A 41,519-nucleotide genomic window follows, 5' to 3' on the forward strand; every position below is an offset into this window, starting at 1 on the left:
AGGGAACCACGCAATGCATCGCGGAAAAGGAATGAAATTCGTCGGCGATTCCCGTGTTCCCGCGGTGAGAAAACCGAATATTCCAAAGGACTATTCGGAATATCCCGGGAAAACGGAAGTGTTTTGGCCGAACTTCCTGCTTAAGGAATGGTTGGTCGGATCGGTCTTTCTCGTCGGTTTCTTATGCTTGACGGTCGCCCATCCGTCGCCGCTTGAGCGGATCGCCGACCCGACGGACACGACGTACGTGCCGCTGCCTGACTGGTATTTCTTGTTCTTATACCAATTGCTCAAATATTCGTATGCGTCTGGTCCGTATACGGTCGTCGGCGCGATCATCATCCCAGGGTTGGCGTTCGGCGCGCTCTTGTTGGCGCCGTTTTTGGACCGCGGCCCAGAGCGCCGTCCTTGGAAGCGTCCGGTCGCGACCGGGATGATGCTGTTGGCGCTTGCGGCGATGATTTATTTGACATGGGAAGCGGTCGTCACACACGACTGGAAAAAAGCGGCTGAACAAGGGAAAATTCGGGCGGAAGTGAAAATTGACACGAACGCGGAAGGCTATAAAATCGCTCAAGCGAACACATGTACATCGTGCCACGGACAAAACTTGTCCGGCGGCGCTGGTCCGTCGCTCATCGGCACCGGCTTGAAGCCGGAAGAAATCGCGAAGATTGCCAAGGAAGGGAAAGGCAACATGCCGGCTGGCGTCTTTAAAGGAACGGATGAAGAGCTGAAAAAGCTGTCCGAATTTATTGCCGGACTGAAAGCGGAATAATCGTTTCGACACGAAAAAGCTGACTCGCGTTAGTCAGCTTTTTTCGTGCCAACATGAAACCGAGGCGAGGTGCAGATGATGGCATGGCTTTATGCGCTGTTGGCTTCCCGGCCGGTTGTTTGGCTGCTCTTGTTCGTCAACGCGGCCGGCACCATCTATGGATATTATTGGTATCGTTATCAACTTGCCGATACGCCGCCCGTCTTTTTGCCGTTTGTTCCTGACAGTCCGACGGCGAGCCTTTTTTTTCTTGTCGTCCTTGTGGCATGGCTTTTCGGCAGGTCGGCGCCGCTTTTTGAAGCGTTGGCTTTGGTGACGCTTGTGAAGTATGGAATTTGGGCGGTCGTGATGAATGTGCTCGTTTGGCGCGTTACCGGCACGCTGGATTGGGCCGGCTGGATGCTCATCGTTTCGCACGGGGCGATGGCGATCGAAGGAATGCTGTACGCCCGGTTTTATCGATTCCGCTTCCTTCACCTTATGCTGGCGGCCGTGTGGACGCTGCATAACGATATCATCGACTACGTTTTTGGCATGATGCCGCGCTATAGTGTGCTGGCTGACTACGCCAACGAAATCGGCTATTTTACGTTTTGGTTGAGCATCGCATCGATTGCCGCTGCGTATCAGCTTGGCGTCCGCCTCCGGCGCCAGCCGCTTCTGCCGGGCGGCATGTCTTTCCGGCAGGCATCAGAGTAGAGCGTGGAACACAAGGAGGAACGTTGGGCGGCAGCTTTCTATATAGATGCAACGAAGGAGTTTCACATATCCTTGACGGAAAAGCGGTTTGTCCATTTTCGACTGTCGAAGGCAAGCCACAGGCTTGCCTCCGTCACGCCTTGGCGTGACGGAAGACCGAACAACCGCCTGCCCCCCCCCCTAGACCCATATATGGGTCTGGAAGCGGCGTTGTTCGGTCCCCCGACAGTCGATCAAATACTCGGTAAAAGGTGCAAATGGCAAAGCTTCGAATTGCATCTATATAGCAGTTGCCTGGTCTACTCTTGTCCACTCCTTCATACATTGTACTAGTGGATGAGGGAGGGACGATGATGAAGCGAATCGGGCTAGCCATGTTGTTGTCGCTCGCCTTTTTATGGCCAGCGCCCATTGGCGCGGCTGGACAAACAAACGGTTGGGAGCAGTTGGACGATATTTCCGACGAGGCGCTGCAATTGGCGAAAAACGGTCGTTTTGCCGAAGCAAAAGAAGTGCTCCGCTATTTTTCCGAGCGGTTTTTCGCCCTTGGGGCAAAAGAACGGTTGAAATCGGCCGATGAATTGCGGGCGGTGACCGTGACGCACGAGCAGGCAGTCAAGGCGATGACGGCGCCGATCTCCGCGGAAGACAAAGTGGCGGCGATCACCCAGTTTCGCCTTGTTGTTGACGCCATCCATTCGACATACCAGCCGCTTTGGACGGAGATGGAGCCGGCTGTCATGGAGGCGTTTGCCGCGGTCGAAAAGGCGGCACAACAAGGCGAGCAGAAAGCGTATGCCGCTGCCCTCCGCCAGTTGCTTGACCGCTATACATTGATCGAGCCGAGTGTGAAAATCGACGTGCCGCCGGATATCGCGACAAAGGTCGATGATGATCTTGAGGCGTTGCAGGCCGCCGCGTTTTGGCAACGCGGCGAAGACGAGCAGCGCGAGCAACTCGCCGATGCGCGTCAAGATCTTGAAGCGCTGTTTGCCGGGGTGAAAAAGGACGAAGCTGATCCGTCGCTGATTTGGGTGATGATTTCCACTGGCGGAGTGATCGTGTTGACGCTGACGTACGTTGGCTGGCGGAAGTACAAAGGAGAAAAGGAAGAGAAGCGGGCGCGGCAGCCGGAAGACTAAGCACCGGCGCTTTTTGCGAGGGGGAAACGTTTCCCCCTCTTTTTTGTTTTCCCGTCGCTTTGTGCAAGCACCGCCCCGGCACTTTCAAGCGGCGCTTGCCGGGCTTGTCCCGGTTGGGCTTTCGCGCCAGCGGCTTTTCATGGTTCCAGCGGCCGCTTTTGTTCATCGAGCGTAAACCCTTCGCCGAGCACATCATGCACATCGGTGACGGCGACGAACGCATGCGGATCAACGGATATAATGACACTTTTTAAGCGCGGCAGTTCGTTTTTGGCGACGACGCAATACAAGACGTCGCGGTCGCGCTTCGTATACGAGCCGCGCCCTTTGAGCACAGTGACGCCGCGCTCCATCTCTGTCAAGATCCGGTTGGCGATCTCTTCGCTTTTTTCTGAGATGATGGTCGCCCCTTTTGCCGCATAGCCGCCTTCCTGCAGAAAATCAATGACCCGGGCGGCGATAAAGACGGCGACCAACGTATACATCGCCTCGCGGTATGACAGGTAAAGAAGAAGCGACAACGTGATGACGGTGGCGTCAAAGGCAAACATCGTTTTGCCCATGCTGATGCCTTTATATTTATGGACGAGGCGGGCGATAATATCGACGCCTCCGGTTGTGCCGCCGTAGCGGAAAATAATGCCGAGGCCGACGCCGATAAAGACGCCGGCAAACAAGGCGGCGAGCGTCATGTCATGTCGAAGCGGCATATGAATCATGTAGCGTTGAAAGATGGACAAAAAGACGGAAACGGCGACCGTGCCGATGACGGTATAGAGAAACGTCTGGCGGCCGAGCAGCTTCCAGCCGATGAAAAAGAGCGGAATGTTGAGCGCCAAGTTGGTGATCGCTGGATCCAGTCCGAACAAAAAATAAAGAAGAAGCGTAATGCCGGTAAACCCGCCTTCCGCCAAATTGTTTTGCATGTTGAAATGAACGAGCCCGAAGGCGAAAATGGCGGCGCCAAGCAAAATAAACAGGCAGTTTTTGATCTTTAGTCCAAAAATCATACCGTCCCTCCGTCCGCAAAAATAGTCGGCGCCCTTAATTATAGAGGAACTTGTCCATATAGGCAATGACGAGCGAAAACGGACGGAATTGCCAGCGGGCGAAAACATTTGTCAAATGCGCCGCTTTTCGCTAACATGAAAACAGGCGAGGTGACAAGCCATGCAGGAGAAAACGATGAAACAAATGCAACAGGAAGTGGATGACTATATCAGTCAATTCAAAGAAGGCTATTTCAGCCCGCTCGCCATGCTGGCGCGGCTGACGGAAGAGCTCGGCGAGCTGGCGCGCGAGGTGAACCATTACTACGGGGAAAAACCGAAAAAGGCGACCGAACAAGAAAAAACGGTGGAAGAAGAGCTGGGCGATTTGCTGTTTGTGCTCATTTGCTTCGCCAATTCGCTCGGCATTGATTTGCAGGCGGCGCACGACCGGGTGATGGACAAGTTTCGCACCCGCGACCGCGACCGCTGGACGCGGAAGGAGGAAGGATCATGACGATTCGCATTGTCATCGCGGGGCCGCGCGGCCGCATGGGCCGAGAAGCGGTTGCGCTCGTGCAGCAAACCGATCACTTTGAACTGGCTGCGGTCATCGACCGCCGTTACGATGGACAAAATTTAGCGGAGATCGACGGATTTTCCGGCGTCAACGCCCCGATTTACACCGATGCGGCCCGCTGTTTTGCCGAGGTGAAGCCGGATGTATTGATCGATTTGACAACGCCGGAAGCCGGAAAGCGGCACACCGAGCTGGCGCTGCGTTACGGCGTTCGTCCGGTCGTCGGCACGACTGGATTTACGCCGGAAGATATCGAGCGGCTCACCAAGCTGGCGGAAGAGAAAGAAATCGGCGCCATCATTGCGCCGAACTTTGCCGTCGGAGCGGTGTTGATGATGAAATTCGCCCGCATGGCGGCCAAATATTTCACTGATGTGGAAATCATTGAATTGCACCATGATCAAAAGCTTGACGCACCGTCCGGAACGGCGTTGAAGACGGCGCAGCTCATTGCCGAAGTGCGACCGTCGAAAAAGCAAGGCCACCCGAACGAAAAGGAAACGCTTGCTGGCGCGCGCGGCGCGGAATATGACGGCATCCCGATCCACAGCGTCCGTCTGCCGGGCTTTGTCGCTCATCAAGAAGTGATTTTCGGCGGCAACGGCCAGACGTTGACGATCCGCCACGATTCGTTCGACCGCCGCTCGTTTATGTCCGGGGTGAAGCTGGCAGTGGAAACGGTGATGCATTTACATACGCTTGTCTATGGGCTGGAGCATATTTTGGAATAGTGTGCAAACTGCGCAAACGGGGGAGAATGGAATGAAAATCGCGTTAATTGCCCATGACCAAAAAAAGGAAGAGATGGTCGCATTTGCGACCGCCTATGCGCCTGTGCTTGCCAACCATGAATTGTACGCCACCGGCACGACCGGCTTGCGCATCCAGGAGGCGACCGGTCTTCCCGTTCATCGCTTCCAATCAGGGCCGTACGGAGGCGACCAAGAAATCGGGGCGATGATCGCCCGCAATGAAATGGATCTGGTCATTTTTTTCCGCGATCCGCTCACCGCCCAGCCGCATGAGCCGGACATCAGCGCATTGATGCGGCTTTGCGACGTCTATGCCGTGCCGTTGGCGACGAACATCGGCACGGCCGAGCTGCTCATCCGCGCGTTGGAGCGCGGCGATTTGGCATGGCGCAGCATTGTGCGCGGCCAAACAAAAGGCGGGGAGGAATCGAAAACAGAAAGGTGACAGCGATGAAGGAAACGTGTGACTTGTTGGCGTTCGGCGCCCATCCGGATGATGTCGAAATCGGCATGGGAGGGACGATCGCCAAATACGTACGCCGTGGGTACCGTATTGTCATTTGCGACTTGACGCAAGCCGAGCTGTCGTCCAACGGCACGGTCGACGAGCGGCAGAGAGAGGCGGCCGAGGCGGCCCGCCGGCTCGGTGTATCCGAGCGGTTCAATCTTGGGTTGCCTGACCGCGGCCTTTACGTCGAGGAAGAGGCGATCCGCCAGATCGCAGCGGTCATCCGCCGCTATCGGCCGCGCCTTGTATTCGCCCCCTATTGGGAAGATCGACATCCGGATCACGGGCGATGCGCCCGCCTTGTCGAGGAAGCGGTCTTTTCCGCCGGCATCCGCCGCTATGGCGCCGGAGAGCTTGGCGATGCGCACCGCGTTCGGGCGGTGTATTATTATATGATCAATGCCTTTTGCCGCCCGCATTTTCTCATCGATATTAGCGAAACGATCAATGACAAGCTGGACAGCCTGCGCGCGTACGAAAGCCAGTTTCAAAAACGGCCTGGCTCGGTTGACACCCCGCTGACCAACGGCTACATCGAGATGATTGAAAGCCGCGAGCGCTGGTTCGGTCAACAAATCGGCGCGGCGTATGCGGAAGGGTTTTTGACGAAAACGCCGATTCATCTTTCCAATTTGTTTGAGGAGGAGCGATGAAGCTGAAAATCGGGATTGTTTGCTATCCGACGGTCGGGGGCTCCGGAGTGGTCGCCACTGAGCTTGGCAAGCTGCTGGCGGAGCGGGGGCATGAGATTCACTTTATCTCATCGAGCATGCCGTTTCGTTTGAATAAAGTGTACGGCAACATTTATTATCATGAAGTCAGTGTCAACCAATATTCCGTCTTTCAATACCCGCCGTACGATTTGGCATTGGCAAGCAAAATTGCTGAGGTGGCAAAGCGGGAACGGCTCGATGTGCTTCATGCCCATTACGCCGTTCCTCATGCCGTCTGTGCGGTGTTGGCGCGGCAAATGGTCGGCGAGCTGCCGATCATCACGACGCTGCACGGCACGGATATCACCGTGTTAGGCTATGACCCGTCGCTTTCCGATATGATCAAATTTGGCATCGAGCAGTCGGATATCGTTACGGCGGTGTCTGACGCCCTTGCCCGGCAGACGTATGAACTGCTCGATGTGCAAGCGACGATCCATACCGTCTACAATTTTGTCGATGAACGCGTCTACCGTCGTCGGGAAGCGGGCCATTTACGGCGCGAGTACGGCATTCGCGACGATGAACGAGTTGTGATCCATGTCTCGAATTTCCGGAAAGTGAAGCGTGTGCCTGATGTAGTGCGAGCGTTTGCCATCGTGCGCCGGCACGTGCCAGCCAAGCTCTTGCTTGTCGGCGACGGTCCGGAAATGACCGTCGTCTGCCGGCTTGTGAAAGAGCTTGGGCTGCAAGATGATGTCCGCTTTTTAGGAAAACAGGATAAACTCGAAGAGCTGTATTCGATCAGTGATGTGATGATGCTTTTGTCCGAAAAAGAAAGCTTCGGGCTCGTATTGCTTGAAGCGATGGCGTGCGGCGTTCCGTGCATCGGCACGGCCATCGGCGGGATTCCGGAAGTGATTGAGGATGGGAAAACCGGGTTTTTATGCCCGCTTGGCGATGTCAAAGAGGCAGCAAGACAGGCGATGGCGCTGTTGACAGACTGCCGGTTGCACGCTGAGATGGCAAGACAGGCGGTGCAAACGGTTGAGCGCAAGTTCCGCTCGGCCGACATCGTCGGCCAGTATGAACAGCTGTACGCTTCGCTTGCGGCAAGGAAGGTGAAACGATGAAACCGCCGTTTGAACAGGCGCTCGGCATTATCCGACAATTGAAGCGGCATGGCTATGAGGCGTATTTTGTCGGCGGCGCGGTGCGCGACTTGTTGATCGGGCGTCCAATTGGCGACGTCGATATTGCGACAAGCGCTCTGCCGGAAGAAGTGATGCGCTTGTTTCCGAAAACGATCGACGTCGGTTCGAAACACGGCACGGTCGTCGTCGTGCATGAAGGAACGGCGTACGAAGTGACGACATTCCGCACGGACGGCGATTATGAGGACCATCGCCGTCCGGAGTCGGTGACGTTCGTTCGTTCGCTTGAGGAAGACTTAAAGCGGCGCGATTTCACGATGAACGCCATCGCCATGGATGAACGCGGAACGATCATTGATCCGTTTGGCGGACAAGAGGCGATCGAGCGGCGGCTCATTTGCACGGTCGGGGCGGCGGACGAACGGTTTCGCGAAGATGCGCTCCGCATGATGCGGGCTGTTCGCTTCGTCAGCCAGCTCGGATTTGCGCTCTCTGAGGATACGAAGAGCGCGATTGTCCAAAACGCACCGCTTATGGCCCACATTTCTGTCGAACGGATGACCATGGAAATGGAAAAACTGCTCGCCGGTCCGTTCGTTGCCGAGGCGCTGCCGCTGTTGGCCGATACCGGGCTGTTCGCTTATTTGCCTGGGCTGGCCGCAAAAGTGCAGCTGCTGCGCTCGGCCGCCGCCTTTCGCTGGCCGTGGCTTACAAAGCGCGAAGAGCGCTGGGCGCTTCTTTGCCGCGCGCTTGATGTCAAAGACATCCGTCCGTTTTTGCGCGCCTGGAAGCTTCCCAACAAAGTAATCGATGAAGCTGGCGCCATTTTGGCGGCGCTCGATGATGTCCCTAGGCCGGAGGAGTGGACGAACGAACAGTTGTTTTCAGCCGGCCTCGAGCGGGCGCTATCGGTTGAAGCGGTGCGCGCCGCGCTTTGCGGCGCGCCGTCTGAACCGCATCATGAGGAGCTCCGCCGCCGCTTTGCGGCGCTGCCGATCAAAACGAAAGGGGAGCTTGCCGTCAACGGGAAAGACGTCATTCGCTGGGCTGGAAAACCGGCCGGTCCGTGGGTGAAAGAGACGCTGGATGCCATCTGGCGGGCGGTCGTCAGCAGCGAAGTCGAAAATGAGAAGGAGCGGATTTACGCATGGCTCATGGAGCGCAATCGGACACACGAAAAAAACTGTTAGAGTTGTTTGCCGAAGCGAACGGCGAGTTTTTGTCCGGGCAAAAAATCAGCGAACAGCTCGGCTGTTCGCGGGCGGCGGTATGGAAGCATATCGAGGAGCTGCGCAAAGAAGGATTTGAACTCGAAGCAGTGCGCCGCCTTGGCTACCGGATTATCAGCACGCCGGATAAAGTGACGGCCAACGAAATCCAGCTCGGCTTAAAAACGGAAAAACTTGGCCACACGATCCACTTTTTTGACGAAGTCGATTCGACGCAGCGCATTGCGGCAAGGCTCGCGTATGAAGGGGCGCCGGAAGGAACGCTCGTCGTCGCGGAAGAGCAAAAGGCCGGGCGCGGGCGTTTGGATCGGAAATGGTTTTCCCCAAAAGGGACGGGCATTTGGATGAGCCTCATTTTGCGGCCGGCCATCCCGCCGCAGCGGGCGCCGCAGCTGACGCTGCTTGCCGCGGTGGCCGTCAGCCAGGCGATTCAGGAAGTGACCGGGCTTGTCCCAGACATTAAATGGCCGAATGACATTTTGCTTGACGGCAGAAAGTGCGTCGGCATTTTAACAGAGCTGCAAGCCGACCCTGACCGCGTCCATTCGGTCATCATCGGCATCGGCATCAACGTCAACCAAACGATCGAGCAGTTTCCGGAGGATATCCGGACCATCGCGACATCGCTGGCCATTGAAAAGGGCGGGCCCGTAAAGCGCGCCCCGCTCATTCAGGAAATTTTGTTCCGGCTTGAGCGGCTGTATGAGCAATATTTGGCGCATGGCTTCCGTCCGATTAAGCTTCTTTGGGAAGGGTACGCCGTTTCGATCGGCAAGCCGGTGACAGCGAGAACGCTGAACGGCGTGATTCACGGCATCGCCCGCGGCATCACCGACGACGGGCTGCTCATCCTTGAAGATGAGCAAAAGGACATCCATTACATCCATTCTGCCGATATTCAGTTCTAATTTGCCACTAGAAAAATTGTAACAATTTTGTTAAAATACAAAGCGAGGAAAAGGGCAGTATCTTTCGCAAGAAGAACTGCACCGAGGCCGACAGCACGAATAGGTGAAGGAAATGATCTGCCTTGATCCTTTTTTGAAGGACTAGGACAGAGGGATGAACGAAACCGACGGCGGTTTTATGGCGTCCTTCTTTCTCAAGGCGGGAAAGAAGGACGTTTTGTTTCGGGCGGTTCATCTCCTCTGCAGTCAAAGAGGAGGGAACGAAAATGAAAGCGAAAACCGATTTTTTCCACATGAAGCAGGCGGGTGAGCCGATCGTGATGGTGACCGCCTACGATTTTCCGTCCGCGAAGCTTGCCGAGCAAGCCGGCGTCGACATGATTTTGGTCGGCGATTCGCTCGGCATGGTTGTGCTCGGGTATGATTCAACGATCCCGGTGACGGTCGATGATATGATCCACCATACGAAGGCGGTTCGCCGCGGTGCGCCGAACACGTTTATTGTCACCGATATGCCGTTTATGTCGTACCATGCGTCCAAAGAAGAGGCGCTGCAAAACGCCCGCCGCATCATGCAAGAGTCAGGGGCGAACGCCGTTAAAGTCGAAGGAGCGGATGAAGTCGTCGACATGATTGCCGCGCTGACGAAAGCCGGCGTGCCGGTCGTTGCCCATCTCGGGTTGACGCCGCAATCGGTCGGCGTTCTTGGCGGCTATAAAGTGCAAGGCAAAGATGCCGAAAGTGCGAAAAAGCTGCTCGATGATGCGAAACAATGCGAGCAGGCGGGAGCGATCGCCCTTGTCTTAGAGTGTGTTCCGAAGCAGCTCGGGGCGGCCATGGCCCGGGAACTCACCATTCCCGTCATCGGCATCGGCGCCGGGGCGGAAGTCGACGGCCAAGTGCTCGTGTATCACGATTTGCTTGGCTACGGTGTCACCCGCGTGCCGAAGTTTGTGAAACAATACGCGTCCATCCAAGAGACGATCGTTGAGGCGTTAGCCAACTACGTCGCTGATGTCAAACTGCGCCAGTTCCCGGAGCCGGCGCACACGTTTACGATGAAGGAAGAAGAATGGGTGGCGCTTTACGGAGGAAAGCAAGGATGATCGTGATGGATCAGATTGCAGCGATGCAGGCGCTCATGCGCCAATATCGACGTGAAGGAAAGACGATCGGGTTCGTTCCGACGATGGGCTATTTGCATGAAGGGCATACCTCCCTCATCGATCGGGCGCGCGCGGAAAACGACATCGTCGTCCTAAGCGTTTTCGTCAACCCGCTTCAGTTCGGACCGAACGAAGACTTTGCCCGTTATCCGCGCGATTTCGAGCGCGACCGGCGCATCGCCGAACAGCATGGAGTCGACGTCTTGTTCCATCCGGAAGCGGACGAGATGTATCCGGAGCCGCTTACCGTACGAGCGATCGTTCAAGCGCGCGCCGACGTGCTGTGCGGACGGTCGCGCCCCGGCCATTTTGACGGCGTGGCGACGGTGCTCATGAAGCTGTTCAACATTGTGATGCCCGACCGCGCGTACTTTGGGATGAAAGATGCCCAACAGGTGGCGGTCGTCGACGGCTTGATCCGCGATCTCAATTTTCCGATCGAGCTCGTGCCGGTGCCGACGGTCCGCGAGGCGGACGGGCTGGCGAAAAGCTCGCGCAACGTCTATTTGTCGCCGCAAGAACGGAGTGAGGCGCCGGCGCTGTATGCAGCGCTTCAAGCAGCCGCTTCCGCCGTCGAACGAGGGGAGCGGAGCGCAGCGGCCATCCGCCGGATGGTTAGAGAGCATATTGAAGCGCATACGCACGCTGAGATCGATTATGTCGAAGTATGTTCATATCCGGACTTGACGCCGCTTGAGACGCTCGCCGGGACAGTGCTGATCGCTGTCGCCGTCCGATTTGCGAGCGCCCGGTTGATCGACAATATCATGATTGAGTTGCCCAAAACCGGCGAACAAGGGGATGGAAAGGGGGAGCAAGCATGTTTCGCACGCTCATGAACGCCAAAATTCACCGCGCTCGTGTAACAGAGGCCAATCTCGATTACGTCGGCAGCATCACGATCGATGAAGATATTTTGGATGCCGTCGGCATTGTGGCGAATGAAAAAGTACAGGTAGTGAACAATCATAATGGAGCCCGTTTTGAAACATACGTCATCCCCGGTGAGCGCGGCAGCGGTGTCTTTTGCCTAAACGGCGCCGCCGCCCGCCTTGTGCAAAAAGGGGACGTTATTATCGTCATCTCATATGTGCTCGTTCCAGAGGAAAAAATCGCCGCCCATCGACCGAAAATCGCGATTATGGACGAAAACAACCGAATTGTGCAGCTCATCGCCGAAGAGCCGGCGCATACGGTTTTATGAGGGCAAAAAGGGGCTTTCCGCCCCTTTTCGTTTTGAGGTGATCGTTTATGGCAACGCGCTTTGTCATCATTGACTTGGAGACAACCGGAAATGGGCCGAAAAAAGGCGATCGGATCATCCAGCTCGGCATGGCGGTCGTCGAAGATGGCCTGATTGTCGAACGGTTTGCCAGCTTTTTTAACCCGGAACAGCCCATTCCGCTGTTCATTCAGCAGCTGACGAACATCAACGAACAGATGGTCGAAGGAGCGCCGCTGTTTGCTGACAAGGCGGGCGAGATCGCCGCCTTGATGCACGGTGCTTACTTTGTCGCCCATAACGTCGACTTTGATTTGCCGTTTTTGCAGGCCGAGCTTGAACGGGCTGGCTGGCCGCCGTTTGCCGGTCCGACGATCGATACGGTCGAGCTCGCCCGCATCGTGTTGCCGACTGCCGAAAGCTATAAGCTCGGCGATTTGGCGAGGCAGCTCGGCCTTCACCACGATCGTCCGCATCAAGCGGACAGCGATGCGGAAGTGACCGCCAAGCTGTTCATTGCCTTGCTCAAGCGGCTCTCCCGTCTGCCGCTTATGACGCTTGAGCAACTGCGCGGTCTTGCCCGCCACTTGAAAAGCGATATTTACTTGCTCCTTGATGCGGTCATCGCCAAAAAGCGGAACAAGGCGCCGGCCGACCGCGCTGTCGCCGTATACCGCGGCATTGCGTTGAAACAACCGGCGCCGGAGCCAGATGAGAGCGATCGGCGCCCCGCTTTGGCTTCGTTCGCTGCCTTTTGCGAACAGGAGCCGCCCCTTCCGCTTCCCGGCTACAAGCGGCGCGCGGGGCAGTGGGAGATGATGCGGCTCGTTTATGAGGCGCTGTCGACGTCCCAGCACGCGCTCATTGAAGCAGGGACTGGACTTGGCAAATCGCTCGCCTATTTGATTCCCGCTGCTTTTTTTGCCTGTGAGCAGCAAGAGCGGGTCGTCATCAGCACGCATACCCTCCATCTGCAGGAGCAGCTCATTCGCCGCGATTGGCCGGTATTGCGGCAAATCGCGCCGTTTCCGCTCCGCGTTGCCGTTTTGAAAGGAAAGCAAAATTACTTATCCCTTGACAAGTTCGCTTCGTTTTTGTCGGAGCCGTCTGACACGTACGATGCGGCGCTCTTGAAATGCCAGGTGCTCGTTTGGTTGCTTGAGACCGACAGCGGCGACTTGGACGAATTGAATGTGTCATCCGGCGCCCGTCTCCTATTGTCCGCGCTTGCCATCGGCGAAGAGGAAGACGGCGGGCGGCATCATTTTTTCGCCCGGGCGAAAGAGCGCTCCGAACGGGCGGATGTGGTCATTACCAACCATGCGCTTTTGCTTCATGATTTGACCGGCCCGGCGCCGCTTTTGCCGCCGTTTCGCCATCTGATCATCGATGAGGCGCATCGGCTTGAAGATGCCGCCGCCCGGTGTTTTGGCGAGCAGATTGGCTATGTGTCGTTTCGCCTGCTGACCGCCAAAATCGCGCAGACGATCGCGAAATGGCAAGAAGCAGAACAGGACGCACCGAATGGGGCTCTTGTCCGTTGCCAGCAGCGTCTTGAGGAGCTGCAGTTTGAAGGGGGCGAGCTGTTCCGCCTGTTGCGCCGCTATGCGTTGGACAAAAAGCCAGCTCGCGCTGGACGTTGCCGCTATCGCTTTTCGCCGACGGACGAACAGAGCCGGGCGTGGCAGGCGGCGGTGGAGTTATGCTGGCGCCTGCGCGATTTGGCGGCGGCGCTATCCGCTGAAGCGAAGCCGCTTCTATCCGCTGATACGAGTGGCGATTTCCCACCATCCGCCTTGCTGTCGGCTGATTTGGCGGCTCTCAACCGGCAAATGGCTGCGCTCGTGCGTTTGCTGACCGAAAAGGAGCCGGGTGTCGTCCGGTGGATCGAAGCGGACGAAAAAGGGGCGGCGAACGCTGTCCGCCTTTACTCGCAGCCGGTTGACCTTGCTGACTTTTTCGCCGATCAACTGTTTATGAAAAAACGGAGCGTCGTTTTGACGTCGGCGACGCTCACTGTCCGCGGCCGGTTCACGTATATGGCGGCGCGTCTCGGTCTTGAGGATTTTTATCCACTTTGCCGCTCGTTTCCGTCGCCGTTTCGTTACGAGGAGCAGGCCGCGCTCTTCGTGCCGGCGGACATGCCGCTCGTTTCTGCCGTGCCGCTTGAAGATTACGCCGAAGCGGTCGCCGCTTCGGTGCTTGCGATCGCCCGACGCCTCGGACGGCGGGTGCTTGTGTTGTTCCCTTCGTATGAACTGTTGAAACTGACGGTTGATGCGTTGAAGACGGAGGAAGAAGGCGAGCCGTTTGTTTTGATCGCTCAAGGGGTGCAAAGCGGCAGTCCGGCAAAGCTCTTGCGGACGTTTTTGCAGTTTGAGCATGCGGTGTTGTTTGGGACGAGCAGCTTTTGGGAAGGGGTCGATCTGCCAGGTTCAGCGCTCGATGTGCTTGTCATCGCCCGCTTGCCGTTTGCGCCCCCGGACGATCCCGTGATGGAGGCAAAAAGCGAGCGCATTCGCCTAGAAGGCGGCGATCCGTTTTCCGAGCTGGCGCTTCCTGAGGCGGTGCTTCGTTTTAAGCAAGGGTTTGGCCGCCTCATTCGCACGGAAGACGACAAAGGAGCCGTATTTGTGCTGGATCGGCGGCTTTTGGCTTCCCCGTACGGCGCGGATTTTCTCGCTTCCTTGCCGCCGCTTTCGATGCATGAAGGCGCGCTTTCTGAGCTGCTCGACAAGGCGGAAACTTGGCTTTCTTAAAGCGCGCTTTATGTTTCATAAAGATGGACGAAACGGCGCAATCTAAAGGTGTCAGGCGGCAAAAAACCCCGCATGAAGCGGGGGCAAAGAAGCAAATTGGCGTTGACGGTGTAGGCGGGCAAATTTGTTATGAAATGATCGGACAAACCTGCTATAATAGGGAAGAAGCACAACTGCGATGACAGTTTGCGCCTTGCCGTTTGGCTTTGTCGGCTTGGCCGCAGAGGTGCGAAGAAGCACGCCTTTGATGTCACCTTCGCTGTATTTGTATTGTTGCCGGAGCCGCCGGCGTGTATAAGTAACAAAATTTGCGCCGCACAGGAGGAAACGACGAAAATGGAAAGCAAAATCGAAGTGCTCGCTACCGTCAAAGTTCAGCACTCCGACGACTTGTACAAAATTGTCGACTGCTTGAACCGAACGCTGAAGCGCGACAATTTGATGTTTGGCCTTGCCTTGGATGAAAACGACAAGCGCCAGGCCATCTTTACGATTTATCGGACGTGATCACGATGAAAAAGTGGGGTTGGTTCACTCTGCTTTTTTTTGGATTCCTCATTTGGCAGGCATGGTCGATTTATGACGAGGCGATGGCGCCCAAGCGGCTGATGGTGGAACATGCGTTGGCGCGGGCGAAGGAAGCCGCCGGGCTTGCTGATGTGAAGAAAGTCTATACATATTATGGCGACGAAGCGTGCACCGTATTCATCGGAAGAACAAAACAAGGGAAAGCGGTCGTCGTTTGGGTGCCTGAAAAAAAGGGGAGTGTCGTCGTCAAGGGCGTGGACAGCGGCATCAGCGAGGCGGAAGCGCGCGCCATTTTGCAACGCGACCGCCGACCGCGGCGCATCATCGACGCGACGCTTGGCATGGAAAAAGGCGTGCCTCTTTGGGAGTTGACATATATTGATGCGGAAGGAAGGTATTCGTTTTATTACCTTCACTTTGCGGATGGGGCCTTCCTGAAGAGGTACAGTTTTCAACAGTGAGGACGTGAGGGGGAAGAAGCGATGAAACTGGCAAAACGGGTGGCGTCGCTGACGCCATCGGCGACATTGGCCATTACGGCGAAAGCAAAGGAACTGAAAGCGGCCGGATACGACGTGATCGGCCTTGGGGCCGGCGAACCGGATTTCAACACGCCTGAGCACATTATCGCGGCGGCCATCAAGGCGATGAATGAAGGGCATACAAAATATACGCCATCAGGCGGGTTGCCGGCACTGAAAGAGGAAATCATCAAAAAATTTGCCCGCGATCAAGGGCTTTCATACGAGCCGGCGGAAATCATCGTCTGTGTCGGGGCGAAGCATGCGCTTTATACGCTCTTTCAAGTGCTGCTTGATGAAGGCGATGAGGTCATCATTCCGACGCCGTATTGGGTGAGCTACCCGGAACAAGTGAAGCTGGCTGGCGGCGTTCCGGTTTACGTTGAAGGGCTGGAAGAAAACGACTTTAAAATGACGCCGGATCAGCTGAAACAGGCGATTACCCCGAAGACGAAGGCGGTGATTATCAACTCCCCGAGCAATCCGACCGGCATGATTTATACGGCCGAGGAGCTGAAAGCGCTCGGGGAAGTATGCTTGGCGCATGGCGTGTTGATCGTTTCGGACGAAATTTATGAAAAATTGATTTACGGCGGGGCGAAACATGTGTCGATCGCCGAACTGTCGCCGGAGCTGAAGGAGCAGACGATCATCATCAACGGCGTATCGAAATCGCACTCGATGACAGGGTGGCGCATCGGCTACGCGGCTGGACCGAAAGACATCATTCAAGCGATGACCGATTTAGCAAGCCATAGCACATCGAATCCGACATCGATCGCTCAATATGCGGCCATTGCCGCCTACAGCGGGCCGCAGGAGCCGGTCGAACAAATGCGCCAAGCGTTTGAAAAGCGGCTTGACATCATTTATAACAAGCTTGTGCAAATTCCAGGCTTCACCTGCATCAAACCGCAAGGAGCGTTTTATTTGTTCCCGAACGCCCGAAAGGCGGCGGATATGGCCGAATGCCGCACGGTCGACGAGTTCGTCGCCGTCTTGTTGGAGGAAGCGAAAGTCGCGCTTGTGCCTGGTTCTGGGTTTGGGGCGCCGGATTACGTCCGCTTGTCGTACGCGACCTCGCTTGAGGCGCTCGAGACAGCGATCGAACGCATCCGCCGGTTTATGGAGGCGCGGGCCTAAGGCGCTTTGCGCCAAGGTGTCAGAGTGGAAAGAAAAAGGGCGGCTTTGTTTGGCGCAAAGCCGCTTTTTCCGCGTCGGTCTGTCGGCTGGCTCCGGGCGGCTGCGCCGAAGGGCGATTGGTGGGGGCAGCATCGTTTTGCGCTGCTTTGGCTGGTCGTTGCCGTGACGCCGACGGAACGGTATAATAGCGAATGATGGACGTGTCGATTATTGGAGGGAATCAGTGCGTGAAAACGACGACGATTGCGGAAGTGAATCAATACGTAGGACAACAAGTGACGATCGGCGCTTGGCTCGCGAACAAGCGCTCAAGCGGGAAAATCGTCTTTTTGCAGCTGCGCGACGGCACTGGCTTTATTCAAGGCGTCGTCGAAAAGGCGAACGTCTCGGAAGAGGTGTTTCAACGCGCAAAAACATTGACGCAAGAAACGTCGCTCTATGTGACGGGCACGGTGCGCATCGACGAGCGCTCCCCATTTGGCTACGAGCTGTCGGTTGCCGATTTGCAAGTCATTCAAGAAGCAGTTGACTATCCGATTACGCCGAAAGAGCATGGCGTCGAATTTTTGATGGACCATCGCCACCTTTGGCTTCGGTCGCGGCGCCAGCACGCGATCATGAAAATTCGCAACGAAATTATCCGGGCGACGTATGAGTTTTTCAACGACCGCGGGTTTGTGAAAGTCGACGCCCCGATTTTGACTGGCAGCGCACCGGAAGGAACGACCGAACTGTTTCATACGAAATATTTTGATGAGGATGCCTATTTGTCGCAAAGCGGCCAGCTCTACATGGAAGCGGCGGCGATGGCGCTCGGCAAAGTGTTCTCATTCGGCCCGACGTTCCGCGCCGAAAAATCGAAAACACGCCGCCATTTGATCGAGTTTTGGATGGTGGAGCCGGAAATGGCGTTTTATGAGTTTGAAGACAATTTGCGGCTGCAAGAAGAGTACGTCTCCTACCTTGTGCAGTCGGTGCTCGAGCGCTGCCGGCTTGAACTCGGGCGGCTCGGGCGCGACGTGTCGAAGCTTGAGCTGGTCAAACCGCCGTTTCCGCGCCTAACGTATGATGAGGCGATCAAGCTGCTTCATGAAAAAGGATTGACCGACATCGAGTGGGGCGATGACTTCGGTGCGCCGCATGAGACGGCCATCGCCGAAAGTTTTGACAAACCGGTGTTCATCACCCACTATCCGACCTCTTTGAAGCCGTTTTATATGCAGCCGGACCCGAACCGCCCCGACGTTGTGCTATGCGCCGATTTGATTGCGCCGGAAGGATACGGGGAAATCATTGGCGGCTCGGAACGGATTCACGATTATGAGCTGCTCAAGCGCCGCCTTGAAGAGCACCATTTGCCGCTTGAAGCGTATGAATGGTATTTGGATTTGCGCAAATACGGTTCTGTGCCGCATTCAGGGTTCGGGCTCGGCTTGGAGCGCACTGTCGCTTGGATTTGCGGCGTCGAACATGTGCGCGAGACGATTCCGTTCCCGCGGCTGCTCAACCGGCTTTATCCGTAAAAAACCCCCTGCAAAAAGGGGGTTTTTTCGCCGCCGTCATGTTATACTATAGTTGAGGTGCATCGGCATGGAAAAGAAAAAGGTGGCCGAATGGCTGGCGCAAGGAAGCATCGCCGTCCCGAAGCTGTTGCTTGGCCACTACAAGCAGCTTGGGTTGGGCGAGGGGGAGCTCGTCTTGCTTTTGCATATGCAGTCGTTTTTCGAAGAAGGCGTCTTGTTTCCGACGCCGGCCGAGCTGGCCGAAAGAATGACGGTCTCGGCAGCGGAATGCATGGAGATGGTGCGTCGGCTCTTGCAAAAAGGGATGATCGCGATTGAAGAGCATACGGATGAACAAGGCATTCGCAACGAAAAATATACGCTTGAACCGCTTTGGGAGAAGCTCGTGCATCATTTGTACACCCAGGCGGCTCAACAGGGGGAACTCGGCCGGCAGGAGGAAGAGGAGAGCTTATACACCGTTTTTGAGCAGGAGTTTGGCCGCCCGCTCTCCCCGTTCGAGTGTGAAACGCTTGCGATGTGGATCGATCAAGACGGCCATGAGCCGGCCATCATTAAAGCGGCGCTGCGCGAAGCGGTGCTGTCGGGGAAGTTGAATTTCCGCTACATCGATCGCATCTTGTTTGAATGGAAAAAGAACGGCATTCGCACGATTGAACAGGCGCACGATTACGGCAAAAAGTTTCGCAAGCCGTCCTCCCGTTCGGCGAGACAGACGGCGGGAGAATTTAAACAGACGATCCCGTTTTTCAATTGGCTCGACTCGTAACGAGAGGCGCTGTCTCTCGTTTTTGTTTGTCCAAAAATGGCCAATCGAACCGGTAAAAGGCGTCGTTTTGTTCGGGCCAATATGGCAATAAGGAGGAGACGAGGTGCTGACAAAGCAACAAATCCGCTACTGTTTGGATGAGATGGCCAAAATGTTTCCAGATGCGCATTGCGAGCTTTTGCACCGCAATCCGTTTGAGCTGCTGATTGCGGTTGTTTTGTCGGCGCAATGCACCGATGCGCTCGTCAACAAGGTGACGAAACGGCTGTTTGAAAAATATCGGACGCCGCACGATTATATTGCGGTGCCGCTTGAGGAGCTCGAGCAAGATATCCGCTCAATCGGCTTATATCGGAACAAAGCACGAAACATTCAAAAGCTGTGCGCGATGTTGATTGACAAGTACAACGGCGAAGTGCCGCGCGACCGCGATGAGTTGATGAAGCTGCCGGGCGTCGGGCGGAAGACGGCGAACGTCGTTGTGTCCGTTGCGTTCGGCGTGCCGGCCATCGCGGTTGATACACACGTCGAGCGCGTCAGCAAACGGCTCGGCTTTTGCCGCTGGGACGACTCGGTTTTGGAAGTCGAGAAGACGCTGATGAACATCATCCCAAAAGAAGAATGGTCGATCACCCACCACCGAATGATTTTTTTCGGCCGCTACCATTGCAAGGCACAGTCTCCGCAATGTCCGTCATGTCCTCTTCTTCATTTATGCCGTGAAGGAAAAAAACGGATGCGAAAACGGGAGGAAAAAGCGGCAAATCAGAAGTGAACGGAGCCGTGAAAGGGCTTGGTGAAGAAGGGCCAGCAGCATGCCGGTCGGTCATGAAAAAACGGATGGCGCAAAAGCCATCCGTTTTTTGGGAATGCAACGGTTATGGACGGGTGCCAAGACCCGCTCCGGATTCGTTTTTTAACGGCGGGGAGACAGGCGGCGTTCCGCTGTTTGCACCCGTTCCACCGTTCGTTCCGTTCGTTTGGCCGCTGTTGTTCGTTCCTTGGTTGTTTGTTCCATCCGTTTGGCCATTGTTTTGGTTGGCCCCGCCGCTGTTGCCATTTTCTTGTCCGCCGCTTGCGCCGCCGTTTTGTTCATTGTTGTTTCCCTGACCGTTTTCGTTTCCGTTATTCCCGCTGTTGCCTTGATCGGTGCCGCCGTTTTGCCCGCCGCTGCCTTGGCTGTCATCCCCCGGTTGTTGTGGCACGGGAGTTTGATCTTCTCCGCCGGGGACATGAACGCTGGCTATGGCCGGTTTGCTCATTCGTTCGCCGTCTTTTGCGTACACGGCGATTGTGTACGTCCATCCTGGCGTCGGATTGGAAATCGTGATCGAACGGTCTTTTGTGGTGATCGTATTCGTTTGACCTTGGCCATCTTTGACGCGCACCTCGAAGATCGTCTCATCGGTTTGCTCATCGTATGACCACGAAACCGAGATGGCGTTCGCCGCTTGGTCGTACACAGCGGTCAACCCTTTCACCGCCGGCAGTTCTTCCGGCACGTCGTTCGCCGTCTCCGTCGGCTCAGTGCCGCGCACGAACAATTCATACGTAATTTCGCTTTCCGGCGTGTATTTGCCGGCAAGTTTCGGCGGGTTCGTGCCTTTTTTGATCGGCAGTCTGACGACGCTCTCCGGCTGCTTGAAGCTTCCGCTGCCGTCATCGATGTGGGACATTAAGTTTTTCAACAAGTATTTCGGGATTTTTTGTTCCTCTATACTAAGCTTTGCCGTGCTGCTTCGCTTGCTGAAGCCGACCCAAATGGCCGCCGTATAGTTTGGCGTATAGCCGACAATCCAGCTGTCCGGCACATCGTCCCGGTCAAGGCCGAATTTTGCTCCATCTTTCCCATAGTTCGTCGTCCCTGTTTTGCCTGCGAGCTCAAGTCCTGGAACATTGGCCAATTGACCTGTTCCGGAGCGGATGACAGACTTCAGCACGTCCGTGATCATGTAGGCGGTATAATCATGCATCACCCGTTTCGGTTTCGGCTGCAAATCCATTTCCGTGCCGTCCGGGAAGACGATTTTTGTCACGGCATATGGCTTCGTATAGACGCCGTTATTACCAAAAGCAGTGTACGCTCCAGCCATTTGCAGCACCGATACGTAGCGGGATACTCCGCCGATAGCGTAAGGCTCATATACTTCATCAAAGCCCATGCCGAGTCGGTTAGCGAACTCCATCGCCCGCTCTTTGCCGACGGCTTGGAACGTTTTTAATGCCGGGATGTTGCGTGATTTTGCCAGTGCCGTCCGCAAGGTGATCGGCCCCATATATCCCCCGCCGGCGTTGCGGATCGGCGTGCCGTCCGAATACGTATACGGCTCGTCAACAAGAATGTGCGCGGTTGACCATTTTAAATATTCAATCGCCGGGCCATAGTCCAAAATCGGCTTGATCGTTGAACCGGGCTGGCCGACCGGTTGGATTGCGTAGTTGAAGCCGAATTCGATATTGTCGCGATGGCGACCGCCGCCTAACGCGCGAATGGCGCCTGTTTTGGTGTCGACGACGGCGATGCCGGATTGCAAATCCTTCTTATTGGTAAAGTATTTGTCAGAGTTTAATAGCTTTTCTACGTATGTTTGAACGTTTTGATCGAGCGTTGTATAAATTTTCAGCCCATCTTCAAAGACGTTGACGTTCGCCTTATCTGTCACTTCTTTGATCACTTCATCAATGAAGGCGTCATATGGTACGTCATTTTGCGTTTTTTTCCGTTTCGCCAACATCGATTGAATGGGCACTTGTTTCGCTTTTTCCGCTTCTTCTTCGCTGATGAAGCCGTGTTTCGCCATAAGCGACAATACGGTGTCACGCCGTTTTTTCGCTGCTTCCGGATGGTCGTACGGATTATACCGGTTTGGGGCCTGGGGCATGCCAGCGAGCAAAGCTGCTTCCGGAAGAGTGAGTTTTTTCAAGTCTGTCTTGCCAAAATAATATTCGGCGGCGCGTGCGACGCCATAAATGCCGTCTGAATAATAAATTTTGTTCAAATACATTTCCAAAATTTCATGTTTCGAATATTTTTGTTCCAGCTGTAGCGCGAGCCACGCTTCTTGCGCTTTCCGTTCCAACGTTTTCTTTGATGAAAGGAATGTCATTTTCACGACTTGCTGGGTGATCGTGCTGCCGCCTTCCGCCCCAAATCCTTCCTTGATGTTGGCGAGGACGGCGCCGGCCAAGCGGACGATGTCGATCCCGTGATGTTCATAAAAGCGGGCGTCCTCTGTTGCCAAGACGGCATCTTCAAGCACTTTCGGCACGTCTTTATACGAAATGTACGTTCGCTTGTAGCCGCCAAGCTCCGCTACTTGTTTTCCATTCATATCGTACAAGACGGAAGAAAGCGGATCTTTAATTTTGGCCTCATCCAGCGGAGGAGCGTCCTTAACGAAATAGGCGAAAGTGGCAATACCCCCGATGGCGCCAAGGACCATCATCAGCAATATCGCAATGGCGACGGTTTTCAACCATGACCTTCCTCGTTTCGTTTTCGCTTTCTTCTGTTTGGTCTGTTTCGCTGCCTGCTTTCGTTCTACGCGAGAACGATATTCACCAGACATAAGCAAATCCTGCCTTTCTTACAAGTTTTCACTTCAACGGGTGAAGTACACGTTGTCTACTACACTAATATAATCAATTCTCGGCTGGTAGCCAAGCGGAATGGAATGTCCATGCCGTTCGATCTCTTGTTTCGGAATCGACTTTCGTCCGCCGGCTTCCTGTTTGTTCCACCAAGCGATCAAATGAGAGGCGTCAAGCAAATACGTTTCATTGAGCAAAGAAAAACGCAAAATCGCAAAACAAATGCCGCCGTGGGCGACGACTTGCTCCATATGGCGGATTTGATGAGCGTGGAAATTTTTCAGCGGAAACGCCGTTTTGTTTTTTGTCTCTTTCGCCTCAAAGTCAATGTACTTGCCGCGGTACACACCGTTGTAGTCGGTCGTCGACGCTTGCCGGAAGTAGGCTTCGGTAATGACGGCGGCGCTCCGTTTCGGATAGTCGACGCGCACGATTTGCACCGGGGTCGGCTTTTTATGGATGACCGCGATGCCGCGTTCCCGGTAATATTCATTCGTCGCGTTTAAGTCGTCTTCGAGCGTCATGCCGCGATTGGCATAATCGGCCGCCGGCCGGCGCGCGGCGTTCGGCTTGTTTCCGCGATACTCTTTTCCGCTCGGGTATTTGAGTGCCATCGCGTTCATCTCCTTTGAATGGTTTTTATTATACCATACGCTCCGGTCATATGCGCTCTTTTTCTTTTCCTCCTTTCGACTGAAGGCAAGCGAAGGAGGTCAATGTCGAATGGCGGCTGCTTGCCACTTTCTTTGCCGAATTCGTTCTACTTTTGTCGCCGCAGCAGGAGTCGTCCTTCCCGCCGCGAATGGAATATCATCATGCGAGAAATGGGGGAGAGGGAATGGAAAAACGGCTCGTGAAAAAAGAGGAGATCGAAAAGCAGCTGCAGGAAATAGTTGCACTCATCGAGCAGGTCGATGCGAAAATGGAAAAAGTGATCGCCGATGTCATCGAAGAGCGTTATGCGCAAAATCAAGCGCAGCTCGGGCGCCTTGAAGGGCAGATCGCCGGCGTGGAACAGCGGCTTGAGAAGGAGAAGCAGAGCGCTGCACTTCCGCTTTCGTCGAAATTGTATTTCGTGTAAGCCGGCCGATATGGTATCATCAAACAGAAGCGCATCGCGGCAAAACGCATCCGTTCTCCGGGCCATAGGGCACAGGGCAAACCGGATTTGCCGGCATGGATAAAGGAGGAGGCGCCATGGAAAAAGAGCTTAAGGCGTTGACGAAGCGCCTGCAACAATACAACGAACAGTTGCTTTTGATCGCCCGGCGCGCCCGCGAGCAGAACGAGGAGCCGGATTTTTTTGGCGACGTGAAACCGATGGCCGAAGAGGTGCAGGCCGTTGCCGAACGGTGGAAGGACGCCGCTTCCCGCTGGGTCCGCCATGCGCGGCCGAAATATGTCCATGAGCGGCAAATTGAGGCCGCCGCCGACCATATGGCGAAGCTGTGCGTTGAGGCCTTTTATCCATCCGTTCCTGAGCGCCGCATCAAGCAATACAGCCAGGCCGTCGCTTATACGCTGGCGCTTGTCAAGGAACGGCTTGACGACACGAGCGAAGCAGGCAAGGAGAGGTTTTGACGGGGCAGGAGAAAGCGGCCGCACGGAAAAAGGGGCTGACCCAAAACGCGAGTGCGTTTTGGATTAGCCCCCTTTTTTGTTTTATGTGTCTTTGCCTGTTGTGATCGAGACAGGGCCGCCTTCTGCAGTAGCGACGGTGTTGATCTCGTATTCGACCCGCTCCGTATGCTTGGGCGGCGCTGGTTTTCCATGTTTCGGCTTTTCATGGTCATGGCCTTTCAATTTATGGTTAAAGTGGACGCCTCGACCCATCGCCAATCCCCCCTTGTACGACAATTCCTCTCGCCTCTTTAGGGTGGGAAGAAACATCGTTTTTTATGCGTCTTGAGGAACAGGGGCAAAAAAAAGAAGGGAAAAGCTCCCTCATCGTCCTACAGCCCAGCGTATTCCCCTGCTTCATCCGGCTGAGAGGCGCCGGCTTTTTCGAGCTCACGCACGAGATCGCGGTACTCGGCGAGCGAAATTTCCCCGCGCAAATACAGACGGCGGGCAAAATCAAGCAGTTCGTTCGCCTCAGCCGGTTCGCAATGTTTGACCGCCATAAACTTATGCTTTAACTCCGTCACGTTCATTGATGCTTTTCCCCCTTCCCCTTTTTTACATCGTACCATGAAAATAGGGAGAAAGAATGATTTCGGAAAATTAAAACTTCCGACAAGAGGTGACATGTCCGCACACGTCGTCAGGCGTTTGCACATATACTAGTGGCAGCTCGCCTCCTTAGCCTAGGGGGAATCGATTATCAAACATGGGGGAGAGGAGACATGCACCGTTATCCGCGCCCAGTTTCGCCGCCGGTTTATGGACCATACGGCTCAGGCGGCCATTATAGTCCTTATTTTCACTATGGGGTTTCATCCTTCCCATCGGCGCCGGTTCACTGGCCTCATCTTCCGTCCGGCCATGCCGCGCCTCCCTCGTATCCGATGCCGTATCCAAAGCCAGGACCGCTTTTGCCGCCGCCGCGCCCGTCGTTTCTCGCCCAGTTTAAAAACAGCGACGGAACGTACGATATCAACAAAATGATGAGTACCGTGGGGCAAATGATCAATACGGTCAATCAAGTGAATGGCGTGTTGAAAGGATTGCTCGGTACGTTTAAAAAATGAAACCGCGTCATGGCGCGACGGTCGAGCGCGCTTGAAAAAGGGAAACCGCTCCGCCGTTTGCACGGGGAGCGGTTGTCACGTTGTCAAATGAGCAACTCATACACTTCATTGAGCTGATACACGCGCTCATAATCGCGCTCATCCATCGCATAGCGGATTTCATGGGGCAAAATGCGGTCCAAAAAGGCGCTTTCTTCTTGCGTTAAGTCGCGGACAAATTCCCCTTCGCCTCGGTATGGTTTGCTGATCAGTTTTTTGTAAATGCGTTTTGGGGTGTCGCTGTGGTGATCCAAATAGTTGGACAGCACTTCGCGCAAGTAAGCGAGTGTTTGTTCCATCATCGTCCGCCCCCTTCAAAAAAAGAGACAAACTCTTTGCTTGTGTTTGTGCGGCCTTGGACGTACGGATTTTCTTCCGTCACGCGGTCCGGGTCGAGGTTTGTTTTGATGACAAGCATCGGCTCATCCGACGGCTCGTTGATCAGTCGGTCGTTCAATTGTTTGAAATCGGGCAGTTTCGCCATTCGTTTTGCACCTCCTATCAGTAGCGTAGCTTGTCAGCCGAGAAAGTATGTATGCATCGTTTTGATCGCGGCAAGGCAAGCAAATGGCAAACAATAAGGGGGCGGCGGTGACAGACTGCAACGACAACTGGAAGCGGAAAAACAAATACACGAACAACCGTGAGGAAATCGCCAATGAATGGGTGATCAAAAAAGGAACGCCGGAAGAGGGCGAACGTTCCGGAAATTCACTCCATAAACAATAGAAGATGGACAAGAAACAAGCCGCTCCCCATGCAGGGAACGGCTTGTTTCACGCCCAAGCGCGGCGCTGGCCGTTGCCAAAATGGTTTTTGAACGCACACACAGGCTGGATCGTCTTCAATCGATATCGATATATTTCCGTTTTTGCGGCAGCTGGATGGTGAGCGTCCCATTTTGAAACGAGGCTTTCACCTCATGCTCAGCGACCGGATACGGAAACGGAATCAGCCGCGCCACGCGCCGCCGTGCGTGGCGGCGTTCGTATACATGGCCGTGATGATCTGCCGATTCAATGGTTTCATTGTGATCGACGATCAGCTGCAGCCCATCTTCCTGCCATTGCAAGCTGATTTGTTCCCTTTTGATGTCAGGCAGCCGGACAATGATTTGGTAATCGTGCTTCGTCTCTTTCACCTCGATCGGAATGTACGCGGCAGCAAACGTTTGTGCGAAATAGTCATCGAGCGTTTCAAACAGTTTTTGCAGCGGCCGTTCATCAAACCATTGATTCATCATTTTCCGCAAATGATGGAACGGGTGATGGCCTCCCCCATTGGCTGGTGGTTGAAACGATTCATTCATTGCGCTTCCCTCCCTTTTTTCAAAACAGCGAAATGACTCTGTCGGGACGCTGCCGATTGGCAAGGCGATTCACTGTCAATGTATGTACGGAGCGAAAAAAAAGCTACTCCGTACTTTTTTAGGGAGTTTTCATCTTGTTTTAACCCAGATGGAATATAATGACACCACCATCCATGTGATGCACATCAATAACGCTGTCGGTTGCCCGGCGGCGGGAGGAGGGATGGCGCGATGCATTGGGTTCATTGGTTGGTGACATTGTTTTTTTCTGGAACAGCCGTGTCGCTTCTTTCCTATCAAGCGTTGGAAATCGTTCAAGCCATTGTCGATTGGATCGTTGACCGCCACTCGTAAACAGCTGCCTGCGCCGCTTTTGGCCGATTCATTTTTGAGGGCGTCTCGAACAGGCGCCCCATTCCTTTTTTGACTGCTGGCTGTCCGTTGGCGGTGGACGATTTGTTGTGTATAGTGAAAGATGTATAAAATGAAAGCAAACAGCCGCAATGGAGGAGGAGCAGCTGATGAACGGACGTATTTTATTGATTGAAGATGAAGCCGGGCTCGCCCGGTTTTTGGAGCTTGACTTAAAGCACGAAGGCTTTGACGTGCATGTATGCGCCGATGGACGCGAAGGGCTCGAGCTCGCTCTTTCGGAGCAGTGGGATCTCATTTTGCTTGATGTGATGCTGCCGAGTCTCAATGGCATGGAAGTATGCCGCCGCATCCGGGCGGCGAAATCGACGCCGATCATGATGATCACAGCGCGCGATAGCGTGTTTGACCGCGTCATGGGACTCGATAACGGGGCCGATGACTACATCGTCAAACCGTTTGCCATTGAAGAGCTGCTCGCCCGCATCCGCGCCTTGTTCCGCCGCGTTCATCCGGAAGCGAACGCCCAAGTGTTGACGTTTAAAGATTTAGTCGTTGACGTGCAGGCGCGCACCGTGAAAAAAGGAGACGAATTTATTGAGCTGACGAAGCGGGAATACGACTTGCTCGTCGCCTTTATGCAAAACATCAATGTCGTCTTGACGCGTGATGCGCTCCTTGACAAAGTGTGGGGATTTGACGCCGAAGTCGAGACGAACGTCGTTGACGTCTATGTCCGCTACTTGCGGCAAAAGCTTGACGAACACGATAAAGAGCGGTATATCCAAACGGTGCGCGGCACGGGATATGTGATGCGGCCATGAAGAGGGAGGCGATTCGCCGGCTTTCGCTGAAAGGGAAGCTGACCGTTTTGTCGGCCGGGGCGATTTTCATTACGTATTTTGTGTTTACGTTTTTGCAATATCATATGGTCAAACAATGGCTGCTGAAGGAAGAAGAAAAAACGATGGAACAAACGGTGGCGGAAATTGAAACCTATTACGAGGAAAAACGTAATCTATCATGGGAAGGGATTCGCCGCAGCCGCGCGTTTTTGGAAAGGTTGAATGAACGATACCAACTCATTCGCGTCACGGATGAGAAAGGAAACGTCATCGTCTCCGTTTCAAATGGGGCAGCGGTGTCGCTATCGCCGAGCGAGATGCCCGACAAGCGGAAAATGGATGAGCATTTCATCAACAATGAACGGTTTTTGCTGCTCCGTCAGCCGATTCATATCAGCAACTTGCATGGAACGATCGAAATCGCCCGCCGGCTGGCGAGGTTCCAGCAAGTGACCAACACGCTCTTTCTCATCATGACGGCGATCGGCTTTTTGGCCATGGCCGCAAGCGCTGTCGCCGGCCGGTTCGTGGCGCAAAGCTTCGTCCGGCCGTTGCAAACGCTGGCCAAAACGATGGCCGACATCAAAAACAACGGGCTGAAACGGCGCATTGATGTGCCTCCGGCGCGCGATGAAATTGCGGAACTGATGGTGATGTTCAACGGCATGATGGATGAAATTGAGCGGTCGTTCGCCATGCAGCGGCAATTTGTCGAGGATGCGTCCCATGAACTGCGCACGCCGCTCGCCATTTTGCAAGGCCATCTTTCGTTGCTGCAACGGTGGGGGAAGCACAACCCGGAGATTTTGGAAGAATCGCTTGAGGCGGCGATGAAAGAGGCGGAGCGGCTGAAGCGGCTCGTTCTCGAGCTTCTGGACTTGTCGCGCGCCGAGGCGATCACGGTGCCGGATGAGGTCGCGCCGATGGATGCCGCGGCGGCTGTCGGACAAGTCGTCAAAAATTTCCGCGTCTTGCACCCGGACTTCCAATTTCTGATTGACCAGCCGGATAAGCCGATTGCGCGCGCGGCGATGGCGAAGCATCATTTTGAACAATTGCTGTTCATTTTGCTTGACAATGCGGTAAAATATTCTCAGCGAGTGAAACAAATCGCGATTTCCTTGCGCGAGGAAGGGCCGTTTGTGACGGTCGCCGTCCGCGACCATGGCATTGGCATTCCGAAAGACGAGCTGAAAAACGTTTTTTTGCGCTTTTATCGCGTCGACAAGGCGCGCAGCCGCGAACAAGGCGGCGCCGGGCTCGGGCTTTCGATCGCCAAGGAAATCATCGATAAATACGGCGGGCAAATTACAGTGGAAAGCGAGATCGATCAAGGAACGACGGTCGAACTGGCCATTCCGAAAGCGGAATAGGAGGAGAGTGAGAGACATGGGACATTCCCATGGCGAAGAGACGGCAGGCAAAAAAGCGATTCATCACGTCGTCGAGAAGTTCCGCAAGCGCGGGGTGAAAATCGCGACATGCAAACCGCGGACGATGATGTCACTGTCATGCTTAGATGAGATCGACAAAATGAGAGGATGAATCGAAGAAAAGAAAATGGAAGCGAAACAGCGCATCATTCCGGCCATTAAAACGATGAAGCAATTTGACGCCTTTTTGTCAAGCGGTTACACGGTCGGCGTGTTGCTTGAGGTGCATATTGCCCAGTTAAAAAGCATCTTTGCCTATGCGCGCCGGCATGGCAAGGAGTTGATCATTCACGTCGACTTGGTGCAAGGGCTGAGCCATGATGAACATGCGGCGGAATACCTTTGCCAAGAGTTCCGCCCGCATGGCCTCATTTCCACGAAAGCGGGCGTCATTATGAAGGCGCGGCAAAAACGAGTCTTGGCCGTGCAACGCATCTTTTTGCTCGATTCTCATGCGTTGGAGAAAAGCTATCAGCTGATCGCCAAAACGAATCCGGACTGCATCGAAGTCATCCCGGGCGCCATGCCGCACATCATCCGCGAAGTGAAAGAACGGACGGGAAAACCGATTTACGCCGGCGGCCTCATCCGCACGGTCGACGATGTCGAGCGGGCGCTGGAAGCCGGCGCGGCATCGGTGACGACGTCAAATGAAACGCTTTGGCGCCACTACAATGGATAATGCGTTGAGCTGGTCAAATCGGCCGCCGTCTGCTACAATAAAGGTAACAAGTTAATCATCAGTCAGGAGACAAGGAGAGACCACGCATGCATGGTAGGCGTCATGCTTATCGTGTTTGCAATGGTCTCTTTTTGTCTTTTTCAAAAGGAGGAATCATGCATGACGTTCTCAAGCAAACAGCGGAGCGATGTTCTTCAAACGATGAGCGAAAAACAATATGATCTTCTCGTCATCGGCGGGGGGATCACCGGCTCTGGCATCGCCCTTGATGCCATCTCGCGCGGCATGACGGTCGCGCTTGTCGAGATGCAAGATTTCGCCGCCGGCACGTCAAGCCGGTCGACGAAGCTTGTTCACGGCGGCTTGCGCTACTTAAAGCAGTTCGAGGTGAAGCTTGTCGCGGAAGTCGGGCGCGAACGGGCGATTGTGTATGAAAACGGCCCGCACGTCACCACACCGGAGTGGATGCTGCTGCCCATTTACCGCGGCGGAACGTTCGGCAAGTGGAGCACGTCGATCGGCCTTTGGTTGTATGACCGGCTGGCCGGCGTCAAGCAAAGCGAGCGGCGCACGATGCTTAATGCCCGGCAGACGTTGGAAAAAGAGCCGCTCTTAAAGCGCGACGGCCTGATTGGCGGCGGCTATTACGTCGAGTATCGGACCGACGATGCCCGCTTGACGATCGAGGTGGTCAAAAAAGCGGTCGAGCTTGGCGTCGACGCCGTCAACTACGTCAAAGCCGAACAGTTTTTATACGACGAGCGCGGCCGCATCACCGGCGCCCGCTGCCGCGACATGATCGGCGGACGAGTGTATGACATCCGCGCCAAAAAAGTCGTCAATGCTGCTGGACCATGGGTTGATGCGCTGCGCGACAAAGACGGTTCGAAAACCGGCAAACGCCTCCAACTGACCAAAGGCGTCCACATCGTCATCGACCAAAAGCGGTTTCCGCTCAAGCAAGCCGTTTATTTTGACACCCCGGACGGCCGGATGGTGTTTGCCATTCCCCGCGACGGGAAAACGTATGTCGGCACGACCGATACATTTTATGACGATGATCCCGCTCATCCGGCCATGACCGAAGAAGACCGTGATTACTTATTGCAAGCGATTCACTACATGTTCCCGTCTGTCGGCGTCACTGCCGACGATGTCGAGTCGAGTTGGGCCGGCGTCCGCCCGCTCATTTACGAAGAAGGGAAAAACCCGTCGGAAATTTCCCGCAAAGACGAGATTTGGACATCGCCATCCGGCCTCATCACAATCGCCGGCGGCAAACTGACCGGCTACCGGAAAATGGCGGAAACCGTCGTCGACCTCGTCGCCAAACAATTGGAAAAAGAAGAGGGAAACACGTTCCGCCCGTGCCAAACGAAACAGCTGCCAATTTCCGGCGGTGATGTCGGCGGCTCGCACCGGCTGCCGGTCTTCATCGCCGAAAAGGCGAAGGAAGCGGCGCGCTATGGGCTGACAGAAGAACAAGGGGCGCGGCTGGCAAAACAGTACGGCACAAATGTCGACCGCCTCTTTGCCTTAAGCAACGAGTACGACCGCTCGTCCGGCTTAACGCGCGAAACGTTCGTCCGCCTCGTCTACGCCATCGAGGAAGAAATGGCGGTCAAACCAGTCGACTACTTCATCCGCCGCACCGGAGCGCTGTTGTTTGATATTGATTCGGTCCGGCGTGAGAAAGAGGCGGTTGTTGCGTTTATGGCGCGGTATTTTGGGTGGACCGAGGAAGAGCGGGACATGTATGGGAAGGAACTCGATCAGGAACTGCGGCGTGCTGTGTTGGCGGAGGAAGGAGAGGAGTGAATGATCCTTTGAAGGAAATGATGAGCGCCTGAATCCAGGGCGCTTTTTTGATGGATTTTTTCGTAAAAATTAAGTAAAATTTAAACAAAAACAAAGCGGGGGAAGAGAATGTCAGTTGCATACAATCCGCAAACGAAGCAGTTTCATTTGCGGGCGGGAAAGGCGAGCTACGTGATGCAGCTTTTCCGCTCCGGCTATTTGGCGCATGTCTATTGGGGAAAAGCGGTGCGCGATGTTCGAGGCGCGCGGGCGTTTCCGCGGCTCGATCGCGCGTTTTCCCCTAACCCCGACCCATCCGACCGCACGTTTTCGCTCGATACGCTGCCACAAGAATATCCAGCCTATGGGAATACCGATTTCCGGGCTCCGGCGTATCAAGTGCAGCTTGAGAATGGCTCGACCGTGACCGATTTGCGCTACAAAACGCATCGCATTTTCAAGGGGAAGCCAAAGCTTGATGGGCTTCCGGCGACGTATGTTGAGCACGAACAAGAAGCGGAGACGCTTGAAATGGTTCTTGAAGATGCGCTGATTGGCCTAGAGGTCACGCTGCAGTATACGGCGTATGAAAAATGGAACGTCATCACGCGCGCGGCCCGTTTTGAAAACAAAGGCGGCGAGCGGTTGAAACTGCTGCGTGCGCTCAGTATGAGCGTTGATTTCCCAACTGCTGACTATGATTGGATCCATCTCCCCGGAGCGTGGGGGCGCGAGCGCTGGATCGAGCGGCTCCCGCTTCTGACCGGCGTGCAAGCGGCGGAAAGCCGCCGCGGCGCGAGCAGCCACCAACAAAACCCGTTTATTGCGCTCGCTGCCAAAAACGCCGATGAACACCAAGGCGAAGTATACGGGTTCAGCTTGGTGTACAGCGGCAATTTTCTCGCCCAAATCGAGGTGGACCAGTTCCGCACTGCCCGCGTCTCGATGGGCATCAATCCGTTTGATTTTACGTGGCTATTGGAACCGGGCGAGTCGTTCCAAATGCCGGAAGTCGTTATGGTCTACTCCGATCAAGGGTTAAACGGAATGTCGCAAACGTACCACGAACTGTACCGCACCCGCCTAGCGCGCGGCGCGTTCCGCGACCGCGAACGTCCGATCTTGATCAATAACTGGGAAGCAACGTATTTTGACTTCAATGAGGAAAAGATGATGAATATCGCCCGAACGGCGGCGGAGCTTGGCATCGAACTGGTTGTGCTGGACGACGGCTGGTTTGGCGAGCGCGATGACGACCGCCGTTCGCTCGGCGATTGGATCGTCAACCGGCGCAAGCTTCCAAACGGCTTGGACGGGTTGGCGAAACAAGTGAACGAACTCGGGCTGCAGTTCGGCTTATGGATCGAACCGGAAATGGTGTCGCCAAACAGCGAGCTGTACCGGAAACATCCCGACTGGTGCCTCCATGTGCCCAACCGCCCGCGCTCTGAAGGACGGAACCAGCTTGTGCTCGATTATTCCCGCCAAGACGTGTGCGACTATATGATTGAAACGATCTCGAACGTGCTTGCGAGCGCCCCCATCACTTATGTGAAATGGGACATGAACCGCCATATGACGGAAATCGGTTCGGCCGCCCTGCCGCCCGAGCGCCAGCGCGAAACGTCGCACCGCTATATGCTTGGGCTCTATCGCGTGATGGACGAGATCACCGCGCGTTTTCCGCACATTTTGTTTGAAAGCTGCTCCGGAGGCGGAGGGCGGTTTGACCCGGGGATTCTCTATTATATGCCGCAAACATGGACGAGCGACAACACTGACGCTGTCTCGCGCCTGAAAATCCAGTACGGTACAAGCCTCGTTTACCCAGTGAGCGCCATGGGCGCCCACGTCTCGGCCGTGCCGAACCATCAAGTCGGGCGGGTGACGTCCCTCAAGACGCGCGGCCATGTGGCGATGTCAGGCAACTTCGGCTATGAGCTCGATATCACGAAATTGACGGAAACAGAAAAACAAATCATTAAGGAACAAGTCGCGTTTTACAAAGATGTGCGCCGCCTCGTCCAGTTCGGCACGTTTTATCGGCTGCTCAGCCCGTTTGAAGGCAACGAGGCGGCATGGATGTTCGTCTCGGAAGATCAGTCGGAAGCGCTCGTCGCCTACTTCCGCGTTCTGGCCGAAGCGAACGCCCCGCTGTCGCACTTGCGCTTAAAAGGGCTTGACCCGAATCAAGACTATGAAATCGAAGGCCTTGGCGTCTACGGCGGCGACGAGCTGATGTATGCCGGAGTGGCGGTGCCGCACCGCTTGGGCGATTTTATCAGCATGATGTGGCGATTGAAAGCCGTTCGATGATAGGGGGGATGATGCGGCCTGAGCGGATGCATCAGCGCGAAACAAACGAATCGAACCCGGCATGTTAGATGCCGGGTTCAAACTGTTTGAGCTTCTCGATAATGCGCCGCTTCCGATAGAGCATCTTCCCGGTTTCGGCGATGTCTTCCATAAACGATTTGTTAAACAGCGAACCGAAAATGACACCGATGATCGGAACGGCTTGAAACAGCTTTTTCCACCCGTATTGGTCACGGAACGTCATCATCACTTCCCGCCAGCCTTGCAGTTCGGAAAAGACGCGCCCGCGTTCATGGGAGAACGACGAAAGTTCGTCCAAAATCGCTTTTTTCCCGACGATGTCCGCCGTGGCAAACTGCAGGCATTTGACGACAAACACGCGCTCCTCTTTTTCCTTCGGGTCATATCCGTACACGATGGCGATCTCTTGCAGCGTTTTCAGCGCCAAGCCAAGAAGCGCTGGAATGTCCACCGCCAGCGTCAGCGCCCCGCCGACCCCGGTCGCCGCCCCTTGCAGCTGGGCGAACGTGACGCGCGCATCGATCAACTCGTCGCAAACGCGGTCCATCGTCGCAAGCGGCAAGTGCGGCACCTCGGCCAACGACGATACGCCAAGCTTGTCCAATACCTTTCCTTCATTCACTAAGTATTGCCCGCCGCTTTGAATATAGCTGCCCAGCTCATCAAGCAGCTGCCCGAGTTTTCGATGGACGACTTTTGGCGTCAGCTTATCGAGCACTTGAAACGGCAAGCGGCCGAGCTTTTCCCAAAACCATAGGTCTTTTTGGGAGTGTTCCCACTGTTCGATTTGCTTTAGTTCTTTTTGCAGCTCCAGTATGGCATCCATGCTTGGGCCTCCTGTTCCTTCTTTATGTTTAGGATAAGTTGATTGTAACGAATTATACGGATGAAGGAAGGGCTTTGTTTCTAACAAGAAGCTTGTCGGTATAATCAAAATCGGAATTTTTCGTTGATGGATAGTAAAATTTTAACTAAAATATTTATTAGACTAGATGACCTTAAGGAGGCTTTTTCATGATCGCAGCTTTAAAACAACAATTTACCCAACTTTTTGGCGGCTCGGACGAAGCCATCTGCACTTTCTTCGCCCCCGGCCGCGTCAATTTGATCGGTGAGCATACGGATTACAACGGCGGGCGTGTGCTGCCGTGCGCGCTTGCGATCGGCACGTATGCGCTTGTTCGGCAGACGAAAGAGCCATTTGTCCGCCTTTACTCCCAAAACTTCCCGGAAACGGGAGTGATCACGGTCTCTTACGATGACTTGTCATACCGGAGCGAACACGGTTGGGCGAACTACCCGAAAGGGATCTTGGCTGCGTTTCAAGCGTTACGTCCGCTTGAGACCGGATTGGACATTTTGTATTATGGAACGATCCCGAACGGCGCAGGACTGTCGTCATCCGCGTCGATTGAGCTTGTGACCGCGGTGATGCTCAACGAACTGTTCAGGCGCGGGCTTGATCAGCTGGAGCTTGTGAAAATGAGCCAAAACGTAGAAAATAAATACATCGGCGTCAATTGCGGCATTATGGATCAGTTCGCCGTCGGCATGGGAAAACAAGATTGCGCCATCCTGTTAAACTGCCAGACGCTCGAGTATCGCTATTTGCCATTGGTGCTTGACGATTGTGCGATCGTCATCGCGAACACAAACAAAAAGCGCGGCCTGGCGGACTCGGCGTACAACGAGCGGCGGGCGACGTGCGAGGCGGCTCTTGCGAAGCTGCAAAGCGTGCGGAACATCGCCTCGCTCGGCGAGCTGACAAGCGCAGAGCTGGCCCGTTATGCACATCTTCTTTCCCCGCTTGAGCAAAAACGGGCCCGCCATGCGGTGACGGAAAACGAGCGGACGCTTGAAGCCGCCTGGGCGCTTGAGCGCGGGGATCTCGTCCGCTTTGGCGAGTTGATGAAACAGTCGCATTTGTCGCTGCGCAATGATTACGAAGTGACAGGTGTTGAACTCGACACGCTCGTTGAAGCGGCATGGTCGCACGAAGGAACGGTCGGGGCGCGCATGACCGGAGCAGGATTCGGCGGCTGCACGGTGAACATTGTGAAAAAGGCATGCGTTCAAGATTTCATTGAACGGGTCGGAAACGCGTATGCCGAAAAAATCGGTTATGAAGCAAGCTTTTATGTCGTTGAAGTTGGTGACGGGGCGAGAGAACTCACGGGACTGGAGGAGATGAGCCGATGATTTTGGTTTGCGGAGGGGCAGGGTATATCGGCAGCCATGCGGTGTACCGTCTGCTTGAAAAAGGGGAGCGTGTGGTCGTGGTGGATAACTTGCAGACGGGGCACCGGGAGGCGGTTCACCGTGATGCGGTGTTTTGCCAAGGCGATATTCGCGACCGCGAGTTTTTGCGCGAGGTGTTTCGCCAGCACGACATTGAGGCGGTCATTCATTTTGCGGCGAACTCATTGGTCGGCGAAAGCATGGAAGAGCCGCTGAAGTATTACGACAACAACGTGTACGGGACACAAGTGCTGCTTGAAGTGATGAAGGAATTTGGCGTCAAGCAAATCGTCTTTTCTTCAACCGCCGCCGTGTATGGGGAGCCGAAACAAATCCCGATCATCGAAACCGATCCGACCGAACCGACAAACGCGTACGGAGAAACAAAGCTGGCGATGGAAAAAATGATGAAATGGGCGGACCGCGCCTACGGCATCCGTTCGATTTCGCTCCGCTACTTTAATGTCGCCGGGGCGTACGGCACGACAATCGGTGAGGACCACAACCCGGAGACGCATCTGATTCCATTGATTTTAAAAGTGCCGCTTGGCCAGCGCGAGGAAATCTACATTTTCGGCGATGACTACGACACGCCCGACGGCACGTGCATCCGCGACTACATTCATGTGCTTGATCTCGTCGATGCCCATTGGCTGGCGCTCGAGAAATTACGGAGCGGGGCAGACAGCGATGTATACAATTTAGGCAACGGCAACGGCTTCAGCGTCAAAGAAGTGATCGAAGCGGCGCGGCAAGTGACCGGACACCCGATCCCTGCCCGCGTCGTGGCGCGGCGGCCGGGCGACCCGGCGCGGCTTGTCGCTTCATCGGAAAAAGCAAAGCGCGAGCTCGGCTGGGAGCCGAAATACTTGTCCATTACGGATATCGTCGCCTCGGCGTGGGAGTGGCACAAAGCGCGGCCAAACGGCTATCGGGGTGTGTGAGCGATGGAACGAATTTGGACGGCGATTGAACAACTGATCCGTTATGCCGAGCAACGCGGCCTTTTAGCGCCGGAAGATGTGGTGTACGCGCGCAACCGCCTGCTGGCAACGCTCCGACTCACGGAATGGCAGCCGGCCGAGGTCAAGGACGTTCCCTTGGCCTCGCCGGCCCCGGTATTGGACGCTATGATTGATTGGGCGTATGAACAAGGATTGTTGGAAACGAATACCACGACCGAGCGCGATATATGGAATGCGAGACTGATGGACTGCGTCATGCCGCGGCCGTCGGAAGTGATCCGCGCCTTTTACGAGCGGTACCGCCGCAGCCCGCAGGAGGCGACGGACTGGTTTTATTCGTTGAGCCAAGCGTCCAATTACATTCAAACGGCGCGCATCGCCAACAATCAGCACTGGAAAGTGTCAACCATCTATGGAGAATTGGATATCACCATTAACTTGGCGAAGCCGGAAAAAGACCCGAAGGAAATCGCCAAATTAAAAGAGATGCCGTCATCCTCGTATCCAAAATGTGTATTATGCAAAGAAAACGAAGGGTATGAAGGAACGTGGCGTCATCCCGCCCGTTCCAATCACCGTGTCATCCCGATCACGTTATTGGATGAACAGTGGTATTTCCAATATTCTCCCTACGTGTACTATCATGAACATTGCATCGTCTTTTCCGCCGAACATGTGCCGATGAAAATGGAGCGGAAGACGCTTGAGCGCTTGCTCGATTTCGTCGAAAAGTTCCCGCACTATTTCATTGGCTCGAACGCCGACTTGCCGATTGTCGGCGGCTCGATTTTAGTGCATGACCATTTCCAAGGCGGGCGTTATCCGTTTGCGATGGAAAAGGCGGAGATCGAAGAGTGTATCCCGCTGCCATCGTTTCCGTCGGTCACAGCCGGCATTGTGCGCTGGCCGATGTCCGTCATCCGTTTGACTGGACCAAAAGAGGACGTGTTGGATGCGGCTGCCTTTTTGTATGAAACATGGCGGACGTACAGCGACCCAAGCGTCGAGATTATGGCCTACAGCGGCGATGTTCCGCACAACACGATCACCCCGATCGCCCGGCGGTGCGGCGATTTGTTTGAGTTGGACATTGTTTTGCGCAACAATCGGACATCAGCGGAACATCCGTACGGCATTTTCCATCCGCATGAAGAATTGCATCATATTAAAAAAGAAAATATCGGCTTGATCGAAGTGATGGGGCTGGCGGTGCTGCCGGCACGGCTTGCCGTGGAACTGGAGACGCTGGCCGATTATCTCGTGCATCGGACAAAAAAAGAAGACTGGGACGAGTCGATGCATAAACATTGGGATTGGTGCGAAGCCATTCACTCGGCCTATCCGGACATCACGAAGGACAACGTCCATGACATTTTGCGGCACGAAGTCGGGCAACGGTTTGTGACCGTGTTGGAACATGCCGGGGTGTTTAAGCGGGACAAGCGAGGGAAGGACGCGTTTCGCCGCTTTCTACAGCACGCGGTGGAGCGCATGTCGTCTCTTGTTTAAATGCGGCGAAAAAACGCGTTTCATATGAAACAGAAAGGGGGTGCGAACAGACGATGGCTACGTTAAAAGAAATCGCGGAAAAAGTCGGCGTTTCGGTCGCGACGGTGTCGCGCGTGCTTAATTACGATACGACGCTGTCCGTTTCCGATGAAACGAGAAGGCGCATTTTTGAAGTCGCCCAAGAGCTGAACTACAAAACATTGCGGGAGCGAAGCCAGCAAGCGCGCGAATCGTTTCGCTTCGGGCTCATTCACTGGTATTCGGAACGCCAGGAAATCGATGACCCGTATTATATGGCGATTCGCCTCGGGGTGGAAAAAGAATGTTTTGACCGCGGCATAGAACTGGTCAAACTGTTTAAGCAAAATGGCGTTTATCCGACCGAACGGATGGAAGGGCTTGACGGCGTCATCGCCGTCGGAAAGTTCGGGCCGAAGGAAGTCGAGGTTTTTGCCGCCGGGGCCAAACAAATTGTGTTTGTCGACTGTTCGCCTGATGAGCATCGGTTTGATTCAGTCGTCATCGACTTGCGTCAAGCGACGGTGACAGTGCTTGATTATTTGCTTCGGTTGGGGCATACGAAAATTGGTTATATCGGCGGCCGTGAATATGTCGACGGGGAAACGCCGATCCGCGATGAGCGCGAAGCGGCGTTTTACGAATATTTGTATGTCAAAGGGCTGTATGATTCCCGCTATGTATGGATCGGTGCCTTCACTGCTGAAGATGGCTATCGGCTGATGAAAGAGGCTGTTTCAGGCGGCGACTTGCCGACGGCGTTTTTCATTGCCAGTGATTCGATGGCGATTGGCGCCCTGCGTGCGCTGCATGAAGCCGGGATCGCTGTTCCGGAAGAGGCGGCGATTGTCGGATTCAATGATATTCCGACGGCAGCATTTCTTCACCCGCCGCTTTCGACGGTGAAAGTATACACAGAATTTATGGGTGAAACAGCGGTTGAGCTGCTCATCGAACGGTTGACGACGAAACGAGCGATTTGCAAAAAGGTCGTCGTGCCGACAGAGCTCGTCATCCGCTCAAGCAGCGAGGGCAACGAAAAGGGGAGCGGTCGATAAGCCGCTCCCTTCCGCATTAATGGAACTCGATATCAACGCGTTTTTTCGTTCCTGTCGTTGTTTTCGGGATATGAATGTCCAGCACGCCGTTTTTGTACGTCGCGCGAATGTTTTCCGTCGCCGCATCCGCCGGCAGGGTGATCGAACGCTGGAAGCGACCGAAGAAGCGTTCGCGCCGGTGCATTTGTTCTTCTCTTACATCGTGGTGGCGTTGAATCGTGCCGCTGATGGTCAACATGTTGTTCTGCACGTCAATGTGCACATCCTCTTTCCGCTCCAGCCCCGGTAAATCGCACGAAACGACGTATTCGTTGGCCGTTTCATGCATGTCGATGCGCGGCATCCAGTGCTGCTCATCCATATGAGTGAACAGCGATGGAAAATCACTAGCAAAAAAGCGGTTCATATCCCGGCGAATCGATTCCAAGTGCCGGAACGGGTCATACGGAATTAACGCCATAACTGCCATCCTCCTTAACAAGAAATGTTTTTCCGCTCAGTAGTGTGAACCGGATTCGTCTGTTTTATGTATGATTGGCTTGCAATTGTTCCATCACCGTCAAATACGCTTGAATGAGTGCTACTTTCATGCCATCCGGCAAGTCAGAAGCGGCCACCCGCTTAACTGCGTAATAAAACTTCACTTCGGACGATTGCCGCACGCGCGGATGCGTCCATTCATCGCGCAGCTCTTGCCTTATCGTTTCATACAAAAGAGTTTGGCTTTCTTGTTCATCAAGCGGTCCGGCCGCCAGCGATCGGTTCGGCCAAAGGCGGCGGTAGCCGTCAAGCAATGCAGAAAATGGATAGGTCACGGCTGTTTCCCTCCTTAAAAATATGCATAGCGATCCTCGAGGTCTGCTCCTTGCAACATATTCTTTTTAAGAAATTATATCATACAGCAGTCGAAGCGATTCGGGAGGCCAAGTCGAATGTAGATAGTGGGGGCTGGTTTCGTTTGCTGTCGTTGTAAGGCAGTCGAACCGTGGGACGCACGAGGATGGCTTGGTTGACAGCCTGCCGTGGGGCGGGTGTTCCCAAAAATCTCCCACCTCTAAGCGTTAGCGTAGGTGGGAGAGCGTTCAACCTAAAAAAGTAGTTGACATAAGGTGAGATAGTGTATAAAATAAAAATCGCGCTTCGACGGAATGTCGGAGTGCAACGATCGAACAATCATGAAATAAAAAAACTATTGACAAATAGTTAACACTGCGTATAATGAATAATTGCCGCGACGAAATGAACGCGGTAATAATTAGAAGAGAATCAGTAGTTGACATTTTTGAAAGATTGTTTATAATAGTAACTGTCGTTCCTTGAAAACTGAACGAAACGAAGCGCGAAAGAAAAGCGGAGGCCGCTTTGGCCGAAGCTGGACAATACGGAAAAGCTGAGGCCCGCGGGTCGCCGCGATGGGCAAATGTTCTTCGCCTGCAGGGATTTACAATCCCGAAGGCGAAGGTTATTTGACCCCGAGCGGCGGCGGGCTGAAGCTGGACAATGCGAAAAGCCAATCAACTTTCTTTTGGAGAGTTTGATCCTGGCTCAGGACGAACGCTGGCGGCGTGCCTAATACATGCAAGTCGAGCGGACCGGATCGAGGCTTGCCTTGG

The 41,519-nt window shown here is 54.7% G+C and carries 47 protein-coding genes and 1 rRNA gene; 37 read left to right on the forward strand and 11 right to left on the reverse strand.

All coding sequences use genetic code 11. The features are described from left to right. The first annotated feature begins 13 nt into the window (after positions 1 to 13). From GZ1_RS10765 to ypjB, 3 genes are all read left to right on the forward strand, one after another. Positions 14 to 778, forward strand: coding sequence for a menaquinol-cytochrome c reductase cytochrome b/c subunit (locus GZ1_RS10765; RefSeq protein ID WP_020755346.1), 765 nt, complete (start codon positions 14 to 16; stop codon positions 776 to 778). 78 nt (positions 779 to 856) lie between these two features. Next, positions 857 to 1,477 carry a lipoprotein heptaprenylglyceryl N-acetyltransferase LhaT gene (gene lhaT, locus GZ1_RS10770; protein ID WP_060788465.1) on the forward strand — a complete coding sequence of 207 codons (621 nt, stop codon included), beginning with the start codon at positions 857 to 859 and terminating at the stop codon, positions 1,475 to 1,477. Positions 1,478 to 1,830: 353 nt separating this feature from the next. Further along, a complete protein-coding gene (ypjB, locus tag GZ1_RS10775; protein ID WP_013524124.1) occupies positions 1,831 to 2,619 on the forward strand; it encodes a sporulation protein YpjB in 789 nt (262 codons plus the stop codon). 137 nt (positions 2,620 to 2,756) lie between these two features. Here the strand turns inward: ypjB and GZ1_RS10780 are convergent, their stop codons facing one another. Next, positions 2,757 to 3,629, reverse strand: coding sequence for a YitT family protein (locus GZ1_RS10780; protein ID WP_011231672.1), 873 nt, complete (start codon positions 3,627 to 3,629; stop codon positions 2,757 to 2,759). A 160-nt stretch (positions 3,630 to 3,789) separates the two neighbouring features. Between GZ1_RS10780 and GZ1_RS10785 the strand changes: the two genes are divergently transcribed. The 18 genes from GZ1_RS10785 (at position 3,790) to nth (ending at position 19,798) form a co-directional block, all read left to right on the forward strand. Further along, positions 3,790 to 4,125, forward strand: coding sequence for a nucleotide pyrophosphohydrolase (locus GZ1_RS10785; protein WP_011231671.1), 336 nt, complete (start codon positions 3,790 to 3,792; stop codon positions 4,123 to 4,125). Next, the gene (dapB, locus tag GZ1_RS10790) at positions 4,122 to 4,919 is read left to right on the forward strand and encodes a 4-hydroxy-tetrahydrodipicolinate reductase (RefSeq protein WP_013524123.1); all 798 of its coding nucleotides are present in this window, start codon (positions 4,122 to 4,124) and stop codon (positions 4,917 to 4,919) included. The genes GZ1_RS10785 and dapB overlap by 4 nt, the downstream gene beginning before the upstream one ends. Positions 4,920 to 4,950: 31 nt before the next feature. Then, positions 4,951 to 5,385 carry a methylglyoxal synthase gene (locus tag GZ1_RS10795; RefSeq protein ID WP_011231669.1) on the forward strand — a complete coding sequence of 145 codons (435 nt, stop codon included), beginning with the start codon at positions 4,951 to 4,953 and terminating at the stop codon, positions 5,383 to 5,385. Between the two features lie 5 nt (positions 5,386 to 5,390). Continuing rightward, positions 5,391 to 6,101, forward strand: a complete 711-nt coding sequence (gene bshB1, locus GZ1_RS10800; RefSeq protein ID WP_011231668.1) for a bacillithiol biosynthesis deacetylase BshB1 — start codon at positions 5,391 to 5,393, stop codon at positions 6,099 to 6,101. Further along, positions 6,098 to 7,234 (forward strand): N-acetyl-alpha-D-glucosaminyl L-malate synthase BshA, encoded by a 1,137-nt coding sequence (bshA, locus tag GZ1_RS10805; protein ID WP_011231667.1) that lies wholly within the window; start codon positions 6,098 to 6,100, stop codon positions 7,232 to 7,234. Before bshB1 ends, bshA begins: the two co-directional genes overlap by 4 nt. After that, positions 7,231 to 8,445: a CCA tRNA nucleotidyltransferase gene (locus GZ1_RS10810; RefSeq protein WP_015375257.1), complete on the forward strand. Its 1,215-nt coding sequence runs from the start codon at positions 7,231 to 7,233 to the stop codon at positions 8,443 to 8,445. Before bshA ends, GZ1_RS10810 begins: the two co-directional genes overlap by 4 nt. Then, the gene (locus GZ1_RS10815; protein ID WP_011231665.1) at positions 8,403 to 9,392 is read left to right on the forward strand and encodes a bifunctional biotin--[acetyl-CoA-carboxylase] synthetase/biotin operon repressor; all 990 of its coding nucleotides are present in this window, start codon (positions 8,403 to 8,405) and stop codon (positions 9,390 to 9,392) included. The genes GZ1_RS10810 and GZ1_RS10815 overlap by 43 nt, the downstream gene beginning before the upstream one ends. 266 nt (positions 9,393 to 9,658) lie before the next feature. Next, on the forward strand, positions 9,659 to 10,498 hold the full coding sequence (gene panB / locus GZ1_RS10825) for a 3-methyl-2-oxobutanoate hydroxymethyltransferase (RefSeq protein WP_011231664.1): 840 nt from the start codon (positions 9,659 to 9,661) through the stop codon (positions 10,496 to 10,498). Next, positions 10,495 to 11,397, forward strand: a complete 903-nt coding sequence (gene panC, locus GZ1_RS10830) for a pantoate--beta-alanine ligase (RefSeq protein WP_011231663.1) — start codon at positions 10,495 to 10,497, stop codon at positions 11,395 to 11,397. Before panB ends, panC begins: the two co-directional genes overlap by 4 nt. Further along, positions 11,379 to 11,762 (forward strand): aspartate 1-decarboxylase, encoded by a 384-nt coding sequence (gene panD / locus GZ1_RS10835; protein ID WP_011231662.1) that lies wholly within the window; start codon positions 11,379 to 11,381, stop codon positions 11,760 to 11,762. The genes panC and panD overlap by 19 nt, the downstream gene beginning before the upstream one ends. 47 nt (positions 11,763 to 11,809) lie before the next feature. Further along, the gene (gene dinG / locus GZ1_RS10840; RefSeq protein WP_060788466.1) at positions 11,810 to 14,539 is read left to right on the forward strand and encodes an ATP-dependent DNA helicase DinG; all 2,730 of its coding nucleotides are present in this window, start codon (positions 11,810 to 11,812) and stop codon (positions 14,537 to 14,539) included. Between the two features lie 336 nt (positions 14,540 to 14,875). Beyond that, positions 14,876 to 15,046, forward strand: coding sequence for a YpmA family protein (locus tag GZ1_RS18300; protein WP_011231659.1), 171 nt, complete (start codon positions 14,876 to 14,878; stop codon positions 15,044 to 15,046). A 5-nt stretch (positions 15,047 to 15,051) separates the two neighbouring features. Then, positions 15,052 to 15,528 carry a cell wall elongation regulator TseB-like domain-containing protein gene (locus tag GZ1_RS10850; protein WP_015375254.1) on the forward strand — a complete coding sequence of 159 codons (477 nt, stop codon included), beginning with the start codon at positions 15,052 to 15,054 and terminating at the stop codon, positions 15,526 to 15,528. A 21-nt stretch (positions 15,529 to 15,549) separates the two neighbouring features. Continuing rightward, on the forward strand, positions 15,550 to 16,731 hold the full coding sequence (locus tag GZ1_RS10855; protein ID WP_060788467.1) for a pyridoxal phosphate-dependent aminotransferase: 1,182 nt from the start codon (positions 15,550 to 15,552) through the stop codon (positions 16,729 to 16,731). A gap of 24 nt (positions 16,732 to 16,755) precedes the next feature. Continuing rightward, positions 16,756 to 16,926, forward strand: a complete 171-nt coding sequence (locus GZ1_RS18960) for a hypothetical protein (protein ID WP_021322200.1) — start codon at positions 16,756 to 16,758, stop codon at positions 16,924 to 16,926. Next, positions 16,926 to 18,254, forward strand: a complete 1,329-nt coding sequence (gene asnS / locus GZ1_RS10860) for an asparagine--tRNA ligase (RefSeq protein ID WP_020278328.1) — start codon at positions 16,926 to 16,928, stop codon at positions 18,252 to 18,254. Before GZ1_RS18960 ends, asnS begins: the two co-directional genes overlap by 1 nt. 67 nt (positions 18,255 to 18,321) lie before the next feature. Beyond that, a complete protein-coding gene (locus GZ1_RS10865) occupies positions 18,322 to 19,023 on the forward strand; it encodes a DnaD domain-containing protein (protein WP_011231655.1) in 702 nt (233 codons plus the stop codon). A 103-nt stretch (positions 19,024 to 19,126) separates the two neighbouring features. Further along, positions 19,127 to 19,798, forward strand: a complete 672-nt coding sequence (gene nth, locus GZ1_RS10870; protein WP_060788468.1) for an endonuclease III — start codon at positions 19,127 to 19,129, stop codon at positions 19,796 to 19,798. A 103-nt stretch (positions 19,799 to 19,901) separates the two neighbouring features. On the opposite strand, the gene GZ1_RS10875 is transcribed toward nth, so the two are convergent. Then, entirely contained in the window at positions 19,902 to 22,592 is a 2,691-nt protein-coding gene (locus GZ1_RS10875; protein ID WP_060788469.1) for a penicillin-binding protein 1A, read from the reverse strand. Positions 22,593 to 22,625: 33 nt separating this feature from the next. Further along, complete coding sequence (gene recU / locus GZ1_RS10880; protein WP_011231652.1) at positions 22,626 to 23,228, reverse strand: Holliday junction resolvase RecU; 603 nt, start codon at positions 23,226 to 23,228, stop codon at positions 22,626 to 22,628. A gap of 224 nt (positions 23,229 to 23,452) precedes the next feature. On the opposite strand from recU, the gene GZ1_RS10885 reads away from it, so the two are divergent. Further along, complete coding sequence (locus GZ1_RS10885) at positions 23,453 to 23,695, forward strand: hypothetical protein (protein ID WP_013144928.1); 243 nt, start codon at positions 23,453 to 23,455, stop codon at positions 23,693 to 23,695. Positions 23,696 to 23,811: 116 nt separating this feature from the next. After that, on the forward strand, positions 23,812 to 24,195 hold the full coding sequence (locus tag GZ1_RS10890; protein WP_015375251.1) for a YppE family protein: 384 nt from the start codon (positions 23,812 to 23,814) through the stop codon (positions 24,193 to 24,195). An 81-nt stretch (positions 24,196 to 24,276) separates the two neighbouring features. Here GZ1_RS10890 and GZ1_RS19275 read toward each other — a convergent pair whose 3' ends face one another. Then, on the reverse strand, positions 24,277 to 24,447 hold the full coding sequence (locus GZ1_RS19275) for a hypothetical protein (protein ID WP_013144930.1): 171 nt from the start codon (positions 24,445 to 24,447) through the stop codon (positions 24,277 to 24,279). 119 nt (positions 24,448 to 24,566) lie between these two features. After that, positions 24,567 to 24,767, reverse strand: coding sequence for a YppF family protein (locus GZ1_RS10895; RefSeq protein ID WP_011231648.1), 201 nt, complete (start codon positions 24,765 to 24,767; stop codon positions 24,567 to 24,569). 192 nt (positions 24,768 to 24,959) lie between these two features. Here GZ1_RS10895 and GZ1_RS10900 point away from each other — a divergent pair, with 192 nt between their 5' ends. After that, the gene (locus GZ1_RS10900; RefSeq protein WP_013144931.1) at positions 24,960 to 25,304 is read left to right on the forward strand and encodes a YppG family protein; all 345 of its coding nucleotides are present in this window, start codon (positions 24,960 to 24,962) and stop codon (positions 25,302 to 25,304) included. 83 nt (positions 25,305 to 25,387) lie between these two features. On the opposite strand, the gene GZ1_RS10905 is transcribed toward GZ1_RS10900, so the two are convergent. Both GZ1_RS10905 and GZ1_RS10910 read right to left on the reverse strand, forming a co-directional pair. After that, the gene (locus GZ1_RS10905) at positions 25,388 to 25,642 is read right to left on the reverse strand and encodes a sigma-G-dependent sporulation-specific acid-soluble spore protein CsgA (protein WP_015375250.1); all 255 of its coding nucleotides are present in this window, start codon (positions 25,640 to 25,642) and stop codon (positions 25,388 to 25,390) included. Continuing rightward, positions 25,642 to 25,827, reverse strand: coding sequence for a hypothetical protein (locus GZ1_RS10910; protein WP_011231645.1), 186 nt, complete (start codon positions 25,825 to 25,827; stop codon positions 25,642 to 25,644). Before GZ1_RS10910 ends, GZ1_RS10905 begins: the two co-directional genes overlap by 1 nt. An 83-nt stretch (positions 25,828 to 25,910) precedes the next feature. Here GZ1_RS10910 and GZ1_RS19280 point away from each other — a divergent pair, with 83 nt between their 5' ends. After that, the gene (locus GZ1_RS19280; protein WP_015375249.1) at positions 25,911 to 26,072 is read left to right on the forward strand and encodes a hypothetical protein; all 162 of its coding nucleotides are present in this window, start codon (positions 25,911 to 25,913) and stop codon (positions 26,070 to 26,072) included. Between the two features lie 115 nt (positions 26,073 to 26,187). Here GZ1_RS19280 and GZ1_RS10915 read toward each other — a convergent pair whose 3' ends face one another. After that, positions 26,188 to 26,652, reverse strand: coding sequence for an Hsp20/alpha crystallin family protein (locus GZ1_RS10915; protein WP_011231644.1), 465 nt, complete (start codon positions 26,650 to 26,652; stop codon positions 26,188 to 26,190). Between the two features lie 231 nt (positions 26,653 to 26,883). Here GZ1_RS10915 and GZ1_RS19625 point away from each other — a divergent pair, with 231 nt between their 5' ends. The 7 genes from GZ1_RS19625 (at position 26,884) to GZ1_RS10940 (ending at position 34,097) form a co-directional block, all read left to right on the forward strand. Continuing rightward, on the forward strand, positions 26,884 to 27,006 hold the full coding sequence (locus tag GZ1_RS19625; protein WP_013524106.1) for a hypothetical protein: 123 nt from the start codon (positions 26,884 to 26,886) through the stop codon (positions 27,004 to 27,006). Between the two features lie 167 nt (positions 27,007 to 27,173). Then, entirely contained in the window at positions 27,174 to 27,848 is a 675-nt protein-coding gene (locus GZ1_RS10920) for a response regulator transcription factor (RefSeq protein ID WP_013144934.1), read from the forward strand. Beyond that, on the forward strand, positions 27,845 to 29,242 hold the full coding sequence (locus tag GZ1_RS10925) for a HAMP domain-containing sensor histidine kinase (protein ID WP_020755752.1): 1,398 nt from the start codon (positions 27,845 to 27,847) through the stop codon (positions 29,240 to 29,242). The genes GZ1_RS10920 and GZ1_RS10925 overlap by 4 nt, the downstream gene beginning before the upstream one ends. 16 nt (positions 29,243 to 29,258) lie before the next feature. Next, positions 29,259 to 29,414: a hypothetical protein gene (locus tag GZ1_RS19285; RefSeq protein ID WP_164832333.1), complete on the forward strand. Its 156-nt coding sequence runs from the start codon at positions 29,259 to 29,261 to the stop codon at positions 29,412 to 29,414. 15 nt (positions 29,415 to 29,429) lie between these two features. After that, positions 29,430 to 29,984, forward strand: coding sequence for a glycerol-3-phosphate responsive antiterminator (locus tag GZ1_RS10930; RefSeq protein ID WP_020755754.1), 555 nt, complete (start codon positions 29,430 to 29,432; stop codon positions 29,982 to 29,984). A gap of 159 nt (positions 29,985 to 30,143) precedes the next feature. Further along, positions 30,144 to 31,802 carry a glycerol-3-phosphate dehydrogenase/oxidase gene (locus tag GZ1_RS10935; protein WP_060788476.1) on the forward strand — a complete coding sequence of 553 codons (1,659 nt, stop codon included), beginning with the start codon at positions 30,144 to 30,146 and terminating at the stop codon, positions 31,800 to 31,802. Between the two features lie 108 nt (positions 31,803 to 31,910). Continuing rightward, the gene (locus GZ1_RS10940; protein ID WP_060788470.1) at positions 31,911 to 34,097 is read left to right on the forward strand and encodes an alpha-galactosidase; all 2,187 of its coding nucleotides are present in this window, start codon (positions 31,911 to 31,913) and stop codon (positions 34,095 to 34,097) included. A gap of 64 nt (positions 34,098 to 34,161) precedes the next feature. Here the strand turns inward: GZ1_RS10940 and GZ1_RS10945 are convergent, their stop codons facing one another. Further along, positions 34,162 to 34,944: an EcsC family protein gene (locus GZ1_RS10945; protein ID WP_060788471.1), complete on the reverse strand. Its 783-nt coding sequence runs from the start codon at positions 34,942 to 34,944 to the stop codon at positions 34,162 to 34,164. 188 nt (positions 34,945 to 35,132) lie between these two features. Here GZ1_RS10945 and GZ1_RS10950 point away from each other — a divergent pair, with 188 nt between their 5' ends. From GZ1_RS10950 to GZ1_RS10965, 4 genes are read left to right on the forward strand one after another with little or no spacing between them, the layout of a single operon-like run. Next, a complete protein-coding gene (locus GZ1_RS10950; RefSeq protein WP_060788472.1) occupies positions 35,133 to 36,317 on the forward strand; it encodes a galactokinase in 1,185 nt (394 codons plus the stop codon). Beyond that, entirely contained in the window at positions 36,314 to 37,300 is a 987-nt protein-coding gene (gene galE, locus GZ1_RS10955) for a UDP-glucose 4-epimerase GalE (protein ID WP_060788473.1), read from the forward strand. Before GZ1_RS10950 ends, galE begins: the two co-directional genes overlap by 4 nt. 3 nt (positions 37,301 to 37,303) lie before the next feature. Then, entirely contained in the window at positions 37,304 to 38,830 is a 1,527-nt protein-coding gene (gene galT / locus GZ1_RS10960; RefSeq protein ID WP_060788474.1) for a UDP-glucose--hexose-1-phosphate uridylyltransferase, read from the forward strand. 53 nt (positions 38,831 to 38,883) lie between these two features. Beyond that, positions 38,884 to 39,906, forward strand: coding sequence for a LacI family DNA-binding transcriptional regulator (locus tag GZ1_RS10965; RefSeq protein WP_060788475.1), 1,023 nt, complete (start codon positions 38,884 to 38,886; stop codon positions 39,904 to 39,906). 16 nt (positions 39,907 to 39,922) lie between these two features. Here GZ1_RS10965 and GZ1_RS10970 read toward each other — a convergent pair whose 3' ends face one another. After that, positions 39,923 to 40,366 carry an Hsp20/alpha crystallin family protein gene (locus GZ1_RS10970; RefSeq protein WP_011231631.1) on the reverse strand — a complete coding sequence of 148 codons (444 nt, stop codon included), beginning with the start codon at positions 40,364 to 40,366 and terminating at the stop codon, positions 39,923 to 39,925. A gap of 64 nt (positions 40,367 to 40,430) precedes the next feature. Next, positions 40,431 to 40,721: a protein YoyC gene (yoyC, locus tag GZ1_RS10975; RefSeq protein ID WP_011231630.1), complete on the reverse strand. Its 291-nt coding sequence runs from the start codon at positions 40,719 to 40,721 to the stop codon at positions 40,431 to 40,433. A gap of 707 nt (positions 40,722 to 41,428) precedes the next feature. Between yoyC and GZ1_RS19410 the strand changes: the two genes are divergently transcribed. After that, a 16S ribosomal RNA gene (locus tag GZ1_RS19410) occupies positions 41,429 to 41,519 on the forward strand; the annotation flags it as partial.

Origin of the sequence: Geobacillus zalihae NBRC 101842, assembly GCF_001544135.1 — a bacterium.
Classification (GTDB): Bacteria; Bacillota; Bacilli; order Bacillales; family Anoxybacillaceae; genus Geobacillus; species Geobacillus zalihae.

What these genes read in the sequence shown, in the direction of transcription:
- GZ1_RS10765 (WP_020755346.1), top strand. Translation starts at nt 14, where the DNA reads ATGCATCGCGGAAAAGGAATGAAATTCGTCGGCGATTCCCGTGTTCCC.
- lhaT (WP_060788465.1), top strand. Translation starts at nt 857, where the DNA reads ATGGCATGGCTTTATGCGCTGTTGGCTTCCCGGCCGGTTGTTTGGCTG.
- ypjB (WP_013524124.1), top strand. Translation starts at nt 1,831, where the DNA reads ATGAAGCGAATCGGGCTAGCCATGTTGTTGTCGCTCGCCTTTTTATGG.
- GZ1_RS10780 (WP_011231672.1), bottom strand. Translation starts at nt 3,629, where the DNA reads ATGATTTTTGGACTAAAGATCAAAAACTGCCTGTTTATTTTGCTTGGC.
- GZ1_RS10785 (WP_011231671.1), top strand. Translation starts at nt 3,790, where the DNA reads ATGCAGGAGAAAACGATGAAACAAATGCAACAGGAAGTGGATGACTAT.
- dapB (WP_013524123.1), top strand. Translation starts at nt 4,122, where the DNA reads ATGACGATTCGCATTGTCATCGCGGGGCCGCGCGGCCGCATGGGCCGA.
- GZ1_RS10795 (WP_011231669.1), top strand. Translation starts at nt 4,951, where the DNA reads ATGAAAATCGCGTTAATTGCCCATGACCAAAAAAAGGAAGAGATGGTC.
- bshB1 (WP_011231668.1), top strand. Translation starts at nt 5,391, where the DNA reads ATGAAGGAAACGTGTGACTTGTTGGCGTTCGGCGCCCATCCGGATGAT.
- bshA (WP_011231667.1), top strand. Translation starts at nt 6,098, where the DNA reads ATGAAGCTGAAAATCGGGATTGTTTGCTATCCGACGGTCGGGGGCTCC.
- GZ1_RS10810 (WP_015375257.1), top strand. Translation starts at nt 7,231, where the DNA reads ATGAAACCGCCGTTTGAACAGGCGCTCGGCATTATCCGACAATTGAAG.
- GZ1_RS10815 (WP_011231665.1), top strand. Translation starts at nt 8,403, where the DNA reads ATGGCTCATGGAGCGCAATCGGACACACGAAAAAAACTGTTAGAGTTG.
- panB (WP_011231664.1), top strand. Translation starts at nt 9,659, where the DNA reads ATGAAAGCGAAAACCGATTTTTTCCACATGAAGCAGGCGGGTGAGCCG.
- panC (WP_011231663.1), top strand. Translation starts at nt 10,495, where the DNA reads ATGATCGTGATGGATCAGATTGCAGCGATGCAGGCGCTCATGCGCCAA.
- panD (WP_011231662.1), top strand. Translation starts at nt 11,379, where the DNA reads ATGTTTCGCACGCTCATGAACGCCAAAATTCACCGCGCTCGTGTAACA.
- dinG (WP_060788466.1), top strand. Translation starts at nt 11,810, where the DNA reads ATGGCAACGCGCTTTGTCATCATTGACTTGGAGACAACCGGAAATGGG.
- GZ1_RS18300 (WP_011231659.1), top strand. Translation starts at nt 14,876, where the DNA reads ATGGAAAGCAAAATCGAAGTGCTCGCTACCGTCAAAGTTCAGCACTCC.
- GZ1_RS10850 (WP_015375254.1), top strand. Translation starts at nt 15,052, where the DNA reads ATGAAAAAGTGGGGTTGGTTCACTCTGCTTTTTTTTGGATTCCTCATT.
- GZ1_RS10855 (WP_060788467.1), top strand. Translation starts at nt 15,550, where the DNA reads ATGAAACTGGCAAAACGGGTGGCGTCGCTGACGCCATCGGCGACATTG.
- asnS (WP_020278328.1), top strand. Translation starts at nt 16,926, where the DNA reads ATGGACGTGTCGATTATTGGAGGGAATCAGTGCGTGAAAACGACGACG.
- GZ1_RS10865 (WP_011231655.1), top strand. Translation starts at nt 18,322, where the DNA reads ATGGAAAAGAAAAAGGTGGCCGAATGGCTGGCGCAAGGAAGCATCGCC.
- GZ1_RS10875 (WP_060788469.1), bottom strand. Translation starts at nt 22,592, where the DNA reads ATGTCTGGTGAATATCGTTCTCGCGTAGAACGAAAGCAGGCAGCGAAA.
- recU (WP_011231652.1), bottom strand. Translation starts at nt 23,228, where the DNA reads ATGGCACTCAAATACCCGAGCGGAAAAGAGTATCGCGGAAACAAGCCG.
- GZ1_RS10885 (WP_013144928.1), top strand. Translation starts at nt 23,453, where the DNA reads ATGGAAAAACGGCTCGTGAAAAAAGAGGAGATCGAAAAGCAGCTGCAG.
- GZ1_RS10890 (WP_015375251.1), top strand. Translation starts at nt 23,812, where the DNA reads ATGGAAAAAGAGCTTAAGGCGTTGACGAAGCGCCTGCAACAATACAAC.
- GZ1_RS19275 (WP_013144930.1), bottom strand. Translation starts at nt 24,447, where the DNA reads ATGGGTCGAGGCGTCCACTTTAACCATAAATTGAAAGGCCATGACCAT.
- GZ1_RS10895 (WP_011231648.1), bottom strand. Translation starts at nt 24,767, where the DNA reads ATGAACGTGACGGAGTTAAAGCATAAGTTTATGGCGGTCAAACATTGC.
- GZ1_RS10900 (WP_013144931.1), top strand. Translation starts at nt 24,960, where the DNA reads ATGCACCGTTATCCGCGCCCAGTTTCGCCGCCGGTTTATGGACCATAC.
- GZ1_RS10905 (WP_015375250.1), bottom strand. Translation starts at nt 25,642, where the DNA reads ATGGAACAAACACTCGCTTACTTGCGCGAAGTGCTGTCCAACTATTTG.
- GZ1_RS10910 (WP_011231645.1), bottom strand. Translation starts at nt 25,827, where the DNA reads ATGGCGAAACTGCCCGATTTCAAACAATTGAACGACCGACTGATCAAC.
- GZ1_RS19280 (WP_015375249.1), top strand. Translation starts at nt 25,911, where the DNA reads ATGGCAAACAATAAGGGGGCGGCGGTGACAGACTGCAACGACAACTGG.
- GZ1_RS10915 (WP_011231644.1), bottom strand. Translation starts at nt 26,652, where the DNA reads ATGAATGAATCGTTTCAACCACCAGCCAATGGGGGAGGCCATCACCCG.
- GZ1_RS19625 (WP_013524106.1), top strand. Translation starts at nt 26,884, where the DNA reads ATGCATTGGGTTCATTGGTTGGTGACATTGTTTTTTTCTGGAACAGCC.
- GZ1_RS10920 (WP_013144934.1), top strand. Translation starts at nt 27,174, where the DNA reads ATGAACGGACGTATTTTATTGATTGAAGATGAAGCCGGGCTCGCCCGG.
- GZ1_RS10925 (WP_020755752.1), top strand. Translation starts at nt 27,845, where the DNA reads ATGAAGAGGGAGGCGATTCGCCGGCTTTCGCTGAAAGGGAAGCTGACC.
- GZ1_RS19285 (WP_164832333.1), top strand. Translation starts at nt 29,259, where the DNA reads ATGGGACATTCCCATGGCGAAGAGACGGCAGGCAAAAAAGCGATTCAT.
- GZ1_RS10930 (WP_020755754.1), top strand. Translation starts at nt 29,430, where the DNA reads ATGGAAGCGAAACAGCGCATCATTCCGGCCATTAAAACGATGAAGCAA.
- GZ1_RS10935 (WP_060788476.1), top strand. Translation starts at nt 30,144, where the DNA reads ATGACGTTCTCAAGCAAACAGCGGAGCGATGTTCTTCAAACGATGAGC.
- GZ1_RS10940 (WP_060788470.1), top strand. Translation starts at nt 31,911, where the DNA reads ATGTCAGTTGCATACAATCCGCAAACGAAGCAGTTTCATTTGCGGGCG.
- GZ1_RS10945 (WP_060788471.1), bottom strand. Translation starts at nt 34,944, where the DNA reads ATGGATGCCATACTGGAGCTGCAAAAAGAACTAAAGCAAATCGAACAG.
- GZ1_RS10950 (WP_060788472.1), top strand. Translation starts at nt 35,133, where the DNA reads ATGATCGCAGCTTTAAAACAACAATTTACCCAACTTTTTGGCGGCTCG.
- galE (WP_060788473.1), top strand. Translation starts at nt 36,314, where the DNA reads ATGATTTTGGTTTGCGGAGGGGCAGGGTATATCGGCAGCCATGCGGTG.
- galT (WP_060788474.1), top strand. Translation starts at nt 37,304, where the DNA reads ATGGAACGAATTTGGACGGCGATTGAACAACTGATCCGTTATGCCGAG.
- GZ1_RS10965 (WP_060788475.1), top strand. Translation starts at nt 38,884, where the DNA reads ATGGCTACGTTAAAAGAAATCGCGGAAAAAGTCGGCGTTTCGGTCGCG.
- GZ1_RS10970 (WP_011231631.1), bottom strand. Translation starts at nt 40,366, where the DNA reads ATGGCGTTAATTCCGTATGACCCGTTCCGGCACTTGGAATCGATTCGC.